Genomic DNA, 57,671 nt, shown 5'->3' on the forward strand with positions numbered 1-57,671 from the left:
CACCGATCACCTCGGGCTCCAACCAGAGTCCTGCGACCATGCCGCGTGAGCGGATGTGATCGATGACCTCCTCGATGCCGCCGGGGAACCGGCTCGCGGCCGGCAGCCACTCACCGACCGTGTCCCACCAGTGGCCTTCGGCGTACCAGCCGGCGTCGATGCAGAACAGATCTGCTCCGGCATCGGCCGCTGCGTCGACGAGTGGCAGGAGCTTCTCGGTGGTCGGATCGCCCATGAGCGTGTTCATGTAGTCGTTGAAGACGATGGGGAGTGCGTGGTCCGCCTCACGCAGATGGCGCGTCGCGCGTCGTTGCCAGGTCAGTGCGCCGAGCACCTCGTCGACGCCTCCGTCGGCGAAGGCGACCGAGGCCGGCACGGAGGTGAACTGCTCCCCCGACGCGAGTCGGACACTCCACTGGTTGTCCTGATCCGTCGGGCCGGTCAACAGCAGATAGGCACCGTGACGCGTCTCGCCGATCTCGTATCCCCACGGCCCGTTGTGCTCGACCTGCCAGGCGAGTGCATACTCGCCGGCAGTCGCGAGGAGCACCGCGGTCGGCGCCTGCTCGCCAGTCGACCAGGACCCGCGGTTCGCGACGTGGACGCGGCTGCGGGGCGGCTGATGCTGCACATCACGGTCGATGCGGGCGAGTCCGATGTCCCGGAGAGGCTTCGTCGTCCAGCGGCTCTCAGCGACCCAGTCGTTCGCCGCCGAGGCGAGGACGAAACCGTCGACCTCGGGGGCCGCGGTGAGGAAGGCCCCGGTGACGAACGTGGAGACGAAATCGAGGACGACCGGCTCTCCGGCGGTGACCTCCGTCCACGTGCGGAATGCGCTGACTCCCGGCGACAGCTCGAAGACACTCGTGACGCTGAGTCCCGTGTCCACGTCCCACTGCTCGATCCGCAGTGTGTGGTCGTCACGGGTGTGCGACCGATATCGCAGGCGTGCCCCGATGACCGTGTCGACGTGTCGGAAACTGCCTGGGAACCGCCCGTGGCCGAAACCGGACACCTCCACGAGCGGCTGCCGAAGCGCCTTCGCGAGGATCGGGACGGCACGGTCGGCGCCGCCGCGCGACCCGATGCCGACGAGAGCGACCGGTTCGTCAGGACCCGACGCGAACACCAGTTCCAGCGCCTCGTTCGCCCACCGGAGCAGGTGCTCCTCATCCGTGTCGTGCCGCTCAGACACGCGCCGGCGTCCGGTCCGCGGATTCCCAGGAAGCGGTGTGGTGGTTGTAGCAGACGGAGTTGTCGAGCAGCGCCCGGTCCGGTGCCGTCTCGCTCGACACGACCTTGCCGACCTTCTCGGGGTCGGGTGCCGCGAGCGCGAGCAGCTTCGTGTAGTCGTGCTGGGGATTGAGGATGACGTCGTCCGCCGGACCCCGCTCGACGACCCGTCCGTGGTACAGCACCAGGATTTCGTCCGAGAAGTGCCGTGCGGTCGCGAGGTCGTGCGTGATGTACAGGACGGCGAGGTCGTCCTCGCGCTGGAGTCGCCCCATCAGGTTCAGCACCCCGAGGCGGATCGACACGTCGAGCATCGACACCGGCTCGTCGGCGATGAGCACCTGTGCGCCCGGAGCGAGCGCACGGGCGATGGCCACGCGCTGCCGCTGTCCACCCGAGAGCTCGTGCGGGCGGCGTGCCGCCATGTCCTCGGCCGGAGTCAGGTTCACCCGTTCCAGCATCGTCAGCACCTGCTCGTGCACGGCCCCCGCTCCGGACGCTCGGCGATGGATCCGGATCGGCCGTGCGATGTGGTGCTCGATCGTGTGGAAGGGGTTGAGCGAGGCGAACGGGTCTTGGAACACCATCTGCACGTGACGTCGGTAGAGCGAACGGGGCACCGTCACGCCGTCGTCGAGCGTCACCTCGATCTTCCCGGATGTCGGGCGTTCCAGACGCGCGAGCATGCGAGCGATGGTCGACTTCCCCGAACCCGACTCCCCCACCAGGGCGACGGTCCGACCGGGCACGAGGTCGAAGGACACCCGGTCGACCGCTCGGAACGCCGTCCGCTTCAGCCCCTTCTTGATGGTGAAGTCCTTCGTGAGGTCCGAGACGCGGATCGTCGTCATGACGCGTCCTCCTGTTCTTCGTCGATACCGGTCCGGATGAAGGCGCCGCGCGAGCCGCTGAGGCTCGGGAAGGATTGGAGGAGCCGACGTGTGTACGGGTGCTCCGGCTCGCGATAGATCTGATCCGCGGTGCCCAGCTCGACGATCTCGCCCTCGAGCATGATCGCGATACGGTCGCTGATCTCGAGGAGCAGCGGAAGGTCGTGCGTGATGAAGATGACCGCGAAGTCGAGTTCGTCGCGCAACCGCACGATCTCACGCAGGATGTCGCGCTGCACGACCACGTCGAGCGCGGTCGTCGGCTCGTCCATGATCATGACCTGCGGTTCGAGGAGCATCGCCATGGCGATCATGACGCGCTGGCGCATACCGCCCGAGAGCTCGTGCGGGTACGAACTCAGTCGAGCCCGGTCGACGCCGACCCGCTCGAGGACGTCGCCCGCCCGTTGGACGCGCTCCTTCCGAGACAACTCGGGCCGGTGCGTGATCAACACATCGCACAGTTGCGCACGCACGTTCGTCACCGGGTTGAGGGCGTTCATCGCCCCCTGGAAGACCATCGACAGCTTCGTCCAGCGAAAACTCCGCAGCTCCTCGTCCTCGAGGGCGAGGAGGTCGACATCACTGCCGTCGCGGTCGTGGAAGGTGATGCTGCCGGAGGAGATCCGAGCCGGCGGCTTGTGCAGGCGGTTGATGGCATAGGCGAGCGTGGTCTTCCCGCAGCCGGACTCACCCGCGAGTCCGAGGATCTCACCGGGGGCGAGGGACAGGGTCGCGTGCTTGACCGCCGTCACCGGGCGTTCGACCTCGTACACGACCGAGAGGTCGTCGATGGTCACGACAGCCGGTCTGGTCGACCGCTTGGATGGGGCGTCGAGGAGCGTCATGCGCGTGCCTTCCTGTCGGATCCCGAGTCGGCCGCGTCGTGCCTCGCCGTCGCGCGCTCCAGCCGCGCGGCCACCTTGGCGCGCTTCCGGTGCAACCGGACGTTCTTGAGCTTGGGGTTGATGATCTCGTCGATGGAGAAGTTGATGAGCGAGAGTCCCATGCCGAACAGGGCGATGATGAGACCGGGCGGACCGAACCACCACCATGCACCGAGCGGGAGGGCGAACCCGTTCTGCGCATAGAACAGCATCGTGCCGAGCGTCGAGGAGTTCGACGCACCGAGGCCGAGGAACGACAGCCCGGCCTCACCGAGGATCGCGGCGATGACGGCGAACACGAACTGGGACGCGAGTACCGGCAGCAGGTTCGGCAGGATCTCGACCGCGATGACGCGACCGGCCCGTTCACCGGCCACTCGGGAGGCCGCGACGTAGTCACGACTTCGGATGGAGAGGGTCTGCGCCCGGAGCACGCGACTGGACGCTGCCCAGCCGGTGATCGCGAGTACGACCGCGATGGTCCAGAGACCACGCTGCTCCGGTGGGACGAAGCCTGAGATCACGATGACGAGCGGCAGACCCGGGATCACGAGGAACACGTTCGAGAAGAGCGAGAACGCCTCATCGGTGAAGCCGCCGATGTAGGCGCCGAGGATACCGAAGAAGGCCGAGAGGATCGTCGCGAGCACGCCGACGATGAGTCCGATCTGCAGCGAGCCGGCTGTCGCATACGCCAGCTGCGCGAACACGTCCTGGCCGGTCTGGGTCGTGCCCAGGAGGTGTTCGGCGCTCGGCGGCTGCAGCCCGTCGTCGCGGATGGTCGTCGGGTCACCGACCAGGAGGGGCCCGATGAGCCCGAAGAGCGCGATGCCTCCGACGAGCACGAGTCCGACGGCGAGCCACGGCGTCATGGTCGGAAGCATCATCCGCCAGGCCGACCGGGGTCTCCTTCCCCGCTCGGCGGCTGCGGTCGCGAGCGCCTTCGTCGCGTCGGGCACGTTGGGTTCGGTCCGAGGAGCGAGATTCGTCATCGGCTGAGTCCTTCCAGAACGATCGGCTTCGCCGACAGTGAGACGCGGATCGTGCGCCCGGGCATCAGACGCTCACCCGGGTGCGTGGATCGATGAGGCCGTAGAAGAGGTCGACGATGAGGTTCGCCCCGAGGACCGCGAGGGTGATGTAGAGGAAGATGCCCTGCATGAGCGCGTAGTCGTTGTTCGTGACCGCCGAGAGGAGCTTCGACCCGATACCCGGATACGAGAACACCTGCTCGGTCACGATCGACCCCGACACGACGAACCCGAGCGAGATCGCGAAACCGGCGACCGACGGCAGGACCGCGTTGCGCGCTGCGTAATTGCGGAGGATCCGACCCTGGCTGAGCCCCTTCGCCTGAGCGGTGAGGATGTAGTCCTCGGAGAGCGTCGAGACCATCATGTTGCGCATCCCGAGCAGCCAGCCCCCGAGCGACGCGATGACGATGGTCAACGCCGGAAGGAAGCCGTACTGGACGGCCGAGGCGATGAACTCCCACGAGAAGCCGGGATCGAGGACCACGTCGTAGCCGCCCTGGGAAGGGAAGAGTTTGAGCGTCGTCGCGAACACGTAGACGAGGATGAGCGCCAGCCAGAAGTAGGGCACCGCTGCCAGCAGCGTGGTCGCCGGTACGAGCGAGTCGAGCCAGGTACCCGGCTTCCAACCCACGATCGCGCCGAGGGAGACGCCGATGATCGTCGCGAGCACGGTCGAGATACCGACCAGCACGATGGTCCACGGGAGCGAGGTGCTGATCACCTCGGTGACCGGCGTCGGGAAGTAACTGACCGAGACACCGAGGTCGCCTCGGAAGACGTTGACGAGGTAGTTCCAGTACTGGAGGGGCAGCGGGTCGGAGGAATCGCCGCCGAGAAGGAGCTCGTATGCCTTGCGTGTGTCGGGGGTGACGATGCCGCCCCGTTGCTGCAGCTTGGCGAGCAGGATGTCGACCGGGTTGCCGGGCAACAGCCTCGGGATCAGGAAGTTGAGGGTCAGTGCCGCCCAGAGGGCGACGAGGTAGAACCCCAGTTTGCGGACGAAGTAGTTCACGACGTCCCTCCCGTATGCGCCGTTGCGCGCTCCTTCTCAGCGGCGATCATCGTCACTTCCCCGTCGGCTTCAGCGACTTGAAGATCTCCGCATTGTCCGGAGAGGCCCAGATCGCGGGGAACGCGTACAGGTTGTCGAGCGTCGGCCAGCCGGTGAACTTCTCACTGTGGAACTCGCTGGTCGTGCCACCGGTCATGATCGGGATGTACGGCATGTCCGCGACGATCTTCGCCTGGATGATGTCGAACTGCACCTGCCGCGCCGCGGTGTCGGTCGGGTTGGTCGCTTTCAGGACGGCCAACGCGGCGTCGACCTCGGGGTCGCTGAACCGGGCGATGTTCTGCGGCGCGATCTCACCGACCGGTGCCGTGAACGCGGAGTTGAAGTACTTGTCGTACAGGTAGTACGGGTCGGAAGCGGCGCCCTGACCGAGGGAGTCGATCGCGAGTTGGTAGTTGCCCTTCCCCTTCTTGTCCGTCCACTCGTTCCACGAGGACTGCGCCACCTTGAGCTCGATGCCGGCCGCCTTGAGCTGCTGCGACATGGTGTCGATGGCGGTGATGTAGTCGGTCCAGCCGGTGACGACCTCGACGGTCAGCGACAGCTTCGCGCCGTCCTTGGCATAGATCCCGTCGGAACCCTTCACCCAGCCGGCGCCCTCCAGGAGACTGGCGGACTTCGCCGTGTCCGGGGTGTTCGGAGCGACGGGCTCTGCGATCGCCGGGGAGATCAGGTCTTGCTGGGTGGTGGTCAGCGCGAAGGTCGGCGAGATGTCGCTCGCGGTGTTCTGGAAGGCGAGCGAGTTCATCTGGTCGCGGTTCAGTGCCGCGTAGATCGCCTGCCTGACAGCCGGATCGGTCTGCGGACCGACGCAGCCGAGCGCGGTGCTCGAGCAGGTGAGCAGTGCCATCTGGTTCTGCGGGATCGTGATCGCCTCGTACCCGGGGTACGTGGTCGACACGTTCTCGATGTCCGGCACCGGGCCGGTCTGCCAGTCGATGGACCCTGCCGCGAGCGCGTCGGCGCCCGCGGTGTTGCCGGACAGCGACAGGTAGCGGACTGCCTTCACGGCCGGCTCACCGTCCCAGTACTTCGGGTTCGCGACGAGGGTGAACGCCTGAGCTTTGAAGTTTCCGAGGGTGTAGGGGCCGGTTCCGACCGGCTTCTCCATGACGTCGGTCGTCGGATCGGTGTCCTTCCAGATGTGCTCCGGAACGATCGGGGTGCGCCCGAGGAGCGTCGGGCCGCTGACGAAGGCCGGGTGGTCCCAGGTGAACACGACGTGCGTGTCGTCGGTCGCCTCGACGGTCCCGTCGAAGCCACCGGTGTTGATCGACGGGGTCTTCAGCAGGAGCTCGAAGGTGAAGGCGACGTCCTTGGCGGTGAACGGCTTGCCGTCGGACCAGGTCACACCGTCGCGCACGGTGACCGAGAGCTGTGTGCCGTCGTCGTTCCAGGTGTACTCGGTGCCGAGGAGCGGTTTGTAGGGATCGGTGTTGACGTTGGTGACGAAGAAGAGCGACTCGTAGATGGTTCCGATGCCGCCGATCTGCGACGGGGAGTAGGGGTTGAAGTTGATCTGGTAGTCGCCCGACTGGCCGGTGTATGCGACGAGCGTGTCGGACGCGGAGGCCGAACCGCTTGATCCGCTCGACGGTGAGCAACCGGAGAGGAGGAGCGCTGCCGCGGCGGCCGCGACGGCACCCACGACCCAGGTGCGGCGACGGGGCCGGGAGCCCGTGGTACTGAGGAACATCGTTGATCCTTTCCCAGGGCGTTGACCGCGGGATGCAGTCGACGCCGACTTCGTGATCGGGCTGGATATTTTCACCCGACGCGTCCATTGTTACTTAGGTAAATTATGTGCGTCAAGCACTTCGGGCGAACTCGTCCCGATCCGACGCCGTACCGAAAGGGCCTCATGACAGACCTCCTGGACACGCAGCTTCACGGCGACGACGCCGAAGCTCGACCCGGCTCCGCGCACCCCGTCGTCCTCCGGCGCGACGGCGTCTCCCTCGTCATTAACACCGGCGGTCACGGTGCAGGCGCGCACAGCCGCGCGACCTTGCCGACCGTCCTGCACTGGGGAGCGGACCTCGGCGACCTCTCACCTGCGGCGATGCTCGACCTCTCCGCAGCGCTCAGCCGACGATCCGTCGAGGAAACGGTGGATGCTTCCTGGCAGGCTTCGATCCTGCCGGGTGAAGGCGACGCCTGGGCCGGTCGGCCAGGTGTCCAGCTGAGACGTGACGGCGTGCCGCTGTACCCCCGCTGGTCGAACGTCGAGCCCGTCACAGCCGTCGACGGGACCACGCTCACGACGATCGCTCACGACCCGACGAACGCTCTGCGACTGACCTCTACCATCGCCATCGAGGCGGGAGGCGTGGTCACGCTCACCCACTCCCTCGAACGGATACACGCGGACGCCCGAGCGTCGAGCACCCTGACCGTGGACTGGCTGGAGGCCACCCTGCCGGTCCCCAAATCCGTCGACCATCTGACCACCTTCGCGGGGCGCTGGACCAGGGAGAAGGTGCCGAGCACCAGCCGGATGCCCCGCGGCTCCACCGTGCGACAGACGCGACGCGGCCGTGGTGGCCACGACGCGCCGACGCTCTCCATCGTCTCGGTCGACGCTCCGCGAGACCGCCTCGGCGAGCTGTGGGCAGTCCACCTCGGTTGGAGCGCCGACTGCACGTACCGCAACGACCGCCTCGCCGAAGCAGTCGACCTCATCGGCGCGGGTGAGTTGCTCCGTGCCGGAGAGATCGAGCTCGCCCCCGGCGCGAGCTACACGACGCCGACCGCCTACTTCGCCTGGTCCGATGCCGGACTGGACGGGCTCTCACAGCGCTTCCATCGGTTCGAGCGGGCACGTCCCGGGCACCCACGCTCTCCCCGGCCGCTCGTCCTGAACACCTGGGAGGCGGTCTACTTCCACCACGATCCGACCTTCCTCCTCGAGCTCGCGGGCATCGCGGCGGAGGTGGGCGTGGAACGCTTCGTCCTCGACGACGGCTGGTTCCTCGGCCGCCGGGACGACACCCGCGGCCTCGGCGACTGGATCGTCGACCGCGATGTCTGGCCGGACGGTCTCGGCCCACTCGCCGCTCGGGTGCACGAGCTCGGGATGGAGTTCGGGCTGTGGTTCGAACCTGAAATGATCAATCTCGATTCCGAGCTGGCGCGAGCCCACCCGGAGTGGCTGCTCCACGCATCGGACCATTTCCCGACACCTGAGGGCATCTCGTGGCGAAGCCAGTTCGTCCTCGACATCGCTCGCGAGGACGCCTACGCGTACATCCTCGACCGCCTGCACAGACTCGTGGGCGAGCTGGGCGTCGACTTCATCAAGTGGGACCACAACCGCGATCTCGTCGAGGCGATGCACGACGGACGCCCGGGTACGCATCTGCAGACACTGGCCCTCTACCGTCTGATGGCCGAGCTGAAGGCGCTGCACCCCGGGCTCGAGATCGAGTCCTGCTCCTCCGGGGGTGCACGCAGCGACCTCGGCATCCTGGAGGTCGCGGATCGCGTGTGGGCCAGTGATTCGAACGATCCGGTCGAACGGCAGGACATCCAGCGGTGGACGCAGCTGCTCCTGGCACCGGAACTCGTCGGAGGCCACGTCGGTCCCACCACGGCGCACTCGTCCGGAAGGACCACGGCCCTGTCGTTCAGGCTCGCGACCAGCCTGATGGGGTCGGCGGGGTTCGAGTGGAACATCGCTGCGTGCACCCCCGAGGAACGGGCTGTGATCACCCGCTGGGCTGCGCTGTACAAGGAACTGCGGCACGTGATCCACACCGGCACCGCTGTCCATGCGGATGTGCGCGATCCGGCGCTCCGCGTCGTCGGAGCCGTGTCCGAGGATCGCTCCGAAGCCGTCTACACCATCGCCAGTGTCGCCACACTGGAGGATTCCCTGCCTGAACGGATCAGGCTCCACGGACTGGACGCGACGGCCGACTACCGGATCCGCGTCCGCGATGAGATCGGAGTGACCAGTCACGGATTCGCCACCCCCGAGTGGATCACCACCGGAGAAGTGACCCTGCCCGGCTCGGTCCTCGACGCGGTCGGCCTGCAGATCCCACCCCTGTGGCCGGCGCAGGCGCTCGTCCTGCACGTCACTCGAGCCTGAACCCGACGTCGGGACCCGTCCTTCTGGCAGGACGGGTCCCGACGTGGCGTCCGAGGTGGGCTCAGCGCCCGGCGTGCATGCCGTTCGCGTGGCGGAGGACCTCCTCGGCGACGAACGCCGACGGCTCAAGACCCGCCTTCGCCGTCACCCCGAAGATCACCTGCTGACCGGGGAACAGCGTCACGAGTCCCTGATCGACCCGGGCCGAGGCATCGACGCGGTCGACCAGCAGCGCGATGTCCCTCACGTAGCTCGTCGCCGTCACCGTGACGAGATAGCGAGCGGGATCGTCGACGTCCACCCTCGCCTCGGTCGACACCGGGTCAGGATCGAGTGTCTGATCGGCGACCTCCGAAGGGTTGTGGATCGCGGTCGCGAATCCCGTGAGGGACGCGGTGATGACCTCGGTGTTCCTGTCGACGACCGCCTCCACGCCGGCCGGGACGACCACCCGCGCCGACCCACGCGCAGGGACCGACGTCTGCACGGCCGCGGTGGCCAGGACGGCACCGTCGAAGGTCCTCCGGTGCAGGAGCACTTCCCCCGTCCACCCGTCGGCGGTGTCGTTCAGCACCACCAATTCCAGACCTCCCTCGGCGGGCTGGAACGTGGCGAGACGCGGCTCGTAGACCGCCCTGAGGGCGAACCAGAGCGGCTTGCGATGTTCGGCGAAGTCGACGGCGGCCCAGGAGACGACCGGCCAGTTGTCGTTCAGCTGCCAGACGATGACGCCGGTGTTCAGTGGTGCGAGCGAACGGAAGTGCTCGATTCCGAATCGGATCGCCGCCGCCTGGTTGAGCTGGGTGGCCCAGTGCCACTCCGCGATCGTGCGCGGCTCAGGCAGGTGTCCGCGCAGGCCGCGTTCGAGTTTCAGGTTGCCGTCCTCTGCTTTCTGGTGCACCAGCATCTGAGGCCCATACGGGTGGAGCGGTTCGTCGTGGACGGCGTCGACCAGCGTCGACCACGCGGGTGGCCCTTGGAACCCGAACTCCGATGCGAACCGGGGGTGGTGCTGACGGAACTCCGAGTAGTCGAGTCGGTTCCACACGTCCCAGATGTGCATGGTGCCGTTCGCGGCGTCGTTCGGGTGCAGGTACTCGTCGAAGGAGTACGGGCTCGCAGGCGAATAGGGACGAGTCGGGTCGAGTTCGGCGATGAGGGCGGGGAGGAGTTCGCGATAGTAGCCGTTCCCCCAGGTCCGCCCCTTGAGTTCCTGGCGCCAGCCCCACTCGACGTATCCCCAGATGTTCTCGTTGTTGCCGTTCCAGACCACGAGGGATGGGTGGGGGCTGAGCCTGGTGATCGCTTCGCGCGCCTCCGCCTCGACCTCGACCGCCAGCCACTCCTCTTCCGCATAGGCGGCGCAGGCGAACAGGAAGTCCTGCCAGACGAGGATGCCCGCCTCGTCGCAGGCGTCGTAGAAGTCATCGGACTCGTAGATCCCGCCGCCCCACACGCGCAGCAGGTTCATGTTCGCCTCCGCTGCGTCAGTGACACGTCGGCGGTACCGGTCCCGGTCGATCTCCGTGACGAAGGCGTGGTCCGGTATCCAGTTGGCACCGCGGATCTGGATGAGCTCGCCGTTGACCACGATGTCGAACGGCGCACCGTGGTCGTCGGGCATCGTGTCGATCCTCACCGTTCGGAAGCCGATGCGTGAGTGCCAGTGCGCCGTCGATGCGTCCGTCCACTCATCACCGAGAACGTCGACCCGGACGGCGTAGAGCGGCTGTCCACCGTGCCCCCTCGGCCACCAGACGTCCACCTTCGGGATGGTGAGGGCGACCCGGACCTCCTCGACGCCCGGCGTGACGGAGACGGTGTCCTCGACCCCACCGACGGCGACCCGGAGTCGCACACGCTCCTCACTCGTGTCGTGGGATGGCGCCGCCCAGTCCAACCTGATGCGAGCGTCGAGCAACCCGACCACGCCGTCCTCATGGTCCGCGAGGTCGACGAGCGGACGGACGGAGTCGATCCGGACGCCCGACCAGCTCTCGATGCCGATCGGTCGCCAGATACCGCTGGTCGCGACATCGATCCCCCAGTCCCAACCGAAGTTCGACGCAGCCTTCCGCAGCGCGTTGTACGGATGGTGGTTCACGTGCGGTCGGGCTCCATGCGCTGCAGATCTGGCTTCCGCTTCCTCGACAGGAGCCGCGAAGGTGATCGTCAGGCGATTCTCGCCCGCTCGGAGGTACGGACCGACGTCGAAGCGGTAGCTCCGGTGCTGGTTCTCGGTCTCACCGACGTGTGCGCCGTTCAGCTCGATCGACGCGACCGTGTCGAGGCCCAGCGCCACCAGCTCGTGCCGGTCGGCCTCGTCGGCATGCCAGTGGAAGACCGTCTCGTACCGCCAGGCAGTACTCCCGATCCACTGCTGCGCCGTCTCATTGTCCCCGTCGAACGGATCGGCGATGAGTCCTCGGGCGTGGAGATCGAGGTGCACGCAACCGGGGACCGACGCGGCGACGGTCAGGTCACGGACCGGTGTCGGGACCGGGCCTGCGAGAGCGGTGAGCGTCCAATCGGAATGGAGCGGGAGGTAAGCCATGTGCGTCCTTGCATGTCGGGCCTGCTGACGGGTGTCGTCTGCTACTTTATTACCCAACGTGACAAAGTCGGTCAAGGGCCCGTGAGCGATAGGCTCCCGATGCCGATATCGGCACGACCCGGTCCACCACGAAAGGAGCCTGCGCGTGACTGACGCCCGTCAAACCACGACCGCTCCACCCCGGTGGCCGCACCTCGCCGACGCCGAACGCGGCGCGCTTCGCGAACTCCTGATCCATGGCCCGCTCCCCCGCGCCGAGATCGCCAGACGCCTCGATGTGTCCCGCGCGAGTCTGACCCGCGCTACGCGGGTGCTCATGGAGCAGGCGATGATCACGGAAGGCGAGACGGCACTCCGCGGTGCGATGGGTCGGCCAAGCGAGATGCTCGTCGTCCGCGGCGACGCTCACCATTTCCTGGGTGTGAAGCTCACGGGAGACGCTGTGTTCGCCGTCGTGACGGATCTCGGTGCTCGGATCGTCGCAAGCGCGGAGGAACCGCTCGTGTCCACGTCGGTCTCCGACACCGTGGAACAGATCGGTCGACTGTACGACCGGTTCGCAGTGGAATTCGACGACATCCGAGCCGCCGGAATCTCCCTCGCCGGAGACCTCGCCCGGATCGACGGCCGTCAGATCGTCCTCGCCTCGTACTTCCTCAAGTGGCGCGAGGTGCCGCTCGCCGAGCTGCTCGGCGAGCGGTTGGGCATTCCGGTGACCGCGGACAACGACGTCCATGCGCTGACCGCCTCCCAGCACTGGTTCGGTGCGGGAGCAGGATCGGACTCGCTCGCCCTCATCACGATCGGTGCTGGAATCGGCTTCGGACTGATCGTCGACGGCCGCGTGGTCGCCGGCCACCGCGGACGCGCCGGACGCTTCGATCACCTGATCGTGGATTCCACCGGCCCGACCTGCGGGCTCGGCCACCACGGTTGCGCCAGCGTCTACCTCACGAGCGAATCGATCGTGAGGGCTATCGGCCGCGACGGCGTGGATTACGCAGGGGCCGTCGCCCTCGCCCGCGCGGGTGACGCGATCGCGCTTCAGGCGTTCGAATCGGCCGGCCGAGCCCTGGGCGTCATCATCGGCACCGTCATGAACGGACTCGACCCGGAGCGGGTCGTCCTCACTGGCGATGGTCTCGCCGTCCTGGAGCTCGCGGGCGGCGAGGTGCAGCGGTCACTCGAAGCGGTGCGCCTGCCGTACGACGATTCGGCGCGGTTCGACGTCCTTCCGTTCGAGTTCACCGAGTGGGCGCGCGCGGGCGCGGTCGCGGCTATCCGCACCATCCTGCGATTCTGATCCTGCTGAGGACCGGCACCGTCAGGTTGCACGGGACCCCGCCGAGGTCGGCAGTCGATCCCGGTCGTAGGTCGTATCGGTGTACCCGTGCGGAAGCGGTTGTCCGTCGTCGTCGAGACTCACGAACACGATGCGGTCGATCGTGAGGATGCTTCGTCGGGTGACCATGTTCCTGACCTCTGCCCGCATCGTGAGGGACGTCCGCCCGAAGGTGGTCGCGCGGAGGCCCATCTCGATCAGGTCGCCCTGCAGCGCCGAGGAGACGAAGTCGATCTCCGAGATGTACTTCGTCACAGCCCTGGGGTTGCCGAGTTGCAGGATCGCGTAGATCGCCGCCTCCTCGTCGATCCACCGCAACAGACTGCCCCCGAAGAGCGTGCCGTGTGCGTTGAGATCCTCGGGCCGCACCCAGCGCCTCGACCGGAAGGTGATGCGCTCTCCGTCTGCGACGGCCGAATCCTTCGAGGTGGTCACGCGTCTCTCCTAGATCACCGGGAGGATGATGTCACGAACCAGCGCATCCAGCTGCGCATCAGCTTCAAGGAACTGACGGAGGGTCCGCCGGGTCGCACCGAAATCGTCGAACTCGGCGACCGCCATCCCGTCGACGAGATAGGCCTTCCGGAACTCCGGTACGTGCTCGAGGAGCCTGTCGATGATGTGCTGCGCGACCGGCACGTCGATGCGGTGCGGGTCGACTGGGATCCGGTTCTCGTTGATGCGCAGTTGCCAGTCGAACGGCGGGGAGACGACGAGGTCGCCGCCGACCAGCTCGGACCACTGCAGGTGGTTGCGGAATGCGGCGGAGAGGATCCTCGATCGGAACCCGCGTCGGGTGAAGATGCGGTGCGCCTCCTTCAACGCGGCCACGCCCGCCCACTCGAGGTAGCCAGGATCGATGAGGATACGGTCTTTGGCGACGGACGCCTTGAGCCAGTCGTCCAGGCGCCCGCCCATGATGGTGACGACGGAGCCGAACTCCCAGTCCGGGAGCCCCTCGGCGGCCCGTCGCTCGAGACCGCGCTCGATCGCCTCGCCGACCGCGACGGCCTGGGCCACCGTGAACGACACGGTCGCATTGATACTGACCCCGCGATAGGTCGCCTCCTCGATCGCGCGGATACCGACAGCGGTTGCAGGAATCTTCACGATGATGTTCTCTGCCAGTGCCGAGAACCGAACGGCCTGCTCGACGAGCGCCTCAGCGTCCCGGTGCAGGCGTGGATCGGTCTGGATCGACAGACGACCGTTCCGGCCGTTGCTCTCCCGGAACGCCGGCTCGAGGAGCACGGCGGCCTGGATCGACAACTCCTCGACCACCTTCCAGCCGAGCTCGGCCTCCCCCGCCGCCGGGAACTCGGCAGCGAGTTCGGCGATCCGCGGCGCCCAGACGTCGAGATTCTGGGAGATGACCGCGAGGGCGATGACCGGGTTGCAGGTTGCGCCGACCGCACCGAACGCGATCGACCTGGCGAGCTCGTCGGGGTCGGCGGAGTCGTTCCACAGGCTTGTGGGCGTCGAGGCCGCCGCGGTTGCGAGCGGAAGCGTGTCGGCAGGGGTGAGGGTGTCGGTCATCGAAGTGCCTCCGGGAGTCGAGTTGGCGATCGCCAGAGCTGCGGCGACGCAGTCCGATCAACATACCCGAAGTTTGACAGCATGTCTTAACAATCTTGCGTGACTCGGGCGAACTGATTGGGTGACCTGACATACCCCCATTTTGGAAAGCCCTGATATTGTCAGGACAAGTTCTCTCTCCCGATCGAAGGAGCCTCATGGCACAGCCCGAGCAGACGCTGCCAGTCGAACTCTTCCTCGACCTCGATCGATCCGGACCGGTGCCGCTGTACTACCAGATCGCAACCAGGCTCGAGCAGGCCATCCATGATGAGACACTGCCCGCCGGATCACGTCTGGAGAACGAGGTAGCGCTGGGCACCCGCCTCGGACTCTCCCGCCCCACGATCCGTCGTGCCATCCAGGAACTCGTGGACAAGGGTCTCCTCGTCCGTCGCCGAGGTATCGGCACACAGGTCGTCCACGGCAAGGTGACGCGTAACGTCGAGCTCACCAGCCTGTTCGAGGACCTGGAGCGTACGGGGCAGAAGCCGGAGACCGACATCCTCTCGGCCGAGGTCACGACGGCGGACGAGAAGGTCGCGGACGCCCTCGGCGTGGCGACCGGGAGCCCGATCGTCCACATCAGGCGGCTGCGCCGGGCCGACGGTGTCCCACTCGCGATCCTCGAGAACTTCCTCCCCGAAGACCTCACCGACCTCGACCTCGGAGCCCTCGAGCACCACGGGCTCTACCAACTCCTCAGGGCACGCGGCGTCACGATGCGTGTCGCCAAGCAACGCATCGGCGCACGGGAGGCGTCAGGCCCGGAGAGCGAGATGCTCGATGTCCGGAAGGGCAGCGCACTCCTGACCATGTCGCGAACAGCCTTCGACAACTCCGGTCGGGCGGTCGAATTCGGCCAGCACGTCTACCGACCCGACCTGTACTCCTTCGAAGTCACCCTCGTCGACCGGTAGCGAGCCGATCGCGCGACCTCAGCGTGCCGGAACGGCGAGCTCCCCAGTGAGGTACTGCGCGCGACCGAAGCCGAAGGACCAGTCCTGCGGACCGTTCTCGACATAACCGATGAAGACATCCGCACCATCGACGCCGACTTCGGAGAGACGGTCGGCCGTCGCCGCATAGAGCGCCTGCTTCGTCTCATCGCTTCGACCGCGCTGCGTGAAGATCTGGATCATGACGACGCCTTCGGAGCGTGCAAAACCGAGCCCCGCATCCTCCGCGATGATCTGGCCAGCCGCGTGTTCCGTGACGATCTGGAAGCGGTCACGAGGCGGAATCCCGTAGACGGAGACGATCGCCTCATGAATGGCGTCTGCGATCTGCCGGATGCCTGCGGCGTCGCGGCCTGCGGCGAGGTCGATCCTGACGAGCGGCATGAGGGTCTCCTGATCGGTTCGAGTTTGTTAGGACATGAGAACGCTACCTCCCAAAGTCCCGTTTGTCATCAATAGGTCAATATGTCCTGACTTACTATTGCCCTCTTGTCAGTTCTTCACTAGCTTGAGCCCTGCAATGATGCACGGGCCGCCCGAGGCCCGACCCTCGAAAGGACACAACGAAGTGAAAACCTCAGCACGACGCTCGCTCCTCGGCACGATCGCCCTCGTCGGCGTCGCCGCACTCGCCCTCTCCGGCTGCACCGCCACCGCGGGTGCGAGCAGTACCTCGGACGCCGGTCTCGCCTCCGGCTTCGGATCGCGCGCGGACAACCGCGACGTCTACTTCTTCACCTACTACAACCCGGCGAGCGACCCGTTCTGGGCGCAGATCCTGAAGGGCGGCGAGGACGCGGCCGAGCTCGGCCACCTGAATCTGACGCACCAGACGGCCGAAGGTGACCCGGACAAGATGGTCGACCTCGTCGGCACCGCGATCGCGACGAAGCCGTCACTGATCTTCATGCCGTTCAACGAGGGCGAGAAGTGGTCGAAGGTCGCCTGCGACGCCCACGACGCCGGCATCACGGTCATCGCGTACAACGTTCCCGCTCCGGACAGCGCCAAGGACTGCGTCTCGGGCTTCGTCGGTCAGGACTTCACCGAGGTCGGCAAGCTCGTCGGTGAGCGCCTCCTGAAGGAAGTCGACCTCAAGGAGGGCGACAAGGTCATGTTCCCGGCCGAGGAGCCCGAGCAGGACTACGCGATCAAGCGCGGCGGCGGCGTTCAGGACGCGCTGGATTCGGTCGGCGCGAAGGGCGAGTACCTCCGTACCTCCGGCGCCGACGAGGAGGCGCTCAACTCCATGACCTCATGGCTGACGGCGAACCCCGACGTCAAGGCGATCGTCCCGCTGGGCGGAACCCCGCACCGCAACGTCGTCGCGGCCATGGAAGCCGCCGGCGTCTCGGTACCGGTTGTCGGCTTCGACACCTCTCCGCAGGTGATCCAGGGGATCAAGGACGGCAAGATCCTCGCCACGGCAGACCAGCAGGGATACGTGCAGGGGTACCAGTCGGTGATGCAGGGCATCCTGTCGATCGACTTCGGCCTCTCCCCCGCCAACATCAACTCCGGCGGCCTTGGGCTGATCGACAAATCCAACGTCTCCTTCCTCGAGGAGAAAGATCTGCAGGGCGTCCGCTACTGACACTCGTCCGTCGTGTGCCGGGGATCGCTCGACGACCCTCGGCGCACGGTCCCCCTCCCCGAACCGACCGCGATCCGTCGCGCACCGAAGGACCCCCATGTCTCAACCACCCACGCGCGATCCCGCGCCCATCCTGACCGCTCCGCTCTCCACGGAGAGCATCTCGCAGCCTCGCAGACTGTCGGACAACCAGCCGCAGGGCTTCGCCGACCGCCTCCGGGACACGATCACCTACACCCGCGGACGTGGCGCGCTGGAGATCGGCATCATCTTCGCGATCGTGCTCCTCGGCTTCGTCATCGCCGGCATCGTCGCCCCCGACGCGTTCCCGTTCCTCTCACCGAGCAACCTCTCCGGAGTGATCTCCCAGTCCATACCAGTGCTCGCGATCCTCGGTATCGCAGCAGGGATCCTCATGATCGCGGGCGAGTTCGACCTGTCCCTCGGCGCGAACATCGGCTTCTCCGCGATCATCTTCATCCGCGTCTCAGAGGCGGTGGGCTGGGGATGGGGTGCTCTCGCCGCGATCGCCTGCGGTACAGGCATCGCGCTCATCAACGGTCTCATCGTGGTCGTCACCAAGATCCCGTCGTTCATCGCAACGCTCGGCATGGGCTTCTTCTGGACCGGGGCGAGCCTCTTCGTGAATGGGACGTCGCCGGCGATCCTGTCCAGCGCGAAGGACGACACCCTGGTGACGCTCTTCGCCGGCGACTTCGGGCTCTTCCGCTCCCAGTTGGTCTGGCTACTCGTCATCGGCGTCATCGCCTGGCTCTTCCTGCACCGGCACAAGCGCGGCAACCACGTCTACGCCGTCGGCGGCAACGCTGCAGCGGCGAAGGCGATCTCGATCAACCCTTCGGCGGTCCGACTCATGGCCTTCGGCATCTTCGGCGGACTCGTCGGCTTCGCCGCGATCCTGATCGCCGTCCGCACGTCGTCGATGCAGCCGGGGAGCACCGACGACTACACGCTGATGGCCATCGCGGCCGCCGTCGTCGGCGGAACCTCCCTACTCGGTGGCCGAGGGAGCATCGTCGGCATGATCATCGGCGCCGCGCTGATCCGGATCATCGAGAACGGCCTCATCCTGGCCAAGGCCCCTGGCTTCTACATCCAACTCTTCGTCGGACTCATCATCGTCATCGCCGCCATCTTCAACAAGCTCATGGAAGGAAAGGCTTCGTGACCATCGACGCCACCATCGACACCGCGACCCCGCTCTTACGGATCGAGGGCGTCACCAAGCGGTACGGGGCGAACACCGTCCTCAACGACGTCTCCTTCGACATCGGCAACAGCGAGGTGGTCGGACTGCTCGGCGACAACGGAGCGGGCAAGTCCACGCTCGTCAAGATCCTGTCCGGAGTCGTCCAGATGACATCTGGTTCCTACACCTGGGAGGGACAGCACCACGACACGGTCAACCGAGCGCTCACCGAGCAGCTCGGCGTCGAGACGATCTTCCAGGACTCGGCCCTCGTCCCCCAGATGTCGATCACCCGAAACCTGTTCATGGGTCGCGAGATCACCAACCGCCTCGGACTCATGAAGATGAAGCAGATGGACGCGATCACCTCCGAGATCCTGGACACCGTCGTGACGATCGAGGGCATCAAGTCCTCGAAGCAGCTCGTCGCCTCGTTGTCAGGCGGTCAGGCACAAGCGGTCGCCATCGCCCGCGCCGTCCACTTCAAGCGGAGCCTCCTCATCCTCGACGAACCCACCTCGGCCCTCGCGGTGCGGGCGACCGAGGCACTGCTGAACTACCTTCGGCAGTTGAAGTCGGAGGGCGTCAGCTCGGTGCTCGTCACCCACAACCTGCACCACGCCTACCAGGTGTGCGACCGGCATATCGTGATGAACCACGGACGGAAGATCCTCGACGTCCGCCGTGAGGACACGAGCGTGGAGGAACTCACCGCCGCGGTCGTGGAGGGCGCCGTCGGAGTCGAACGGTTCCGCGCCGGTCGCTTCTGAACCGCCCCGCCCGACCGCTGCGGTCGCCCTGCCGTGACGGCGGGGTGGCCGCAGCGGTCGTCCGCCCTGGTCACGCCAACGCGTCGGGTCCGAGCAGGGCGCGGATGTGCGATTCGATGAGCGCTCGGATGTCGAACGGCGGGCCCTGCATCCACCGCAGCTGGAGCCCCTCCCACGCGGCGAGCAGGAGCTGCGCCGCCTGATCCGCATCAACCTCCCTCGGCACCCGTCCCGCCTCCTGCAGGCGCTCGATGTCCGTGGCGACCACCCGCACGGACCGCTCCCAACGTCGCTGGAAGTACCCGTTCGCCGGATGCTCGGGATCCGCCGCCGCTCCGGCGAGCTCGTTGTAGAGTCGCCCGAAGTTCGTCCGCTGCACGCCGAGCGCGGCACGGTCACCCATGTCGGCGATCGCTCCGGCCTCGGCCCCTCGCTCGCGGATGTTCTCGTCGTCGTGCTGTTGGAGGGCTGCGATGAGCAGGCTCTCCTTGGTCGGGTAGTGGTAGTAGACCGTCGGCTCACTGGCTCCGGCGAGCGCTGCGATCTCCGAGACGGCGACCGCCCGGTGCCCTCGCTCCTGCACGAGCTGCAGTGCGGCCTCGCTGAGTGCCCTCCGTCGCTGATCGGACTTCGCGTACGGCCCGCGCTTCTCTCGCATCCAGACTCCTCGTCGACTCTTGAACGTCTGCCGGTGCAATGATATGTTCAACGCACCAAAGTGATAGACGACTCAGAATTAGCGTAGAGGATTGGTGGTGACGGCATGGCGATCGATCGACGGAGACTCGTGCGCCGACACAACCCCGTGATCACCTCCGCCCACCCCACCGAGGTGTTCACGGTGGGCAACGGCGACGCCGCCCTCACGGTCGACCTCTCCGGGCTGCAGTCCTTCCCCGAGGTCCACCGGCTCCGGCCCGACCCGCTCCGCGTGCCTCGCGAGGGCCTCGACGCCCTCCCCGAGCAGCGACCTCGCGCGTTCGACCGCGACGACTTCCAGATCCCGCTGCAGACCCAGTCCGGTTGGGGCTGGTACGAGACGCGCCCCACCCGGCCGCTCGAACTCGCCGAGGCCGAGACCACCCATGCCACCGAGCGAGGCCCGGTCCCCTACCTGGACCGCATGGGACTGCAGCGCCCGCGAGACCCGATCGCGCCTGAGTTCACCGCCGGAGCCTGGTTCCACTACAACCCGCGCCGCGCCCACCTCGGTCGGCTCGCGCTCGTCCGCCTCGACCACCCCGGGACACTCGACCCCTCGATCATCGACGACGCCCTGACCACCCTCGACCTCTGGTCGGGTCGGGTCGACGCGGATTACTCGGTGCTCGGGCACCGCGTCCAGGTGACCACCGTCGGCGACCCCGACGCCGATCGGTTCGCGGTCCAGGTGCGCTCGTCCCTCCTGGCCGAGGGCTGGGGCGTCGCGTGGGTGTTCGACCCGCAGCCCGATGATCTGGCCCCGTTCGAACATCCACTGGAGGAGACCACGAGCTGGGAGGCTCGGTCGCCGCAGGACTGGATCGCACGACGGACGGTCGAGGCCACCGCGTATGCCGTCCACGTGACCACGACCGGCGAGCTGCGCGAGCACGGCCCCGACGGCGTCGTGGCCGCGACGGACCGCCCCGAGCTGGACGTCGTGGTGGCGCTCCGACCCGGTCCCGCAGCGTTCGATCGCACGGAGCGCTCCACGTTCACCGACGTATGCTCCACCGCCGCCGAATGGTGGTGCCGATACTGGGAGGACGGCTCCGCGGTCGACCTCGGCGACAGCACCGACGAGCGGGCGACCGAACTGGAACGTCGACTCGTCCTCTCCCAGTACCTCCTCGCCGTCAACTGCGCCGGCCGCACACCTCCAGCGGAGACGGGCCTGACGTACAACAGCTGGTCCGGCAAGTTCCACCTCGAGATGCACTGGTGGCACGCCGCGCACTTCGCCCTGTGGAACCGTGGCGCACTGCTCGAACGCAGCCTCGACTTCTACCACCGGTCGCTCGATGCGGCTCGCGAGACGGCTCGCCACCAGGGGTATCGCGGGGCGAGATGGCCGAAGCAGACCGATCCGTCCGCCCGAGAGTCCCCGAGCAACATCGGGGTGTTCCTCGTCTGGCAGCAGCCGCACGTGATCCACCTGCTCGAACTCCTCCACGCGAGCGGCCGGGACGAGGCGTTCCTCCGCCGGCACTATCCGCTCGTCGAGGCGACGGCGACCTTCATGGCCGACGTCGTCGCCGAACGGAACGACTCCTTCACGCTCCCCCCGCCCCTGATCCCCGCCCAGGAGAGCTATCTCGCCGAGCGGGAGACGACGGCCGACCCGACCTTCGAGCTCGCCTACTGGTCCTGGGCCCTCGCTGTCGCCAACATCTGGCGGAAGCGGCTCGGGCTTGCTGAGGACCCCCGGTGGCGTCGGGTCTCCGAGGGGATGCGATCGCCGACCGTGCTCGACGACGGGACCTACGCCGCCGTCGCGACACCGCCGTTCCTGGTGCGGAAGGACCACCCGTCGATGTTGATGGCGTACGGCTGGCTGCCTCCGACCGAGCTCATCGATCCGTCGATCATGTCCGCGACACTCGACAGCGTGTGGGAACACTGGGACCTGCAGTCGAGCTGGGGGTGGGACTACCCCGTGATGGCGATGACCGCAGCGCAGTTGGGCGACCTGTCACGTGCGATCGACGGGCTGCTCATGACGTCGCCGAAGAACGTCTACCTGAACAACGGCCACAACCCGCAGATGCCGGGCTTCCTCTCGCTCTACCTGCCGGCGAACGGCGGACTCCTGGCCGCGACGGCCCACCTCGTCGCGGCCCACCGCGACGGCGCGGCACTCCCCCCGGGCTGGTCGATCGTCGCCGAGGGGTTCGAATCGGTGCGCGCCGACTCCCTCGATCGCGGCCTCGCCGGCTCTCCCTGACGCCGATCACCGGCTCCACCACCCCACGACCCCACGACCCCACGACCCGACATGAGACGAGGCACAGCTTGGCAACCGGTTGACGTACGCCATCCGCGATGACACACCGCACGACGACACACGCACCACCCGAACGACGGCGACCGAACGGATCGCCGGACTCCGATCACCCGACCGGAGTCATCCCTGGCTTTCAAAGGTGAGGACCATGCACAGTTTCCAGAACACCCCATCCCCGATCGGTGGAGCGCGCAGACGCGCCACGATCGTCGTCGGCGGCTCGATCGCAGCCGTCGCCGCCCTCCTCCTCAGCGGCTGCTCCGCCGCCGAGCCCGCAACCGACGGTGAGGTCGAACTGACCTTCATGAACCAGTCGCGCGGCCAGGAGGCCGCCCTGACCCAGCTCGCCGAGCAGTACACGACGGAGACGGGCGTGAAGATCACGATCGACTCCCCAGGACCGGCCGACTATCTCCCCAAACTGCAGGCGAAGGCGCAGTCGAAGTCCATGCCAGACATCTACTCCTCGTTCAACGCCACCGACATGGCGCCCTTCTACAAGGCCGGGTGGGCGATGGACCTGACCAAGGAACTCGACGGCGGCTGGGCGGACGACTTCAGCCCCGCCGTCATCGAGATGTCGACCTTCGACGAGGGGAACAACCTGGGTGTGCCCGCCGGGATCTACACCGTGCACTGGGAGACCCAGACGTACGGATTCCTGGTCAACCCCGCACTCACCGGCATCAGCCAGGACAACGCACCGACCACCGGCGCCGAGTTCGTCGACGCGCTCGCGGCCTCGACCGCCGGCGAGAAGTTCAGCGTCGCCGCGTCGCTCACCCCGCAGCTCATCCAAGGACTGGCCTCGAACTGGCTGACCGACGAGGAGATCGAGGCCACCTTCAACGGCGAGGCGAGCTGGGAGGCCGACGGCTGGCGCAACGCCTTCCAGTTCCTCGTCGACCTCAAGGACGCCGGCGTCATCGCGAACGACGCACTGCCGGGCGGTCAGGACGACAACCCGAACGTGGAGACGTCGTTCTTCACCCAGGCGACCGGCTCCATCTTCGACGCCTCCCCCGGCGTCTCCGTCGGGCTCCGCACCAACCCCGAGTTCGAGGACTACTTCTCGCTCCCCCTGCCGAAGCTCGACGGTGCGACCCTCGACCCACGCTCCCCCGGCATCCCCGGGAAGGGCGCGGTCATCAACCCCAAGGGCACACACCCCGAGGAGGCACTCGACTTCGTGAAGTGGCTGACCGAACCGGAGCAGCAGAGCGTCTTCGCCGAGGTCGGCCGCATCCTGCCGACGAACCCCGAGTTGCTGGCCGCCGGTGACGTGCCTCAGCAGCTGGCCGGCTACGCCGCCGGTGTCGAGGACGTCCAGGTCATGTCGGCGACCTTCACCACCGACGTCAAGACGGCGATCGTCGCCGAGGCGCAACGACTCGTCCTGGGCGAGGCGACGGTCGACGAGGTGTTGGCGACCATCCAGGCCGCACAGGACCGCACGCCATGACCTCGCAGCCGATCCTGGCCCCCGCCGCCGTGCGCGTGACCCGCGCGCGCGGCGGGGGCCGCCCCCTGCGCCGGAACCTCACCGGCTGGTTGTTCCTCGCTCCGGCGATCGCCCTGATCGGCGTCTTCACGATCACGCCGTTCGCCCAGGCGATCCTGCTCAGCTTCCAGTCATGGGACGGCGTGAGCCCGGACACCCCCTGGGTCGGCCTCGCCAACTACGAGTTCATCGCCGGCGACGTCGTCTTCTGGGCCTCGATGCGCAACGTCCTCTTCTTCGGCGTCGTGGGGTTCTTCCTCGGCAACGGCATCGCGCTCGGCATGGCACTCGCCGTGAACCGCATCACCCGGGGCAAGACCTTCTTCCGAACGGTGTTCTACCTGCCGGGTGTGCTGTCGGTCGTCGTCGTCGGACTCCTGTTCTCGTTCATCCTCGCCCCGGGGAGCGGGGTCCTGAACCGCGTGCTCGAGACCCTCGGCCTCGGCACCCTCGCACAGAACTGGTTGGGCGACCCGGCCGTCGCGCTCCCCGCCGTCGCAGCGGTGTTCATCTGGTTCCACTGGGGGTTCGGCTTCCTCCTGTTCCTCGCCGGCCTGCAGGACGTGCCGAAGGAACTCTACGAAGCGGCGGAGCTCGACGGCGCGGGGCCGTGGACCACGTTCCGATCGATCACCTGGCCGCACCTGGCACCCGTGACCTCGATCGTGAGTCTCCTGACCCTCCTCGCGGCGCTCCAGATCTTCGGCACCGTGCAGGTGTTGACGAACGGCGGGCCCGGGTACCACACCATGGTGCCGACGCTCGCGATCTACAACGAGGCCTTCGTCAACTGGCGGTACGGCAGCGCAGCCGCCATGTCCGTCGTCTTCGGCGGCGCCCTGGTGCTGCTCTCCGTGTTCCAACTCGCCATCACCGGATGGAGGTCACGACGGTGACGATCACCACTGGATCCGACCAGCAGAGCACGCGGTCGCTGACGACCGCTCGGCCTTCGGGCGACCGCGGGCCTCGCCCGAAGCCGCCGCACCGGAGACGCAGGATCCGCCCGGACCAGGTCGGCCTCTACGGTCTCCTGGTCGTCGCGGCCCTGACGGCACTCCTCCCGCTGCTGTGGATGCTCTCCGGGTCGCTGCAGAGCCTCACGGAGTTGCTCTCCAACGACAGCCTCCTCCCGGCGTCCCCGCAGTGGGCCAACTACGTGACCGCGTGGGTGCAGGGCGACCTCGGCACCTACCTGCGGAACAGCGTCGTCTACACCGGCTGCGCGGTCGTCGGCATCCTCGTCGTCTCGAGCCTCGCCGGGTACGCGCTCGCCCGCCTCGACTTCGCCGGGAAGGGCGTCTTCACCGTCGTCATCCTGGCGGTCATGATCATCCCGGCACCCGCGATGTTCCTCGCGCAGTACAAACTCCTCATCTCGCTCGGGCTGACCAACAACCCCGTCGGCTACATCCTCATCCTGATCACCTCCGGCATCCCCATGTCGACGCTCATCATGCGGAGCTTCTTCGTGAGCCAGCCACGCGACCTGGAGGAGGCGGCCGCGCTCGACGGCGCGGGGCCGGTTCGCACCTTCTTCAGCGTCATCCTGCCGCTCGCGCGTCCTGGCCTCGCTGCGGTCGCGGTCATCCAAGGCCTCGGGGCGTGGAACGAGTACCTGATGGCACTCGTGATCTTCGACGACAACGCGCTCATGCCGATCCAACGGGGCCTCACCGCCTTCACCTCGGCCGACACCCCGCAGCAGCAGATCCTGTTGGCGGCGACGACGATCTCGATCGTCCCCGTGGTCGTGTTCTACCTGCTGGCGCAGCGGCACATCGTCAAGGGCATCGGCGCCGGCGCCATCAAGTAACCCATCACCGGAGCGGGGCGGTCGTCGATCGACCGCCCCACGGAACGAGGATCACGACCCATGCGTTCAGCATTCGCAGCAACCCCCTGGTTCGGAGGGGACTACAACCCGGAGCAGTGGCCGCGCGAGGTCTGGGACGAGGACGTCTCGCTCATGCAGCAGGCCGGCGTCACGCTCGCGACCGTCGGGGTCTTCTCCTGGGCGTTGCTCGAACCGGAGGAAGGCGTCCACGACTTCGCCTGGCTCGACGCCGTGCTGGACACGCTGCACGCGGGCGGCATCCGAGTGGATCTGGCGACCGCCACGGCATCGCCGCCGATGTGGTTCTCCCACCGGTATCCCGCGTCCCTTCCGGTGACGGCGGACGGCGTTCGACTGCACGCCGGTTCCCGGCAGGCGTACTGCCCGAGTTCGCCCGCTTACCGCGAAGCGGCGGTCCGACTGGTCACCGCCCTCGCCGAGCGGTACGGCGACCACCCCGCCCTCGTGCTCTGGCACGTCAACAACGAGTACGGATGCCATGTGTCGCGCTGCTACTGCGAGGAGTCGGGGAACGCGTTCCGCCGTTGGCTGATCAGGAGGTACGGCACGGTCGACGCCCTGAACGAAGCATGGGGCACGACGTTCTGGTCGCAGCGCTACACCTCCTTCGATCAGGTCGAGCCCCCGCGCACGACACCCGCGTACGGCAACCCGTCGCAACTCCTCGACTTCGACCGCTTCAGCTCGGACGAGTTGCTCGACTGCTTCCTGGCCGAGAAGGACGTCCTCCGGCGGGTCACGCCGGAGATCCCGGTCACCACCAACTTCATGGGCCTGTTCCGCGGTCTGGACTACTGGCGATGGGCGCCACACGTCGACGTCGTCGCCGACGACCTCTACCCGGATCCGGCCGATCCCGACGCGGCCCGGTCCGCGGCCCTGGCGCGTGACCTGATGCGGTCGCTCGGGCGCGGGCGCCCCTGGCTCCTCATGGAACAGGCGGCGGGCGCGGCGAACATGCGACCGAGCAACGCGCCGAAGGCCCCCGGACAGATGCGCGCACTGTCCTACCAGGCGATCGCCCGCGGAGCCGACGGCATCCTGTTCTTCCAGTGGCGGCAATCCGCCGTCGGCGCCGAGCAGTTCCACTCCGCGATGCTTCCGCATGCGGGGACCGACACCCGGATCTGGCGCGAGGTCGAGGCGCTCGGCTCTGAGCTCGGCTCGCTCGACGCGGTGACGGGTGCGCCGGTCCGCGCGCGGGCCGCCATCGTCCTGGACTGGGAGAGTTGGTGGGCGATCGAACACCGAGGGCTCCCGATGCGCTCGAGCTACCCGTCGCTCATCGCGCCGTGGCACGCGGCCTTGTCGGAGGAGGGTGTCGTGGTCGACTTCGTGCGCGGCGACGAGGACCTCTCGGGGTACGCGCTGATCGTCGCGCCGGCGATGTTCGTCGCCGACGATGCGCGGCTCGCCGCGCTCGACGCCGCCGTCCGCGGAGGCTCCGTCCTGCTCGTCACCCCGCAGTCGGCGATCGTGGACACGACGCACCGGGCACGGCTCGGCGGCTACCTGGGGTCGTTGCAGCAGACCCTCGGTGTCTGGATCGAGGAGTTCGTCCCGCTCGCCGGCGCCTGGGACCGACCTGGAGCCATCCCGGTGCGTCCGGAGTCGACCGTCGCCCCGTCCGTCCGGGTCGAGGGTCCGGTCTTCACCGACGGCGCCGCGATCGGCGTGGGGTGGAGCGAGGCCGTCCGGGTGCACGACGCCGACGTGCAGGCGGTGTTCGCCGACGGACCGCTGAGCGGTCGGCCCGCGCTCACCCGTCGGGTCAGCGGCGACGGGACCGCGTGGTACCTGGCGACGCGCCTGGGTCTCGACGACACCCGTGCACTCATCCGCGCGCTCGTGGCGGAGGCGGGCATCGCGCCACTCCGGGTCCACGACGAGCCGACGCCGTCGTGGGTCGAGGCCGTCCGTCGTGGGGACCTCACCGTCGTGGTCAACCACGGTGCAACGCCGATCACCCTGACCCTGTCCGGCATCGACCTGTTGAGCGGCGCCTCGGCGGCCGGCCTCCGTCTGGGGTCCCAGGGCGTCGCGGTCGTGAGGGGCGCCTGAGGGGGAAGCCCCTCGGCCTGACGTGGAGGCCGGTGCGGCACCGGCCGTTCAGCCGCGCCGGGCTCGCAGCAACTCGTCGACGGCGCGGAGCCCCTGCTCGAGCGCTCGGAGGTCCTCGGTGGCGAGGTCCCGCAGGACCTCCGAGCCGAGCTCCGGACGCGACGCCATCATGCGCAGCACCACGGCCCGGCCGAGCTCGGTCGCACGGATCCGCCGGACGCGCTGGTCGTCCGCGTCGAATTCGCGGGTGACGAGCCCCTGCTCCACGAGACGGTCGACGTGCTTCGACGTGGTCGCCATCGAGACGCCGAAGGTCTCCGCGAGTCCCCCGCCGGTCGCGCCGTCCTCGCTCGTGACCACGAGGGAGAGCACCTTGAGCTGCGCGATGGTGAGGTCGGTCTTCAGGAGCGGCTCGAGGCTCATGGGGATCGACCGGATCGAGATGGTGAGCGCCAGCGCCTCGACGCTGCGGACGACCGCGTCCCGACCCCGTTCCGCTGCGCTCATGAGACCACGGTAGTGGTGACTCAGCAGATCCCCAGGACTATTTACTTAGCCAAAAGCTAAGCTTTTCCCATGACCACGACAGCCCCGCTCCCCGAGACCGACGACATCGACCTCGACGCCCTCCGCGCGACGTACGCCCACGAACGCGACCGTCGACTCCGCCCCGACGGCCAGGCCCAGTACCGCCGCGCCGCGGGTGCGTTCGGATACTACGCGAAGGACCCCTACACCGCCTGGCAGGAGCGCGAGCCCCGGACCGACCACGTCGAGGTGCTGATCATCGGCGCCGGATTCGGCGGTCTGCTCACCGCGGCACGCCTCCGCGACGCCGGCGTCGAGTCGATCCGGCTCATGGACGAGGCCGGAGGTGTGGGCGGCACCTGGTACTGGAACCGCTACCCCGGCATCCACTGCGACGTCGAGTCCTCGGTCTACCTGCCCCTGCTCGAGGAGATCGGGACCGTCCCGAACTGGCGGTACTCCCCGGGCGAGGAGATCCGGCAGCACGCCGACGCGATCGCCGAGCACTACGGGCTCCTTCCCGACGCCCTGTTCCAGACCCGCGCGACCGGGCTCACCTGGGATGACGACGGCGGCCACTGGATCGTCGAGACGGATCGCGGCGACCGCATGACGGCGCGGTTCGTCATCACCTCCTCCGGCACGCTGACGCAACCGAAGCTCCCCGGCATCCCCGGCATCGAGACGTTCCGCGGCCACACCTTCCACACGAGTCGGTGGGACTACGACTACACGGGTGGAAGCGCGGACGGCGGACTCACCGGCCTCGCGGACAAGCGGGTCGCGGTCGTCGGCACCGGGGCGACGGGCATCCAGGTGATCCCCCACCTCGGCCGCGACGCCCAGGAGCTCATCGTGTTCCAGCGGACGCCTTCGACCGTCGACGTCCGCGACAACCGGCCGACGGACCCGGACTGGGCGGCGTCGCTCCGTCCCGGTTGGCAGCGCGAACGGATGGACAACTTCGTCGCCGTGCTCTCCGGCGAACCGGTCAAGGAGTCGCTGATCGACGACGGCTGGACGGCGACGGCGACGCTGCAGCGGAAGGTGCTGTCGGGGCGGGTCGACACCACGATCCCCGACGACGAGCGGGAGCTGCTCGAGGAGCTCCAGGACGCCGCCACGATGAACCGCATCCGAGCGCGGGTGGACGCGGTCGTCGAGGACCCGGCCACGGCCGCCGTCCTGAAGCCGTGGTACCGCTACATGTGCAAGCGTCCGGCCTTCAGCGACCACTACCTGCAGACGTTCAACCGCCCGAACGTGACCCTCGTCGACACCGCCGACCACGGCGGGATCACACGCATGACCGAGGGCTCCGTGGTGGTCGGCGACACCGAGTACGAGGTCGACTGCGTCATCTTCGCCACCGGGTTCGAAGCCGGGGTGTCCGGCGTCGTCTCAGGCACCCTGCCCGTCGTCGGACGCGACGGTCGGAACCTCCTCGAGGCCTGGGGCCGCGGACCGCGGACACTGCACGGGTTCATGACCCACGGTTTCCCGAACCTGTTCCAGCTGGGCCCGATCCAGAACGCGACCTCGGTGAACTTCGCGCACATCCTGCGCGACCAGGCCGAGCACATCGCTGCGGTCGTCGAGCAGGCACGCGCGGCGGACGTCGTCCGTGTCGAGCCGACGGCGGAAGCGGAGGAGGCCTGGGTGCGGACCATCGCCCGGACCGCCCGAGACGTGACCGCCTACCAGGCCGCCTGCACGCCCGGGTACTACAACGGGGAGGGGACGCGGTCGATGACCGGCGCCTCGTACTCGGGCAGCCCGCTCCAGTTCCGACGGTTGCTGGCCGAGTGGCGGGCGAACAGGCTGCACGAGGTGCTCGTGACCGCCGAGACCGCGACCGCTGGCGCGAGCCGATGAGCGCCGACACCGCCGTGTGGCGACGCCGCGACGTCCGGGTGTTCGGCGGCCTCGTCCTGGCGACGACGCTGGCCGGATGCACCACCGCCACCACCGCGCCCGCCGCCTCGTCGACGACGGGACCTGCAGGGGCGACCACCATCACCGCCACCGAACTCCTCCAGGTCACCTCACCGCACGAACTCACGGGGATGACACTCCTCGAGGGCCCGACGTTCGGACCCGACGGCGACCTCTACGTGGTGGACGTCACGGCACCTCCCGGCGGACCGAAGGTGCTCCGGATCGACACCGAGTCCCTCGACGTCACGCCCGTCCACACCGATTCGACGAGCGCGTACACCTCCGCGCAGTTCAGCCCCGTGGACGACCGCCTGTACCTCACGGACTTCATCGGTGGCCGGATCGACAGCGTCACGGCGGACGGAGGCGACCTCCGGCAGTTCTTCGCGGGCGACGTCGACGGGGCGCCGATCCACCCGGACGACGTCTCCTTCGACGAGGCGGGGCACCTCTACGTCACGGACTCCGCCGGGTACGACCGGCCGTACTGGGAGGCGTCGGGCCGGCTCATCCGGATCGACGGTTCGACCGCCGAGCCGAGCGTCCTCGCCGACGGGCTCGCCGCCCCCAACGGCGTCGCCTTCACGCCCGGGTTCGACGGCCTGTGGGTGACGCACAACACGGGGAACCAGGTCGACTTCGTCCGGCTGGACGAGACCGGATCGCGGGTGGCGGCGGCGTTCCCGGCGCTCCACCTCGACGGCGGGACGACGCAGGTCGACTCGGCCGCGGTGGACGCCGACGGCAACCTCTACCTCGGTCTCCACGGGCGGGCGGCGGTGCTCGTCTACAGCGACACGGGCGAGCACCTCGCCACCGTGGAGATGCCGCACGACGAGGACGGGGTCGGATCGGCCACGAACCTCGCCATCGAACCGGGGACCACCGACGCGTACGTGACGGTCAGCGGCGAAGTCGGCGGGTACGTCTACCGGTTCACCGCGCTCGGCGAGGGCATCCGCCAGTCGAACGGCGGCTGACGGACGCCCCTCTACCCACCTACCGGATGCCCTTCACCTTCGTCAGGATGATCGACCCGCCGAGCAGGGCGAACACCCCGCCGACGAGATACAGGAGCGTGTAGTTCTTCACCCCGTCCACCGCACCGATCGCGATGATCGCTGGGGCCAGGAGCGGCGCGATCGCGCTCGGCAGCTTCTGCGCGAACGACACGACCGACATGTAGCGGCCGGCCTCGGAGCGGTCGGGCAGGATCGCCAGGACGATGGCCTGGTCGACCGCTCCGAACGCCGCCAGGGCGAGGTTCATGATGACGGCACCGATGACGAGCTGCGGGAAGGAGAACGCGGTGGCCTCGATCACCGCGCCGACCGCGAAGAGCAACGCGCCGATGAGGACGAAGAGCTTCCGTCGTCCCAGCTTGTCCGACACCCACCCGCCGCCGAGCGCTCCGACGACGGCGGCGACGACCCCGAGGAGGCCGATGACGGTCACGGCGCCGGCGATCTCGGACACCGGCAGCCCGAGCCGCTGGGCGTAGAAGAAGGTCGCGAAGCTCGTGTTGAAGTACAGGCCGATGAAGAACGTGAAGCGGCCGAGCCAGTTCCACCCGAAGTCCGGGTACTTCCGCGGGTTGAAGGCGTAGCTCGAGAACACCTTCTTCAGGGAGATGCGGTCGTCCGGCAGCGCCATGCCCCGCGAGTCCGGGTCCTTGCCGAGGAGGACGAACGCGAGCACGGTGACCGCTCCGACGACACCGGGCAGCAGGAACACGAGCACGGTGCTGATGTCGACCACGGCGTAGACGATGCCGATGCCGAGGATCGGCGCGACCTGGGCGGTCAGGCCGGTGAGTCCGGAGATCTTGCCGCGTTGCTGTTCCGGCACGAGGTCCGCCTGGAGGAACATGATCGCCGCTCCCACGTTGGCCCAGCCGAACATGGCGATGATCCACCCGATGATGAGGACGGGCACGCTCGGGGCCACGGAGATGACGAGCAGGCCGACGAGTCCGAAGACGATCCCGCCCAGCATGAACGGGCGGCGGCGACCGAGCCGCGAGCGGGTGCGGTCACTCCAGATGCCGATGAGCGGTGCCGTGAGGATGAACACCGCCTGCGCGAGTCCCGTCGCGTACCCCAACACCTCCTCATGGCCGGGCACCAGTTCCTGGATCCGGAGGGCCAGCGAATAGGACAGCGGGACGATGAACGCCATGGACGATCCGAAGTTCGCGAGCATCATCGTCACGATGAAGCGGGCGCTCACGGGACGGGTCGGGCCGTCGGGCGTCGGGAGGTTGGTGGTGGTGGGACCTGCGGCGGTGCCGGAGGTCATGGGACGCGCCGTGGCAGCGGCGATGGTGATGCGTGAGGACTCCTCTGGAGTGAGCTCGTCGTTGATGCCCATGGGTTCCTTCTTCGGTCGGGTGGTGCGGGATGTGGTGCGGGGTCAGGATCACCCGCGGCGGCCCTCACCCCCGAGGGGCCGCGCGCGGATGGACGGGTCAGCGGCCGTCGTCGACTCCGTCGGTGGCCTGCCCGGGCTTCGACCCGTCGAGTCCGGTCCAGCGACGCCGCAACGAGAACGCGGCGCCCTTCGGTTTGCGGTCGCGGGTGAAGACGCCCTTGCGGTTCCCGTCGACCCGGTGGATGCCGGGTGACGTCTGGAAGTCGGCGAAGTTCCACACGTGCTCGCCGATGAACTCCGGGATGCGGTCGAAGACGCGGTGGTTCATCGCGAGGTAGTCGATCTGGTACTCCTCGCTCCAGGGCAGGTCCCACACGGAGTGCTGGCCGGGCATCGTGTCGGCGCCGTACTCGGACATCATGATCGGCTTCCCGAACCGCTGCGCCCATCCACGGAGGTCCTGCTCGAGGTAGTGCTCGGCCGTGGCGAGGTCTCCGGTGAACACGTACCAGCCGAAGTAGCGGTTGATGCTGAGGACGTCGAAGAGGTCGGCGATGGTGTCGTTCTGCGCGTTCGCGAACATCACCGCCGCATAGGTGAGCGGCCTCGTCGGGTCGAGCTCGCGGGCGAGCTCGACGAGCGGTTCGAAGTACTCCCGCGCGCCCTCCTCGTTCGAGGCCGGCTCGTTCGCGATGCACCACATGACGACGCTCGGGTGGTTCTTGTCCCGGTCGATCAGTTCTCGGAGGTGCTGCGCGTGGATCTCGCGCGTCACCCCGCCGAAGTTCTCCGGCGCGAAGGTCGGGGTGGGCGGCATGCCCGTGAGGCCGCCCTGCACGCCGAGGTTGAGCCCGACCGCGGCGGTCTCGTCGATCACGACGATGCCCTGCCGGTCGGCGAACTCGAGCACCTCCTCGGCGTAGGGGTAATGCGAGGTGCGGAAGGAGTTCGCGCCGATCCAGTCGAGGAGCTGGAAGTCGTGGACCAGGTAGGCGTTGTCGTGTCCCTTGCCGCGGATGGCGGTGTCCTCGTGCTTGCCGAACCCGGTGAAGTAGAAGGGCTCGCCGTTGATGAGGAGCTGCGCTCCGCGGACCTCGACCGTGCGGACGCCGAACGCCTGCGTGTAGCTGTCGACGAGGGTCTCGTCGTCGAACAGTTCCACGACGAGGTCGTACAGGTAGGCTGCGCCGGGCTGCCAGCGGGTGACGCCCGGGATGGTGAGGGTGATGGACTCCCCCGCGCCGGTCGCGACCTCGGTTCCGGTGGCGTCGAGCACCCGGACACGGACATCGGCCGGCGCCGTGGTCGCGACGCGGTACGTGACGATCCCGTCCGCGCCGTCGACCTCCGTGACGACGGTCACGTCCTCCACCCGGACCTTGGGTGAGCTGTACAACCAGACCGAGCGCGCGAGCCCCGCGTAGTTGTAGAAGTCGTGGAGCACCGCCTGTTGCTTGCGGCCGTCCGGCGCCTCGCTGATGATGCCCGGGGGGATCGTGACGTTCGTCAGCTGGTTGTCGACGGCGACCGTCAGGCGGATAGTGGCCCCCGCCTGGACCCGGTCGCTGATGTCGATCTCGAACGGCGTGTAGCCACCCTGGTGCTCCCCGACGAAGGCGTCGTCGACGTAGACCCTCGCGGCGTGGGTCGCAGCGTCGAATCGGAGCATGATGCGTTCGCCGTCCCACCCGCGCGGGATGGACACCGGTCGCTGGTAGTAGACCCAGCCCACGTGGTCGCGGATCTCGGCGGACGTGAACTGGTCGTTGTAGCTCGCGGGGACCGCGACCTCGAGCGAGCCGGGGAGTCGCTCGAGCCACGGCTGCTCGCCTGCGGCGGAGTCGAGCGCGAACGACCACAGGCCGTCGAGGTTCGAGAGGTCACGGGTGGGGGTGGACCGGGGTTTCAGCATGGGGTTCCTTCTTCGCGACGATGCGAGGTGGTGACGGTCGGTGGTGCGGATCGGGTCGGGACTGGGCGGGACTGAGCCGGGCTGAGCGGGTCGGGGTCAGTGGAGCGCGCTGTAGGAGAACCGGGTGACGGTCGCGTCGCCGCCGAGCGCCTCGGTCCCGATCACGCGACCCGTGAACCCGCCGGCGACCTCGGTCGAGCAGTATCGGCCGTCGATGTCGGCGAGCACGTCCGGCTCGCTGCCGACGCCGAGGACGATGCGGTCGGGGCCGGTGCGCGCGCCCGGACGCTGCTGCGGGTTGGCGACGGCGCGGACGGTCAGCGGCTGACGCCGGTCGACGCCGGTCCGTTCGGCGATGACCTGGTCGAGGGGGCCGATGACGACCCGGACCGTCACGCGGTCGCCGACCCGCTGCACCACGGCCTGGTGCGCGTCGTCGATGCGGACGCCGAGCGCGATGTCGCCTTCGGGCGCGACCACCTCCACAGCCCACTGTTCGTCACGCGCTCGTGCCGCCAGCAGGTGCTCGGCGTCGCGGCTGGCCGGGGCCCGCCCGGCCGTCAGGTGCAACCGCCCGTCCCGGACCCGTGCGAAGGATGCCGGGGCCACGCCCGGGGCGATCCACCGCGGGTGCAGGGTCGGGGCGTCGAAGGTGTCCACGAACGAGGTCTCCGGGGTCGGCTCCGGGAAGCGGTCCTCCACGACGACGGGCCAGTCGTCCACCCAGTCGATGCCGACGAGGAAGGTCTCGCGGCCGTTCGTGTGCCATCGCGGGAACGATCCACGCAGCCGGACGCCGAGGTGGACCATCGCCCAACTGCCGTCCTCGGCCTCCACCAGGTCGGCGTGTCCGGTGGACTGGACGGCGTCGGTCGTGCTGCGGTGCGACAGGATCGGGTTCGCGGGGTTCCCCGCGAACGGGCCGTCGATGCTCGCCGACCGCGCGACGGTCACCATGTGGCCGGGACCGGTGCCGCCCTCGGCGACGAGCAGGTACCACCAGTCCCCGCGCTTGAACACGTGCGGGCCTTCGGGATGGGTGTCCCCGGTTCCGATGCCGCGCCAGAGCACCACGGGCTCCGACAGGACCTGGCCGGTCGACGGGTCGACCTCGACCTGGGAGATGCACCCGCGCATGACGTCACCCCAGGTGAGCCGGCAGACGCCGTCGTCCCCCCACGCCAGGTCGGGGTCGATGCCGATCAGGCCTTCCGTGTGGACCGGCTCGCTCCAGGGTCCCTCGGGACGCTCGGCGTGCACGATGAGGTGGCCCCTGGTGATCTCGTCGACGTTCGTGGTCGTGAGCCAGAACCGGCCGTCATGGTGTCGCAGGGTCGGGGCGTAGACGCCACCGCTCGCGCCGTCGACTCCGGTGCGCACCGTCAGCTGGCTCTCGCGGTCGAGGACGTTGCCGAGCTGGTGCCACGAGCGGAGGTCCGTGCTCGTGAACAGGGGGACGCCGGGCGAGTACTCGAAGCTCGAGGTCGCGAGGAAGTAGTCCGAACCGACACGACAGATCGAGGGATCGGGGTGATAGCCGGGGATGACCGGGGTGTTCGTCATGGGTGTCGTTTCCTTCTTCCTCCGCGACGGTGCGAGGGGTTGGTCGTGCTATTTTGACCGAGCAAGTCAAAATCTGTCAACCGATTGCCAGAAGTTGTCATCACACTCGCGGTGTCGGCGCTCCGACGCACGACGGACAGAGGACGACATGGACGATCCACAGGGCACCCTCGCCGAGGAGACACCGGCCCGCACCACTGCGTGATGCACCGCGCCGACCATCTACGACGACGCCCGCGAGGCCGGCGTCAACGCGTCGACCATCTCCCACCTGCGTGACGACGTTGATCATGCGGGAGTCGACCGGGCCCGTGGAGCGGTCCTGATCCGGCGATGACGGGACGGGGCCCACGCGTGTGGACCCCGCACCCGGTCATCAGGCTCCGGCGACGCCGACCGTGTCGAGCGCGTTCTGCTGAGCGACCCCGCCGAGCCACGCCAGGCTCGGCTTCGGCGTCCGGACGAAGGTCTCCCGGTCGATGGCGATGAGACCGAACGTCGGTTCCCAGTGGCCCCACTCGAAGTTGTCGAGCAGCGACCAGTGGAGGTACCCACGCACGTCGACGCCGTCGGCCATCGTTCCGGCGAGACCCTCGAGTGCCTCCCGGGTGTACCGGATCCGCTGCTCGTCGTCGGCGGTCGCGATCCCGTTCTCGGTGATCAGCACCGGAACGCCTCCCGTGACCTCCCAGGCGTGACGGACGGCCATCGCGAGGGCGTCCGGGCGGTACGCGGTGCCGACGAGCGTATTGTCCGGGTGGGGCGGGTGCGGCACGAGTCCGCGCGCATCCACCTGCTGACTGGAGTACGCCTGCACCCCGACGAAGTCGTCACCACGGCTGCCTTCCCAGTAGACGTCCTCCTTGCCGTACCGGATCTCGAGCAGCTTCTCCTCGCCGCCCGGGGCCGCGGTGAGCGCACCGGCCGCGATGGTCCAGCCGACCTTGGCGCCGGTGCGTTCCCGGACGATCTTCCGCGCAGCGTGGTGGATGGCGGTGAAGGTCCGTCCGATCTCCGGATCGGCATAGGTCAGGAAGTCGCTGTGCGTCTGCTGCTCCTGCTCCCCCTCGGCTTCGACGGTCGGGCTCTGCCACTGGCCACCGGCCTGCTGCATGCGTCGCATGGCCGTCATGATCGCGGCCTGCATGTTCGGTTCGTTCATCGTGACGACCCACTCCACGCCGTCGAGGATCGTGGTCGCCTCCGTGACGTACGCCTGGAACCGCTCCGAGGCGTCGGGCGCCAACCAGCCGCCTCGCTCGGTGAACCACTGGGGGGTCGTGAAGTGCTGCAGGGTGACCACCGGGGTGACGCCGTGCTCGAAGCAGCACTCGATCATGCGCCGGTAGTGGGCGAGCTCCGCCCGCGAGACGTGCCCCTGCACCGGTTCGATCCGTGACCACTCGAGGCTGAACCGGTAGGAGGTGAGCCCGGCGTCGGCGAGGAGGGCGATGTCCTCGCGGTAGCGGTGGTAGCTGTCGCAGGCGTCGCCGGACAGTTCCATGCCCGGCATGGACTGCTCGCGGGCCCACCAGTCGCTGTTCACGTTGTTGCCCTCGATCTGGTGGCCGGCGGTCGCCGCGCCCCAGAGGAATCCGTCGGGGAAGGTCGTCGTCATGGTCGTCGATGCTCTCTCGTTCGTGGTGCGATGGTCAGATGGAGGCGACCGAGGCCTCGGCCGCAGGGGTGCGGAACGGGCGGCGGGCGCTGAAGCGGCCGGGACCGGCGTGGAACTCGGTGCCGTCGGGGAAGCGGATCCGGGCAGTGGTGGCGGCCGGGATCGCAGCGTCGATCAGCAGTTCCCCGCCCTCGTGGCGCCAGTGGACCGCGATCGTCCCGTTCGGCGACTCGTGGGAGCCCTGCGCCCACGACATCCCGGCGCCGGGGACCGGCGCGATGACGATCGAGTCCCAGGCGATCGAGTCCTCGGCCTGCCGGAGTCCGAGCGTGTACTCGTGGAGGAAGCGCGCGAACGTCCCCTTGCTGTAGTGGTTGAGGGACTCGTGGGCGAAGCCGTCCGCGTCGATGCCCTCCCAGGCCTCCCAGATGGTGGTCGCACCACGGTCGACCATGGTGAGCCAGGAGGGCTCCGTGCGCTGCATGAGCAGCTCGTAGGCCACGTCCGCACGGCCACCTTCGACGAGCACGGGGAGCAGGTCCCCCGTCGAGAGGAAGCCGGTGCCGAGGTGGGTGCCGGCCAGCCGGATGAGCTCCACCAGGCGACCCAGCGCAGCGGTTCGGAGGTCCTCCGGGAGCAGGCCGAAGGACAGCGCCCGGACGTACGCAGCCTGTGTGTCGGTCTCGGTGGTGCCGTCGGGCCGGAGGTAGGCGGCCTGCCAGGCCGAACGGACCTGCTCGGCGACCAGCGCGTAGCGGGCCGCGACGTCGTCCTGGCCGAGGATCGCCGCGATCTGCGCGAGCGTGGACGTGGAACGGAAGAGGTAGGCGGTGCCGACCTCACCCTTGTCGGCCATGAACCACGCCATCGGGTCGTCGACGATCGGGTCGATGGCGTTGCCGTCGGCGTCGCGCTCCCTCGGCTCCGTCCACTCACCCCAGTGGAAGGTCCCGTCCCAGAGGAACTCCTCGAACGCCTCGGGCTCCGGCGAGTGCTGCTGGCGTGCGTGGTGGCGCGTCTCCCGCGCGCGGCCGAGCGCCCACTCCACCCACCGGACCATCGCGTCCCAGTTCTCGGCGAGCACCTCGGTGTCACCGTAGCTGCGGTACAGCTCCCAGGGCACCGCGACGATCGCGTCGCCCCAGCCCGCGGAACCGGTCATCATCGCGAACTGGTCGTCGAGTCGCTGCTTGATGCGTCGACCGTCCGGCGAGAAGTTCGTGATGCGACCGTCGTCGAGTTGGTCGTCGCGGACGGAGCGCAGCCACTTCCGGCTGAACCCGCTCACATCGCGGAGCCGGGTCGCCGTGGAGACGAACACCTGGTAGTCCCCGGTCCAGGCGAGGCGTTCCCTGGTCGGGCAGTCGGTGGGGACGTCGACGGCGTTGCCGAGGAAGCTCCACTCGGCGAGACGGTGGAGCTCGTCCAGGTCGGGGTCGCTGCACGCGAACCGGCCGGCCACCGGGAGGTCGGTGTGGACGATCTGCATCGAGAGCGTCGCGGGGTCGAGTGGCGCGCCGTGTCGCACGATCCGCACGTATTGGAACCCGTGGACGGTGTGCCGCGGTTCGAAGACGGCCGGCGTCTCCCCCGCGACCACCTCGTCATGCTGCCGGAAGACCCGTGCTGGTTCGCCGGGTCGATGGGAGTCGAGGTGGGTCGTCGAGAGGTCGCCGTCCGCTCCGACGTACTCGCCGTAGTCGATCCCGGTCCGGGTGCCCGCGGGTCCGAGGTCTCCGAGCCGGAGCCATCCGGAGGCGTTCTGGCCGAAGTCGACGACCCACACGCCCTCGCGCAGCTCGCGGACGCTGCTCGGGGCGAGCGACGCGACCACCGTCACGGCGGGCGCCGGCGACCAGTCGATGGCCGGTGGGTCCACGACGGCGTCGATGAGCACGGACGAGACCGGTACGTCGGCAGCCTCCCCATCGGCCACCGTCAGGTCGACCGTCTGGCCGTCCATGAGGTCGGCCCGGGTGATGGTGGACGGCCGACTCTCCCAGCGGTCGTCCGAACGGACGACGAGGGTGCTCCCGTCGGCGAAGTCGACGTGCAGCTCGGCGCGGAGACCGAGGACGGAGCCCCAGCCCGACGGGATGCGGAACGCCCCCACCTGACCTCGGTACCAGCCGTCGGACAGGTCGACGTCGAGACGGTTGGTGCCGGTCACCAGAGCGTCGGCGACGTCGAAGGCCTGGGCGTACAGGGTTCGGTCGTAGGAGGTCGAGCCCGGGGAGAGCTCGGCTCGGCCGGCGCGCACCCCGTTGACCGCTGCAGTGTACAGACCGAGGGCGGTCGCGTAGAGCCGCGCGGACCGAACCTCGCCCTCCAGCGTGAACTCCACGCCGAGGAGGTGCGCCGGGCGGTTCCCGTAGCCGGGATCATCCGTCTCGACGGGCGAGATCCAAGCCGCCCGCCAGTCCTGGTCGAGCAGGCCGACCTCGAAGGACGCCGGTTCGGACCACTCGGCACCCGCCTCGGCCGAACGCACCCGCCACTCGACCCGCTGGCGGCTGTGCAGCGCGGACCACGGCCAAGCGACGTAGCGGTGCCCGTCCGCGAGCACGACCGGGTGCCGCACCCCGTCGATCACCGCCTCGAGCTCGAAGCCGCAGATCGCGCCGTCTCCCGGCTTCCAGGAGAGCCGCGGCGTCGCCCCGGTGACGACGAACTGGTCGCCGCCGCTGTCGACGGTGAGATCGTGGGGTGTCGCGTGCATGCTCTGGCTCTCTGCTGGGTGGTGCTGGACGGGGTGTCGGCGGCTCGGCGCCACCGGGTCAGCGGACGGCTTTGACCTTGGTGGAGACGATGATCCCGCCGAGGAGCGCGAGGACCGCGCCCGTGAGGTAGAGGATCGTGTAGTTCTTCTCCGCACCGGTCGCGCCGAGGGTGATCACGACCGAGGCGAGCAGCGGCGCGACGGCACTCGGGATCTTCTGCGCGAAGGCGACGACCGCCATGTACCGGCCGGCCTCCTCGCGGTTCGGCAGGATGGCGAAGATGATCGCCTGGTCCACCGTCGCGAACACCGCGATCGCGGTCTGCATGAGCACCGCACCGATGATGAGCTGCGGCAGCGACCACGCGAACGCCTCGGCCAGGGCCCCGGCGACGAAGAGGAGCGAGGCGATGAGCACGAACAGCCGCCGACGCTTGAGCTTGTCGGAGAGGAAGCCGCCGAGCAGCGCCCCACCGGCGGCGGCGACCACACCGAGCATCCCGATCGTGGCGACGACCCCGGCGACCTCGCGGACCGGGAGATCGAGCCGCTGCGCGTAGAAGAAGGTGCCGAACGTGGTGTTGAAGTAGAGGCCGATGAAGAAGACGAAGCGACCGAGCCAGTTCCAGGCGAAGTCCGGGTACTTGCGCACGTTGAAGCCGTAGCTGCGGACGACGGAGCCGACGGTGACGGTGTCCGTCTTCGCGAGGTGCTTGGAGCTCCCCTCCGGCTTGATGAGCGGGAAGATCGCGAGGAGGACGGCGCCGATGACGCCGGGGACGAGGAACACGAGGAAGGTGCTGGACGACACCGCGTAGGCGACGCCGATGCCGAGGACCGGCGCGATCTGCGTCATGAGCCCGGTCAGTGCCGACACCTTGCCGCGCTGCGACTCCGGGAGCTTGTCCGCCTGCAGCGTCTGGATCGCTGCGCCACAGATGGACCAGCCGGACATGCCGAGCACCCAGCCGGCACCGACGATGAGGAGGTCGGGCGCGAGTCCCATGACGATGAGGCCGATGAGGCCGATCCCGACGCCGAGGAAGATGAACGGCGTGCGGCGGCCGAGGCGTGAGCGGACGCGGTCGCTCCAGATGCCGACCATGGGGCTGATGACGAGGTAGACGAGCTGGGCCGTCCCGGTGATGTAGCCGAGCACCTCCTCGTGACCCGGCGCGAGCTCGGAGATGCGGACGGCGATGCCGTACGACAGCGGCACCATCATGGCCATGGACGCGCCGAAGCTGGCGAGCATGAGCCAGAAGATGTAGGAGCGGCTGACCGGGGTCTGCGGGTCCTGCACGGTGGCCGGGGCGGCGTCGAGTCCGTCGGGTTCGGGCTGCGAGCCCGGGGTGGGCTGGGCCGCGGCGAGACCGGCGGCGGCGCGGGCGGTGGGATCGGGTTCGTTCGGGGACACCATGACTCCTTCATCGGGTGTGTCGACCGGCTACGGTGCTGGTCTGCGTCCGGGCGACAGCGGTGTGCGACTCCGGCAAACTGTAACCACCATGGTTACTGTTTGGAAACAGTAACCATCGTGGATACAATTGGCAAGTCCTGGGCAACACCTGTCCGATCGACGCGAGGAAGGCCGAGCATGACGACGAGCACGGCGACGAACATCGCACCGGAGGGGAACCCGACCCGCGGTCGACGTGGCCCCCGCGGCCCCTACGCGACGACACCGGCCCGCCGCGCCGAGATGATCCGGGCGGCGTCGGCGAGCTTCGCCGAGCACGGCTACGAGCGGGCCTCGCTGCGGGACATCGCCTCCCGCGCGAGCGTCACGCACGCCGCGCTCCTCCGCCACTTCGCGACGAAGGACGACCTCCTCCTGGCCGCCCTCGCGCAGCGGGACGCCGACGACCTCGAGCTCGCCCAGCGCATCATGCAGTCCAGACTGCCGGCGGACCGCGTCCTGAGCGCGGTGCTCGAGGAGGACTTCGCCCACCCCGAGCAGCAACGCAACTGGCTCGCGATCACCATCGCGGCCACGAACCCCCACCACCCCGCGCACGACTTCTTCATGGCCCGCCGAGCCCGCATGCGCGAGCACTTCACCGACAAGCGGCTCTCGACGGCCGCCGACGGGGAGCAGCTCACCGCCGATGACAAGGTGACGATGACGCTGGCGATGATCGACGGTCTGCGCATCCAGGCACTCCTGGACCCGGAGCGCGAGACCCTGCCGCTGCTCGAGGCCTTCATGCGCCTGATCGCGTCCCCGGAGGACGGCGCCACCACGACGGCGTGAGGTCAGCGGGCCGGCGAGTCCACACCGCTCGTGCGGATGACGTCGAAGCCGCGGAGCGCCTCCGCGACCGCCTGGGCGGGAGAGGCGTCGCGATCGCCGGCCGCCCACCAGGCCAGCGCCTCGTCGATCGCCGCCTGTACCGCGGCCCCGACGGCTCGCGGCACGATGTCGGAGGACGAGGCGCCGAGACGCCGCGCGACGAACTCGATCGTCTGTTCGCGCCAGCGTCGATAGGTCTCCGGCCTCGTCTCACGCAGCTCCGGGGTCGTCGCGATGAGGCGCATCCGGGCGCGGCCGACGGCGAGGGCGTCGGCGTCCTGATCGAACACGTCGAGGACGACGGCGGTGATGGCGTCGGTGATCGGGAGTGACTCGTCGGCCGTCGCGAAGCCATGGGCCAGCGCGTCGATCGCCCCCTCGATGCCACCCCAGACGATGTCGGCCTTCGTCGGGAAGTACCGGTGCAGGGTGCGGACGCTCACGCCGACCTCGTCCGCCAGTGCGCCCATGGTCGTGCCCTGATACCCACGGCGGTAGAGCACGTCGAGCGCTCGCGACCGGAGTTCGTCCGGCTCGGAGACGGGCGGGCGGCCTGGGCCCCGTTTGGCGGTCATGCACCCACGCTAGCGCCCGCGCGAAGGCCGTTTTATGACATACTCTGCCAATACTGTTGCCACGACATGGAGGTCGTCATGCCCTACCCCTTCCCCGATGTCTCCGAGACCCCGCTCGCAGACCTCCTCTCCCTCGCCGGGCGACGCGCCGTCGTCACCGGAGGCGCGCAAGGACTGGGCAAGGCCATCGCCGTCCGACTCGCGGAGGCCGGCGCCGACCTCCTCATCGTCGACCTGCACGAGGACGCCGCGCGCACCGCGGCCGACGAGCTCCGCGCACGGTTCGGCGTCACGGCCCTCGGAACCCGCGCCGACGTGAGCGACGCCGCCTCCGTCGCGGCCGCCGCAGACTTCGCCGTCGCCGAGCTCGGGGGGATCGACGTCTGGGTGAACAACGCCGGCGTCTTCCCCAACGCCCCCGTGCTCGAGATGGACGACGAGACCTGGGACCGGGTCTTCGCCGTCAACGCCCGCGGCGTCTTCCTCGGGGCGCGCGAAGCGGCACGACGCATGACGGCGGACGGGTCCGGCGGCGTCATCGTGAACATCGTCTCGACCGCCGGAGTCCAGGTCGCCTTCCCGGGCATGTCCGCCTACGTGAGCTCGAAGCATGCGGCGCTCGGACTCACGAAGTCGCTCGCGGTCGACCTCGCCCCGCTCGGCGTCCGGGTCCTCGGTGTCGCGCCGAGCTTCGTGCCCACGGAGGGGAACCTCGCCGTCGCGGCCGCCGCCGCCGAGGCCGCCGCTGCAGCCGGCGTCGAGCTCCCGAAACTCGACGTCATGAACCAGAGCCTCATCGGACGCTTCGGCACCCCAGACGACATCGCCCGCGTCGTCCTCTTCGCGGCGAGCGACCTGTCCATGATCATGACGGGGAGCACCCTCCTGGCGGATGCGGGCGAGACACTCTGATCCTGACATCGATGGGGCCCGTGCGGTTCAGGCCGCAGCTGGAGCGATTCTGAGCGAGCGTTCACGTCGAGTTCTCGACGCACTAGCGGTCCGTGGCAGAATGTCCTAACATTAGGACACATTCTCACCCGGTTCAGCGTCGACAACCGGCCCATCGGGGCCGGAGGCGGGAACACGCAAAGGAGCGAACAACGTGTCTCATGGTGGAACGATCACCAATGCCGTGAAGGTGGCCCTGCCGCCACTCGGCAACGGCCCCTACAACCGACGCCTCGGCCTCGTCGCCGTCATCGCGACCTTCGGCGGGCTGCTCTTCGGCTACGACACCGGCGTCCTCAACGGCGCTCTGTCGTTCATGATGGAGTACTTCGGCCTCGACTCCTTCCAAGAAGGACTCATCACCTTCACCCTGCTGATCGGTGCCGCCGTCGGCGCCTTCTTCGGTGGGCGTCTGTCGGACCGCCTCGGTCGCAAGCGCAACATCCTCATCATCGCCGTCCTGTTCTTCATCGGCGCCGGCGGCTGCGTCATCGCCCCGACCTACGAGATCCTGCTCGTCTTCCGCTTCATCCTCGGCCTCGCCGTCGGCGGCGCCTCGGTCACGGTGCCGGTCTACCTCGCCGAGGTCGCGCCGTTCGAGAAGCGCGGCAGCCTCGTGTCGCGGAACGAGCTCATGATCGTCGGCGGGCAGTTCCTCGCCTTCGCGATCAACGCGATCATCGGCAACATCTGGGGCTCCAACGACCACGTCTGGCGCTACATGCTCGCCATCGCCGTGATCCCGGCGTTCGTCCTGTTCTTCGGCATGCTCCGGATGCCCGAGAGCCCGCGCTGGCTCATCGCCCGCGGACGAGACGACGAGGCCCTCGAGGTGCTCCGGCAGGTGCGCTCCGAGGAGCGCGCGGTCGCCGAGATGGAGGAGGTCCGGCAGCTCTCCGAGATCGAGAAGGACGAGCAGTCGGGCACGTTCCGCGACATCGTCCGCACGCCGTGGATCCGTCGCCTCCTGTTCATCGGCATCGGCATCGCCGCCTACCAGCAACTCACCGGCATCAACTCGATGATGTACTACGGCACCCAGGTGCTCGAGGCGGCCGGGTTCACCCGCAACGCGGCGCTCAGCTTCAACGTGTTGAACGGCGTCATGTCCGTGACCGCGATGCTCGTCGCGCTGTCGATCATCAACCGGTTCAACCGCCGCTCGCTGATGTTGTTCGGGTTCATCGGCACCACGACCATGCACCTGCTCGTCGGCGCCATCGGCCTCGGCCTGCCCGAGGACAACCCCGTCCGCCCGTGGCTGCTCCTCATCGCGATCCTGCTCTTCATCGGGATCATGCAGGGCACCATCGGACCCCTCGCCTGGCTCATGATCGCCGAGATCTTCCCACTCAAGATGCGCGGCGTCATGATCGGCATCACCGTCCTGGTGCTCTGGACCACGAACGCGATCATCTCGCTCGTGTTCCCCTCGCTCGTCGAGTCCCTCGGCTTCGCCACCTTCCTCCTCTTCGCCGCGGTCGGTCTCCTCGCCATCCTCTTCGTCGCGACGAGTGTCCCGGAGACGAAGGGCAAGAGCCTCGAGTCGCTCGAGGACCACTTCAAGGAGCAGTACAAGACCTTCTGATCCTGGTCCGCGCCACACCGTCGAACGGCCCGCCCTCATCGAGAGGACGGGCCGTTCTGCTGGGCCGGGAACACGCACCGAGGAATGTCAGACGGACGAGACGTCCACCCAGGTGCCGAGCTGAGCGCTCCGGCGAGCGGTCTCGAGGATCGCGAATGTGTCGAGGGAGCCCTCGACGGCGACAGGGAGGACGCCGGACCCGGTGTCGATCGCGTCACGCACCCCTGCGTAGAAATCCTGCCAGCGACCGTCTGCGCGCGGATACGGCCGCCGCTCACCGTCCGTCGTCGTGAGCGTGCCCCACCGCTCGTGCGGCTCGACGCCCCAGCCCTCATCGGCGGGCCGAAGGCCGGCTAGCACTTGATCCGTCTGAAGGTCGAGCCCACGTACGGTGACGGTCCCGGTGCGTCCGGTCACCCGCAGGCGTGGGCGCCCGTCGGGTTGCAGGACGTCGGAAGCGACGATCGACCGGATACCATCCTCGTGCTCGAGAAGCAGGTCGAAGGCGTACTCGTACTCGTCACCCGGCCGGCGGTCGATCGTTGCGAACACCCGCTGGACAGGTCCGAGCGCGTCACGAACCTGGTCCACGATGTGACTGCCCAGATCCAAGAGCTGACCGCCGCCGGATCCGTCTCCGGTCGCGTGAGGTTCCCACCGGTCGAGGATGTTCTCGACGAGGCGGATGTCACCGACGGCGCCCGAGCGCACGATCGCCCGCAGCGTGCGGGCCTCGGAGTCCCAACGCCGGTTCTGGAAGACGCTGAGCAGGACGCCTCGGTCAGCCGCGTAGGCGACGAGTTCTCGCGCCTCGGCAAGACTGCTCGCCATCGGCTTGTCGACGATCACCGGTACTCCGGCGTCGATCACGCGCTTGGCGATGTCGAGCCGACCCGACGGCGGCGTCGAGATCGTCACGATGTCCACACCCGATGCGAGCAGATCTCCGACGGTGTCGTACACGGGCACCCCGGGATGGTCGACGGCGAGCTCCGCCCGGCGGACCGGCGAACGGGTCATGACCCCGGCGAGGACCCCGTCACCGAGAGCAGCGACGAACGGGGCGTGGAACGTGCGTCCGCCGAATCCGTACCCGACGAGGCCGAGTCTCACGCGCCGGCTCCCGCTCCCTCACCCGAAGCGGCCGCGCGGCCGGCGTCGACGAGCGCGCGCAGGCGCTCGAGCTGGAACCGCGAAACCTCGTCGGCGCGCTCGTCCTCTGCGAAGACATTGGAGACGACGATCGCGTCCTCGCGATCGAGGAAGCCCGTGCGTCCGAGCGTCGCGAACAGTCCCGCCCAGTCGACGTCGCCGTCGCCGATCGCGAGGTGCTGGTGCACCCGTGCCGCGTTGCCCGGCGGGTTGCTGATGTACCGGAGTCCGTGCGACCGGTGGTGGTCGAAGGTGTCGGCCGCGTAGACCGCGCCGAGACGCGCGCCGATCTCGGGCAGCAGGGTGGCTGCGCGGTCGCCGTAGTGGAAGGTGTGCGAGGCGACGTAGACGAAGCCGACGGATGACGAGTTCAAGCCCCGGATGATCCGCCAGGCCTCGAGCCCGTCCTCGACGAAGTCGTCGGGGTGCGGATCGAAGTTGATGCGGACGCCCTCGCGCTCGGCGAGCGGCAACAGGGTCTCCATCGAGCGGTAGAAGGCGGCCTCCGAGTCCTCGCTGCGCTCCGGGCGTCCGCTGAACTCGGTGTTGAGGGTGTCGACGCCGAGTTCCACGGCGAGGTGGATGATGCGCGAGAAGTTGCGGACGGCAGCCTCCCGCTGCGCCTCCTCGGGCGAGGAGACACGTTGCACCGGCAGGAGCGCAGGGATGGTGATCCCGGCGTCCGCGACGCGCTTGCGCAGGGCGGCGACGAGGGCGTCGTCGGCCTTGGGGTAGCGGAAGAACGGCCCGAAGTCGGCGTGCGGCGTCAGCTGCAGGTGGTCGTACCCGAGCCGTGCGGCTCTGTCTGGGAAGTCGAGCAGCCCGTGGTCGTGGTGGTACGGGGTCGGGTCGAGAGCGATGCGGACCATCGGGGAACTCCTTCGTCAGTGCGGCCGGCCGGTGCCGCGTGGGACCCCGGCCGGACGCGGATCAAGCGTAGAACGCGGGGCGCTCGGGAACGGCGACCGGCACCGGGCCGTCGGTGGTGAGGGCCGCGACTCCCGCCTCACACGCGAGTGCCACCTTGTAGCCGTCCCAGGCGTTCGGCCCGTCGACGAGGGTGCCCGCGCGGACCGCGTTCACCCAGCGCTGGACCTGCTCGTCGTAGGCCGCGGCGAACCGCGTCACGAAGCTCGTGTGGTCGGCGACGCTGAAGCGGCCGTCCTTCCACTGCTGGAGACCGGAGGGCTGACCGATCCTCGCGATGCTCTCGGCGAAGACCGCCTCGGTCGCGACCTGATAGCCGAACTGGACGCTCACGTTCATCTCGACGTCGACGAGGACTCCGTTCGCGAGCTCGATGATGACGAGGATCGGCTCGCGCAGGTGGTCAGGGCTCAGCCGGTTGCGACGCGGGTACTTCACCTCGACGCTCGCGACGGTCGAGCCGGCCACCCACGGCAGCACGTCGAACTCGTGCACGACCGAGTCGGTGATGAGCATCGTCTGCGTGTAGGTGTCGGGGACGACCGCGTTGCGGTGGACGCCGCGGAGCATGAGGAGCTCGCCGGCGTCGCCCGACTCGACGAGGGCGCGCAGCTGCTGGTACTCGGCGTCGAAGCGACGCATGAACCCGACCTGGATGTGCGGACGGTCGAGCTGCTGTTCTGCCTCGAGCACCCGCCACGACGACGTGGAGTCGGGCGTCAGCGGCTTCTCGCAGAGGATCGGGAGTCCGGCGGCGAGTGCCGGCAGGAGTACCGGCTCGTGGAACTGGCCGGGGGTCGCGATGAGGACCGCGTCCACGGCCCCGGCCGCGATCGCGTCCTCGATCCGGGTGAACGCCTGGGCACCGGGCGCATTGGCGGCCGCGGCTGCGGCACGTCCGGCGTCGGGTTCGATGATCGCCGCGACGACCGCACCACTCACCCGCTCGGTGATCCGTCTGACGTGGTCGGCTCCCATCAGACCGGCTCCGACGATGCCGACCCGGAGGTCGCCCGTCAGGGGGTCGGTCCCGGTGGGACGGTCGGTGGTCTGGGTGGTGGTGCTCATGGCGTCGGTGCCTTCCGTGGAGTCTGACTGGTCGAAGTGGGTTCAGCTGACGCGTGCAGCGGCGGTCTCGCCGAAGATGTGCTCGCGTGTGCGCTTGGCGATGGGGAACGGGCGATCGATCGAGCAGCCGTACATGTCCTGCTCGACGATCCCGAAGATCTGCGGGTCGAGTGCCGCGACGCGCTCGATGATCGGGCCGAGCTCCGGTACGCCGAACGGCGGCTCGACCATGATGTCCTGGGTGACGGCCTCGGCGAACGGCACGTCGTTCTTCAGGACGTCGAACAGCAGGCTCGTGTCGACCTGCTTCAGGTGCAGGTAGCCGATCCGCGACGGGTGGTCGTCGATGAGCTTGAGGTTGTCGCCGCCGTAGTAGGAGAAGTGGCCGGTGTCGAGGCAGAGGTTCGTGTACCGCTCGTCGGTCTCGGCGAGGAAGCGCTCGACCTCCCTGGTCGTCCCGACGTGGCTGTCGGCGTGCGAGTGGAACTGCTGCTTGATCCCGAACTCCTCGAGGAGGGCCTTGCCGAGGCGATCGTGACCAGCGGCGAGCTTCGCCCACTGCTCGTCGTCCAGTGTGCGCGCCTCGAGGACCTCACTCGTCGCGTCGCTCCGCCACAGGTCCGGGATCACGACGAGGTGCTCGGCCCCGAGCTTCGAGACGAGGCCGGCGATGTCGAGCGCCTGGTCCCAGGCCCGCTTCCACTGGTCGTCGCCCTTGTGAAACCCAGTGAAGACCGTTCCGGCCGACAGCTTGAGACCACGGGAGCCGAGTTCATCGGCGAGCTGGTTCGGGTCCGTGGGGAGGTAGCCGTACGGACCGAGTTCGATCCACTCGTATCCGGAGGCGACGACCTCATCCAGGAATCGCTCCCACGGGACCTGCTTCGGGTCGTCGGGGAACCAGACACCCCAGGAGTCGGGCGCGGTGCCGATACGGATCGACGGGGTTGCGGTGGGTAATGACATCGGGATCCTTCGGTACTCGTTCGTGGGTCTGTCCGGCACTCAGCCGAGCAGCGGCTTCTGGGTGGCTTTGATCTCGGCGTACTCCTCGTAGGCACGCTGCGTGCTCGGCAATTCCGAGACGGCCGGCACGGGAACGTCCCACCAGCCCTCGCCGTCGGGCGCGTACAGCAGCGGGTCACTGTTGATGTGGATGAGCGTCGTCCGGTCGGACGCCTTCGCGGTCGCCATGGCCGCCCTGAGGTCGTCGATCGACGAGGCGCCGGGCTCGACCTCGATCACGTCGACGCCGTAGCTGCGGGCGTTGGCGGCGAGGTCGACGGGCAGGATCTGCTCACCCTGGAAGTTGCGGGCCTCGGGGTCGAGGCTGCGGTACCAGGTGCCGAAGCGTTCGGAACCGACCGTCTCCGACAGGTGTCCGATCGAGGCGTAGCCGTGGTTCTGGATGAGGACGACGATGAGCTTGATGCCCTCGGCGACCGCGGTCACGAGCTCCGTGTGGAGCATGAGGTACGACCCGTCGCCCACCATGACGACCACGTCGCGGTCGGATCCGCTCGCCTCGGCACCGCGCTTCACGCCGAGCCCACCGGCGATCTCGTACCCCATGCAGGAGAAGGCGTACTCGACGTGGTACCCGAGGGCGTCCCGCACGCGCCACAACTTGTGGAGGTCACCGGGGAGTGATCCCGCCGCCTGGACGATGACGTCCTCCGGGTCGGTGCTCGACTGCACGGCGCCGATGATCTCGGCCTGGCCGGGGAGGGCGAGTCCGGACGGCTCGAAAGCGGCGTCGACCGTCGCGTCCCACGACGCCTTCTCGCGGCGGACGGTCTCGGCGTAGTCGGCAGCGACTCGGAAGCGGGCGAGCTCACCGCGGAGCACTTCGACCGTCTCCCGCGCGTCGGCGACGACGGCGATCTGCGTCCCGTGCTTGTACGCGTCGAAGCCCGCGACGTTGACGTTGACGAAGGTCACGCCCTCCGCCTGGAACGCCGTGCGGCTCGCCGTGGTGAAGTCGCTGTAGCGGGTTCCGACACCGATCACGACGTCTGCTTCCGCTGCGAGACGGTTCGCCGCAGTGGTCCCGGTAGCACCGATCGCGCCGACGTTCTGCGGGTGGTCCCAGACGAGCGAACCACCGCCGGCCTGCGAGGTGCCGACGGGGATTCCGGTCGCCTCGACGAGCAGCCGCAGCGCCTCCTCGGCGTTCGAGTAGATCACGCCCCCGCCGGCGACGATGAGGGGACGCTTCGCCCCGCGGATCGCCGCGACGGCGCGAGCGAGTGGTGCGCGTTCCGGCAGCGGACGGCGCAGGTGCCACTCGCGGTCCTGGAGGAACTCGACCGGCACTTCCACGGTCTCCGCCTGCACGTCCTCCGGCAGGGCGATCGTGACCGCACCGGTCTCAGCCGGGTCGGTGAGCACGCGCATGGCGGCGAGGGCGACGGAGAACAGCTGCTCGGGCCGCTGCACCCGGTCGAAGAAGCGGGACAGCGGCCGGAAGGCGTCGTTGACGGTGATGCCGATGTCGTGCGGTAGTTCGAGTTGCTGGAGGACCGGGTCGGCGACGCGCGTCGCGAAGGTGTCGCTGGGCAGCAGGAGCGCGGGGAGACGGTTGGTGGTGGCGAGGGCCGCACCGGTCAACATGTTCGCGGCACCCGGGCCGACCGAGGCCGCGCTCGCGAAGGTGCCGAGGCGTCGGTGCATGCGGGCGTAGCCGACGGACTGGTGCACCATCGCCTGCTCGTTGCGCGCCTGGAAGTAGGGCATGAGGTCGGGGTCGAGTGCGTTCGCCTGCTTGAGCGCCTGCCCGAGACCCGCGACGTTGCCGTGCCCGAAGATGCCGAACATGCCGGGGATGGTCCGCTCACGGTGATCGCCGTCCACGGTCCACTGGTGACCGAGGAACTCCACGAGCGCCTGGCTCACCGTCATCCGCTTCGTCCTGGAGTTCGTTGCCATCACTGCTGTCCTTCGCCATCGGTGCGGGTGTTCGTTTGAGATGCTGTGGGGCTGACATAGGGCAGCCGCGGGTCGATGTCCTGGCCCTCCCAGCTCTGCCGGATCCACGCGTGTGCGGGGTCGTCGCTGATGCTCCAGACCCGTTCGTGGTCGGGTCCGGCCATGACGTTCAGGTAGTAGAGGTCGTACCCGGGCGCGGCGACGGCAGGACCGTGGTAGCCGAACGGGACGAGCGCGATGTCGCCGGTGCGGACCATCGCGTTGATGTCGATCTCCCCGGCGGGTGAGGAGTAGGTCGCGAACATCCCGAAAGGATCCGCGGCCGTCGGTGCTTCCAGACCCTTTGAGACGGCGGACTCGAAGTAGTAGATCTCCTCGAGGCGCGATTCCGCCCCAGGCAGGTGCTCGTCGTGCTTGTGGGCGGGGTAGGACGACCAGTTCTCTGCGGGCGTCACGACCTCGCACACGATGAGCTTCGCGGCGTCGAGCGCGTCAGGCGTGCCGAAGTTGTGGACCTGACGACTCGACCGGCCCGCGCCGCGCAGTTCGACGGGGATCTCCTCCGCAGCGACATGACGCGTCGGGTGGACCGCCGTCGTCGGGGCCTCGGCCACAGCGACTCGACCGCCTCCGCGGAGGACGCCTGCTGTCCCCGCACCCATGTAGAGGACGTCGGTCGGTCCGTCGAAGACGGATCGACGGCCGGAGAGAGCCGTGGTGCCGTCCCGCTGCTCAGCGTCCGTCCAGCTGATGCTGAAGGAACCGGCGAGCGGCACGACGATGCGTTCCACATCGCCCGCCGGGAGGTCGATGGCATCACCGTCGACGAGGACCGCGACGCGGAGACCCGTGTGCGCCCACCCGTCGATCGAGCCGTCGACGACACTCTCCCAGCCGTCTCGGGCGAGGTCACCTCGCTCGTACATCCACTGCATGTTGGTCACTCCGTCGTGTGTGTGATTCGATCATGCCCTTCGACAGGAGTGCGGAACGATGTCGGCTCGGGCACCGCGCCGTTCCCTGGGCCTGTCGAAGGGCCGTCCGTGAGAACTCAGTTCTGGGGGAAGCCGAGGTTGATGCCGCCGTGGGAGGGGTCGAGCCAGCGGGAGGTGATGGCCTTCTGCTGGGTGAAGAACCGGACGCCCTCGGCACCGTGGGCCTTGGTGTCGCCGAACAGGGAGTCCTTCCACCCGCCGAAGGAGAACGTCGCGACCGGGACGGGGATGGGCACGTTGATGCCGATCATCCCGACCTGGATCTCGTTCTGGAACCGTCGGGCGGCGCCGCCGTCGTTGGTGAAGATCGCGGTCCCGTTCCCGAACGCGCCGCCGTTGATGAGCGCGACACCCGCTTCGTAGGAGGCGACGCGGACGACGGCGAGGACGGGGCCGAAGATCTCCTCCGTGTACACCTTCGACGTCGTCGGGACGTTGTCGATGAGGGTCGGGCCGAGCCAGAACCCGTTCGGGTCGCCGTCGATGGGGGTGTTGCGGCCGTCGACGACGATCGTGGCGCCGTCGGTTTCGGCGATGTCGAGGTAGGACGCGACCTTGTCGCGGTGCACCTTCGTCACCAGCGGCCCCATGTCGCAGTTCCGGCGTCCGTCACCGATCCGCAAGGTCGCTGCGCGTTCGGCGATCTTGGCGATGAGCTCGTCCGCGACGGGCTCCACAGCGACGACGACCGAGATCGCCATGCACCGCTCACCCGCGGAACCGAAACCGGCGTTGATGGCGGAGTCGGCGACGAGGTCGAGGTCGGCGTCGGGCAGTACGAGCATGTGGTTCTTCGCCCCGCCGAGCGCCTGGACGCGCTTGCCGTGTGCGGTGCCGGTCTCGTACACGTACTTCGCGATCGGCGTGGAACCCACGAAGGAGATCGCGCGGACGTCGGGGTGGGTGAGGAGCCCGTCGACGGCCTCCTTGTCACCGTTCAGCACCGTGAACACCCCGTCGGGGAGCCCTGCTTCCTGCCACAGCTTCGCGAGCCAGATCGCCGCGGACGGGTCCTTCTCGCTCGGCTTCAGCACGACCGTGTTCCCGGCGGCGATCGCGATCGGGAAGAACCACATCGGCACCATCGCGGGGAAGTTGAACGGCGAGATGATCCCAACGACCCCGAGCGGCTGCTTCGTGGAGTACACGTCGACACCGGTGGAGACCTGCTCGGAGAACTCACCCTTCAGGTGGTGCGCGAGACCGGTCGCGAACTCCACGACCTCCTGCCCACGCGTGATCTCACCCAGCGCGTCGGAGACGACCTTGCCGTGCTCCGCCGTGATGATCTCCGCCAACTCACCCTTCTTCGCGTCCAGCAGCTCACGGAACTTGAACACGATCTGCTGACGCTTCGCGAGCGACAGGTCGCGCCAAGCCGGGAAGGCCGCGGCAGCCGATGCGACAGCTGCGGCGATCTCGTCCTGATCGGCGAGCGCGACGTGCTTCGTCGCGACACCGAGCGCGGGGTCGTAGACCGGGGCGGTGCGACCGGAGCTGGAGGGGGCTTCGGCTCCGTCGATCCAGTGCGGGACGACGGGGAGGGAGTCAGTGCTCATGATGCGGGTGGTTCCAATCTGTGAAGGATCAGCGATCGCGGCGGATCGGGAGGCTCAGGAGGGGAGGTCGGCGTGGACGAGCCCCGCCGCGGTGTCGACTGCAGCGGAGACGTCGCCGTCGGCGGGGTAGATCAAGGTGCGTCCGACGACCAGCCCGCGGACACCGGGCAATTCGAGGGCTCGTTCCCAGGACGAGTAGACGTCGTCCTGATGGCCGTTCGGCTCGCCACCGAGCAGGAGTGTCGGCATCGAGGTGGCAGCCATGACGCGTTCCATGTCCTCGACGACCGGCAGCTTCATCCAGGTGTAGGCCGAACTCGATCCGAGGCCGGACGCGATGGCGATCGAGGTGATGACCGCCTCGACTGAGAGGTCGTTGACGATCCGTCCCTCGCGCCACTCGCTCATGAACGGTTCGAGCATGATCGGCACGCGAGCTTCGACCGCCTGATCGACGGCACGGGCGTTCGCTTCAATGGTCGCGACCGATCCGGCATCGCCGAGGTTCACTCGGAGGAGTGTCTTGGCGAAGTCGAGACCGTCTCGGACGATCCCGGGAATGTCGTAGCCGGTGAACCGGTCGTCCATCTCGAACGCGGCGCCGCGCAGCCCACCCCGGTTCATCGATCCGACCACGACCTTGTCGTCGAGCAGACCGAGGAGGGCGAGGTCGTCGATGATGTCCGGGGTGCCCAGCACGCCGTCGACACCAGGACGCGAGAGCGCGAGCGCAAGGCGGTCCAGGAGCTCGTACCGGTCGGCCATGGCCATCGACTCGTCGCGCACACCGAGGGCTCCGCGAGCCGGGTGGTCGGCAGCGACGATGAAGAGTCGGCCGTCACCGCGGATGAGCTCGCGCCGACGTCGGCCGGCATGGGCGCGGGCGATGGCGGCCGGGTCGGATGCGCGGACCTCGCGCAGGCGCTCGAATTCATTCTCGCGGAGGAACCGCGATGTCCTGGCGTTGTTCACGATGGTCATCGGGCACCTCCGAGGTCTGCTGCACCGACGGCGCTGATGGTGTCGAGGATCTCGAGCACCTCGGCGGAGTTCGGCATGGCCGTCGAGCACTCACGCCGCGACGCGACGATCGCTCCGGCGATGTTGGCGAACCGCAGGATCTTCTCGAGACCCCACCCTTCGATGAGTCCGTGGCAGAGGGCGCCACCGAAGCTGTCCCCCGCGCCGAGTCCGTTCACGACGTCCACGAAGTACGGCGGGACCTCGACGGTCTCGTCGCGCGTCTTGGCGAGGACCCCCTTCGGACCCTGTTTGACGATGGCGAGTTCGACGCCGCGTTCCAGCAATGCGTCTGCAGCGCGGTGGGGCTCCGTCTCGCCGACAGCCACCTCGCATTCCTCGCGGTTGCCGACCGCGACCGTGACGTGTTCGAGCGCTCGCCCGACCTGGGTGGAAGCCTGCTCGGCCGAGTTCCAGAACATCGGACGGTAGTCGAGGTCGAGGATCGTCAGCGGCCGGCGGGCGCGGGCTTCCCACGCGGTGAAGTGGGCCGAGCGGCTCGGTTCCTCACTGAGCCCCGTCACCGTCGCCCAGAACACCTTGGCGCGGTAGATCGCGTCGAGGTCGAGGGATTTCGACGTGATCGTCAGGTCGGGGGCCTTCGGCTTCCGGTAGAAGTACAACGGGAAGTCGTCCGGCGGGAAGATCTCACAGAAGGTGACCGGTGTCTGCAAGTCCGTCTCCCAACCGACGAACTCGTCAGCGACGCCGAGGCGTCCAAGTTCGCGGTGGACGTATCGACCGAAGGGGTCGTCACCCGTCCTGCTGATGAGCGCCGTCGGGTGCCCGTGCTGGGCGGCGGCGACAGCGACGTTGGCGGCGCTCCCCCCGAGGTACTTGCCGAAGGTGTCAACGTCCTCGAGGCCGATGCCGTCCTGCAATGGGTAGATGTCGACGCCGACGCGTCCCATGGTGACGACGTCGTACGTGATGGCTGATGGAGCGGTCATACGTCTCTGTACAACTTTCTGTGAGCTGTTCGATGCGGCCAGAACCAGCATACACAGAATGTCTTAACAAATGAACATGACCTAAGGATCTCGATCACACGCCCGTCAAACCGCGGGGACGCCATGGGAACCGGCCGACAGGGGGAGCCAAGCCCTGCCGGCGGGCCGTGGATACGAAGAAGCCCCGAGATCCGCATGATCTCGGGGCTTCTTGTCCGGTGGGCCCTGCCGGGATCGAACCGACGACATCCACGGTGTAAACGTGGCGCTCTACCAGCTGAGCTAAAGGCCCGCGATCGGATGGAGGCATCCGATGCGACTCGTCGAGTCTAGCCGGAGTCGCCGTCGGAGCCGGAACGCTCCACAACCCGGGTCCGCGCACTTCCGCCGCGACACCGGACGATCGGTCGGGCGCGGTGACGGTCGCTGGCCGTACGATCGAGGGGATGGATACGACGATCCCCACCCCGTACGAAGACCTCCTGCGCGACACGCTCGAGCATGGCGCCACCAAAGGCGACCGCACCGGAACCGGCACGCGCAGTGTGTTCGGCCGCCAGCTCCGTTTCGACCTCTCCGAGGGCTTCCCGCTCATCACCACCAAGCGGGTGCACTGGAAGTCCATTGCCTACGAACTCCTCTGGTTCCTCCGCGGCGACGGCAACGTCCGCTGGCTGCAGGAGCACGGCGTCTCCATCTGGGACGAATGGGCCGACGACCAGGGCGAACTCGGTCCCGTGTACGGCGTGCAGTGGCGGTCCTGGCCGACCCCCGACGGCTCGCACATCGACCAGATCTCGCAGGTCATCGACCAGCTGCGCACCGACCCGAACTCGCGCCGCATCATCGTCTCCGCCTGGAACGTCGCCGACATCCCCAACATGGCGCTCGCCCCGTGCCACGCCTTCTTCCAGTTCTACGTCGCCGACGGCAAGCTCTCCTGCCAGCTCTACCAGCGCAGCGCAGACCTCTTCCTCGGCGTCCCCTTCAACATCGCCAGCTACGCGCTCCTCACCCACCTCGTCGCCGAGCAGGTCGGCCTCGAGGTCGGCGACTTCGTGTGGACCGGCGGCGACTGCCACATCTACGACAACCACGTCGAGCAGGTGACGGAGCAGCTCACCCGCGCACCGTTCCCCTACCCGAAGCTGCGCATCAACACGAAGCGCGACAGCATCTTCGACGTGGAGTACGACGACCTCGAGATCGTCGACTACCAGCACCACCCCGCCATCCGAGCGGCCGTCGCCGTATGAGCCTGGCGCTCATCTGGGCCCAGGCCCACGACGGCGTCATCGGCGCCGACGGCGGCATGCCCTGGCACGTCCCCGAAGACCTCGCGCACTTCAAGGCGCTCACCGGATCCGACGCGGTGATCATGGGACGCCGTACCTGGGA

46 protein-coding genes and 1 tRNA gene (2 of these 47 cut by a window edge) are annotated in these 57,671 nt (G+C 68.3%); 18 read left to right on the forward strand and 29 right to left on the reverse strand.

Annotated elements, in window-relative coordinates; translation table 11 throughout:
* The 6 genes from ACQG07_RS00255 to ACQG07_RS00280 form a co-directional block, all read right to left on the reverse strand.
* Positions 1 to 1,195: the 5' portion of a glycoside hydrolase family 36 protein gene (locus ACQG07_RS00255; RefSeq protein WP_426736828.1), read on the reverse strand. It extends 974 nt beyond the left edge of the window; 1,195 of the gene's 2,169 nt are visible here — the first part of the coding sequence; it begins with the start codon at positions 1,193 to 1,195; its stop codon lies off the left edge, out of view.
* Positions 1,188 to 2,084 (reverse strand): ABC transporter ATP-binding protein, encoded by an 897-nt coding sequence (locus ACQG07_RS00260; protein WP_426736829.1) that lies wholly within the window; start codon positions 2,082 to 2,084, stop codon positions 1,188 to 1,190. Before ACQG07_RS00260 ends, ACQG07_RS00255 begins: the two co-directional genes overlap by 8 nt.
* Positions 2,081 to 2,971 carry an ABC transporter ATP-binding protein gene (locus ACQG07_RS00265; protein ID WP_426736830.1) on the reverse strand — a complete coding sequence of 297 codons (891 nt, stop codon included), beginning with the start codon at positions 2,969 to 2,971 and terminating at the stop codon, positions 2,081 to 2,083. The genes ACQG07_RS00260 and ACQG07_RS00265 overlap by 4 nt, the downstream gene beginning before the upstream one ends.
* Complete coding sequence (locus ACQG07_RS00270; RefSeq protein ID WP_426736831.1) at positions 2,968 to 4,002, reverse strand: ABC transporter permease; 1,035 nt, start codon at positions 4,000 to 4,002, stop codon at positions 2,968 to 2,970. Before ACQG07_RS00270 ends, ACQG07_RS00265 begins: the two co-directional genes overlap by 4 nt.
* Positions 4,003 to 4,066: 64 nt before the next feature.
* Positions 4,067 to 5,056 (reverse strand): ABC transporter permease, encoded by a 990-nt coding sequence (locus ACQG07_RS00275; RefSeq protein ID WP_056006338.1) that lies wholly within the window; start codon positions 5,054 to 5,056, stop codon positions 4,067 to 4,069.
* Positions 5,057 to 5,108: 52 nt separating this feature from the next.
* Entirely contained in the window at positions 5,109 to 6,812 is a 1,704-nt protein-coding gene (locus tag ACQG07_RS00280) for an ABC transporter substrate-binding protein (protein WP_426736832.1), read from the reverse strand.
* 165 nt (positions 6,813 to 6,977) lie between these two features.
* On the opposite strand from ACQG07_RS00280, the gene ACQG07_RS00285 reads away from it, so the two are divergent.
* On the forward strand, positions 6,978 to 9,209 hold the full coding sequence (locus tag ACQG07_RS00285; RefSeq protein ID WP_426736833.1) for an alpha-galactosidase: 2,232 nt from the start codon (positions 6,978 to 6,980) through the stop codon (positions 9,207 to 9,209).
* A 61-nt stretch (positions 9,210 to 9,270) separates the two neighbouring features.
* On the opposite strand, the gene ACQG07_RS00290 is transcribed toward ACQG07_RS00285, so the two are convergent.
* The gene (locus ACQG07_RS00290; RefSeq protein WP_426736834.1) at positions 9,271 to 11,763 is read right to left on the reverse strand and encodes a glycoside hydrolase family 2 protein; all 2,493 of its coding nucleotides are present in this window, start codon (positions 11,761 to 11,763) and stop codon (positions 9,271 to 9,273) included.
* A 145-nt stretch (positions 11,764 to 11,908) separates the two neighbouring features.
* Here ACQG07_RS00290 and ACQG07_RS00295 point away from each other — a divergent pair, with 145 nt between their 5' ends.
* Positions 11,909 to 13,066 carry an ROK family transcriptional regulator gene (locus tag ACQG07_RS00295; RefSeq protein WP_426736835.1) on the forward strand — a complete coding sequence of 386 codons (1,158 nt, stop codon included), beginning with the start codon at positions 11,909 to 11,911 and terminating at the stop codon, positions 13,064 to 13,066.
* Between the two features lie 21 nt (positions 13,067 to 13,087).
* On the opposite strand, the gene ACQG07_RS00300 is transcribed toward ACQG07_RS00295, so the two are convergent.
* Positions 13,088 to 13,540: an acyl-CoA thioesterase gene (locus tag ACQG07_RS00300; RefSeq protein WP_426736836.1), complete on the reverse strand. Its 453-nt coding sequence runs from the start codon at positions 13,538 to 13,540 to the stop codon at positions 13,088 to 13,090.
* 9 nt (positions 13,541 to 13,549) lie between these two features.
* Positions 13,550 to 14,641: a transaldolase family protein gene (locus ACQG07_RS00305; protein ID WP_426736837.1), complete on the reverse strand. Its 1,092-nt coding sequence runs from the start codon at positions 14,639 to 14,641 to the stop codon at positions 13,550 to 13,552.
* Between the two features lie 197 nt (positions 14,642 to 14,838).
* Here ACQG07_RS00305 and ACQG07_RS00310 point away from each other — a divergent pair, with 197 nt between their 5' ends.
* Positions 14,839 to 15,600 (forward strand): GntR family transcriptional regulator, encoded by a 762-nt coding sequence (locus ACQG07_RS00310; RefSeq protein WP_138946937.1) that lies wholly within the window; start codon positions 14,839 to 14,841, stop codon positions 15,598 to 15,600.
* Positions 15,601 to 15,618: 18 nt separating this feature from the next.
* Here ACQG07_RS00310 and ACQG07_RS00315 read toward each other — a convergent pair whose 3' ends face one another.
* Positions 15,619 to 16,023: a tautomerase family protein gene (locus ACQG07_RS00315; RefSeq protein ID WP_426736838.1), complete on the reverse strand. Its 405-nt coding sequence runs from the start codon at positions 16,021 to 16,023 to the stop codon at positions 15,619 to 15,621.
* Positions 16,024 to 16,207: 184 nt separating this feature from the next.
* On the opposite strand from ACQG07_RS00315, the gene ACQG07_RS00320 reads away from it, so the two are divergent.
* The 3 genes from ACQG07_RS00320 to ACQG07_RS00330 all read left to right on the forward strand — a co-directional run bounded on the left by ACQG07_RS00320 (position 16,208) and on the right by ACQG07_RS00330 (position 19,213).
* Complete coding sequence (locus ACQG07_RS00320; RefSeq protein WP_426736839.1) at positions 16,208 to 17,233, forward strand: substrate-binding domain-containing protein; 1,026 nt, start codon at positions 16,208 to 16,210, stop codon at positions 17,231 to 17,233.
* A gap of 97 nt (positions 17,234 to 17,330) precedes the next feature.
* Positions 17,331 to 18,422: an ABC transporter permease gene (locus ACQG07_RS00325; protein ID WP_426736840.1), complete on the forward strand. Its 1,092-nt coding sequence runs from the start codon at positions 17,331 to 17,333 to the stop codon at positions 18,420 to 18,422.
* Complete coding sequence (locus ACQG07_RS00330) at positions 18,419 to 19,213, forward strand: ATP-binding cassette domain-containing protein (RefSeq protein WP_426736841.1); 795 nt, start codon at positions 18,419 to 18,421, stop codon at positions 19,211 to 19,213. The genes ACQG07_RS00325 and ACQG07_RS00330 overlap by 4 nt, the downstream gene beginning before the upstream one ends.
* Positions 19,214 to 19,283: 70 nt before the next feature.
* On the opposite strand, the gene ACQG07_RS00335 is transcribed toward ACQG07_RS00330, so the two are convergent.
* On the reverse strand, positions 19,284 to 19,871 hold the full coding sequence (locus ACQG07_RS00335) for a TetR/AcrR family transcriptional regulator (RefSeq protein WP_426736842.1): 588 nt from the start codon (positions 19,869 to 19,871) through the stop codon (positions 19,284 to 19,286).
* 105 nt (positions 19,872 to 19,976) lie between these two features.
* On the opposite strand from ACQG07_RS00335, the gene ACQG07_RS00340 reads away from it, so the two are divergent.
* The 5 genes from ACQG07_RS00340 (at position 19,977) to ACQG07_RS00360 (ending at position 27,619) form a co-directional block, all read left to right on the forward strand.
* The gene (locus ACQG07_RS00340) at positions 19,977 to 22,139 is read left to right on the forward strand and encodes a hypothetical protein (RefSeq protein ID WP_426736843.1); all 2,163 of its coding nucleotides are present in this window, start codon (positions 19,977 to 19,979) and stop codon (positions 22,137 to 22,139) included.
* A gap of 208 nt (positions 22,140 to 22,347) precedes the next feature.
* Entirely contained in the window at positions 22,348 to 23,661 is a 1,314-nt protein-coding gene (locus ACQG07_RS00345) for an ABC transporter substrate-binding protein (RefSeq protein ID WP_426736844.1), read from the forward strand.
* Positions 23,658 to 24,596: a carbohydrate ABC transporter permease gene (locus tag ACQG07_RS00350; RefSeq protein ID WP_192005022.1), complete on the forward strand. Its 939-nt coding sequence runs from the start codon at positions 23,658 to 23,660 to the stop codon at positions 24,594 to 24,596. Before ACQG07_RS00345 ends, ACQG07_RS00350 begins: the two co-directional genes overlap by 4 nt.
* Positions 24,593 to 25,516: an ABC transporter permease subunit gene (locus tag ACQG07_RS00355; RefSeq protein WP_192005023.1), complete on the forward strand. Its 924-nt coding sequence runs from the start codon at positions 24,593 to 24,595 to the stop codon at positions 25,514 to 25,516. The genes ACQG07_RS00350 and ACQG07_RS00355 overlap by 4 nt, the downstream gene beginning before the upstream one ends.
* A gap of 60 nt (positions 25,517 to 25,576) precedes the next feature.
* Positions 25,577 to 27,619: a beta-galactosidase gene (locus ACQG07_RS00360; RefSeq protein ID WP_426736845.1), complete on the forward strand. Its 2,043-nt coding sequence runs from the start codon at positions 25,577 to 25,579 to the stop codon at positions 27,617 to 27,619.
* 48 nt (positions 27,620 to 27,667) lie between these two features.
* On the opposite strand, the gene ACQG07_RS00365 is transcribed toward ACQG07_RS00360, so the two are convergent.
* The gene (locus ACQG07_RS00365; protein WP_083397198.1) at positions 27,668 to 28,126 is read right to left on the reverse strand and encodes a MarR family winged helix-turn-helix transcriptional regulator; all 459 of its coding nucleotides are present in this window, start codon (positions 28,124 to 28,126) and stop codon (positions 27,668 to 27,670) included.
* 69 nt (positions 28,127 to 28,195) lie between these two features.
* On the opposite strand from ACQG07_RS00365, the gene ACQG07_RS00370 reads away from it, so the two are divergent.
* Together ACQG07_RS00370 and ACQG07_RS00375 are read left to right on the forward strand one after the other, a co-directional pair.
* On the forward strand, positions 28,196 to 30,022 hold the full coding sequence (locus tag ACQG07_RS00370; RefSeq protein ID WP_426736846.1) for a flavin-containing monooxygenase: 1,827 nt from the start codon (positions 28,196 to 28,198) through the stop codon (positions 30,020 to 30,022).
* Complete coding sequence (locus tag ACQG07_RS00375; protein WP_426736847.1) at positions 30,019 to 31,065, forward strand: SMP-30/gluconolactonase/LRE family protein; 1,047 nt, start codon at positions 30,019 to 30,021, stop codon at positions 31,063 to 31,065. The genes ACQG07_RS00370 and ACQG07_RS00375 overlap by 4 nt, the downstream gene beginning before the upstream one ends.
* Positions 31,066 to 31,084: 19 nt before the next feature.
* Here the strand turns inward: ACQG07_RS00375 and ACQG07_RS00380 are convergent, their stop codons facing one another.
* The 6 genes from ACQG07_RS00380 to ACQG07_RS00405 all read right to left on the reverse strand — a co-directional run bounded on the left by ACQG07_RS00380 (position 31,085) and on the right by ACQG07_RS00405 (position 41,684).
* A complete protein-coding gene (locus ACQG07_RS00380; RefSeq protein WP_071259900.1) occupies positions 31,085 to 32,455 on the reverse strand; it encodes an MFS transporter in 1,371 nt (456 codons plus the stop codon).
* Positions 32,456 to 32,552: 97 nt separating this feature from the next.
* Positions 32,553 to 34,367, reverse strand: a complete 1,815-nt coding sequence (uidA, locus tag ACQG07_RS00385) for a beta-glucuronidase (RefSeq protein ID WP_426736850.1) — start codon at positions 34,365 to 34,367, stop codon at positions 32,553 to 32,555.
* Positions 34,368 to 34,463: 96 nt separating this feature from the next.
* A complete protein-coding gene (locus tag ACQG07_RS00390; RefSeq protein ID WP_426736851.1) occupies positions 34,464 to 35,930 on the reverse strand; it encodes a family 43 glycosylhydrolase in 1,467 nt (488 codons plus the stop codon).
* Between the two features lie 376 nt (positions 35,931 to 36,306).
* Entirely contained in the window at positions 36,307 to 37,548 is a 1,242-nt protein-coding gene (locus tag ACQG07_RS00395) for a glycoside hydrolase family 1 protein (RefSeq protein ID WP_426736852.1), read from the reverse strand.
* A 34-nt stretch (positions 37,549 to 37,582) separates the two neighbouring features.
* Positions 37,583 to 40,267, reverse strand: coding sequence for a family 78 glycoside hydrolase catalytic domain (locus tag ACQG07_RS00400; RefSeq protein ID WP_426736853.1), 2,685 nt, complete (start codon positions 40,265 to 40,267; stop codon positions 37,583 to 37,585).
* Positions 40,268 to 40,325: 58 nt separating this feature from the next.
* The gene (locus tag ACQG07_RS00405; protein ID WP_426736855.1) at positions 40,326 to 41,684 is read right to left on the reverse strand and encodes an MFS transporter; all 1,359 of its coding nucleotides are present in this window, start codon (positions 41,682 to 41,684) and stop codon (positions 40,326 to 40,328) included.
* A gap of 180 nt (positions 41,685 to 41,864) precedes the next feature.
* Between ACQG07_RS00405 and ACQG07_RS00410 the strand changes: the two genes are divergently transcribed.
* The gene (locus ACQG07_RS00410) at positions 41,865 to 42,521 is read left to right on the forward strand and encodes a TetR/AcrR family transcriptional regulator (protein ID WP_079002370.1); all 657 of its coding nucleotides are present in this window, start codon (positions 41,865 to 41,867) and stop codon (positions 42,519 to 42,521) included.
* A gap of 2 nt (positions 42,522 to 42,523) precedes the next feature.
* Here ACQG07_RS00410 and ACQG07_RS00415 read toward each other — a convergent pair whose 3' ends face one another.
* Positions 42,524 to 43,135 (reverse strand): TetR family transcriptional regulator, encoded by a 612-nt coding sequence (locus tag ACQG07_RS00415; protein ID WP_426736856.1) that lies wholly within the window; start codon positions 43,133 to 43,135, stop codon positions 42,524 to 42,526.
* Between the two features lie 78 nt (positions 43,136 to 43,213).
* Between ACQG07_RS00415 and ACQG07_RS00420 the strand changes: the two genes are divergently transcribed.
* Both ACQG07_RS00420 and ACQG07_RS00425 read left to right on the forward strand, forming a co-directional pair.
* Positions 43,214 to 44,047 carry an SDR family NAD(P)-dependent oxidoreductase gene (locus tag ACQG07_RS00420; RefSeq protein WP_426736857.1) on the forward strand — a complete coding sequence of 278 codons (834 nt, stop codon included), beginning with the start codon at positions 43,214 to 43,216 and terminating at the stop codon, positions 44,045 to 44,047.
* A 193-nt stretch (positions 44,048 to 44,240) separates the two neighbouring features.
* On the forward strand, positions 44,241 to 45,674 hold the full coding sequence (locus tag ACQG07_RS00425) for a sugar porter family MFS transporter (RefSeq protein ID WP_426736859.1): 1,434 nt from the start codon (positions 44,241 to 44,243) through the stop codon (positions 45,672 to 45,674).
* A gap of 87 nt (positions 45,675 to 45,761) precedes the next feature.
* Here the strand turns inward: ACQG07_RS00425 and ACQG07_RS00430 are convergent, their stop codons facing one another.
* The 10 genes from ACQG07_RS00430 to ACQG07_RS00475 all read right to left on the reverse strand — a co-directional run bounded on the left by ACQG07_RS00430 (position 45,762) and on the right by ACQG07_RS00475 (position 56,565).
* Positions 45,762 to 46,787 carry a Gfo/Idh/MocA family protein gene (locus tag ACQG07_RS00430; RefSeq protein ID WP_426736861.1) on the reverse strand — a complete coding sequence of 342 codons (1,026 nt, stop codon included), beginning with the start codon at positions 46,785 to 46,787 and terminating at the stop codon, positions 45,762 to 45,764.
* A complete protein-coding gene (locus ACQG07_RS00435) occupies positions 46,784 to 47,695 on the reverse strand; it encodes a sugar phosphate isomerase/epimerase family protein (RefSeq protein WP_426736863.1) in 912 nt (303 codons plus the stop codon). Before ACQG07_RS00435 ends, ACQG07_RS00430 begins: the two co-directional genes overlap by 4 nt.
* Positions 47,696 to 47,756: 61 nt before the next feature.
* Complete coding sequence (locus ACQG07_RS00440) at positions 47,757 to 48,773, reverse strand: Gfo/Idh/MocA family protein (protein ID WP_426737324.1); 1,017 nt, start codon at positions 48,771 to 48,773, stop codon at positions 47,757 to 47,759.
* 90 nt (positions 48,774 to 48,863) lie between these two features.
* Positions 48,864 to 49,787, reverse strand: a complete 924-nt coding sequence (locus ACQG07_RS00445) for a sugar phosphate isomerase/epimerase family protein (RefSeq protein ID WP_426736864.1) — start codon at positions 49,785 to 49,787, stop codon at positions 48,864 to 48,866.
* 39 nt (positions 49,788 to 49,826) lie between these two features.
* A complete protein-coding gene (iolD, locus tag ACQG07_RS00450) occupies positions 49,827 to 51,749 on the reverse strand; it encodes a 3D-(3,5/4)-trihydroxycyclohexane-1,2-dione acylhydrolase (decyclizing) (RefSeq protein WP_426736865.1) in 1,923 nt (640 codons plus the stop codon).
* Complete coding sequence (gene iolB / locus ACQG07_RS00455; protein WP_192005453.1) at positions 51,749 to 52,684, reverse strand: 5-deoxy-glucuronate isomerase; 936 nt, start codon at positions 52,682 to 52,684, stop codon at positions 51,749 to 51,751. The genes iolD and iolB overlap by 1 nt, the downstream gene beginning before the upstream one ends.
* A gap of 116 nt (positions 52,685 to 52,800) precedes the next feature.
* On the reverse strand, positions 52,801 to 54,303 hold the full coding sequence (locus ACQG07_RS00460; RefSeq protein ID WP_426736866.1) for a CoA-acylating methylmalonate-semialdehyde dehydrogenase: 1,503 nt from the start codon (positions 54,301 to 54,303) through the stop codon (positions 52,801 to 52,803).
* A 54-nt stretch (positions 54,304 to 54,357) separates the two neighbouring features.
* Complete coding sequence (locus ACQG07_RS00465) at positions 54,358 to 55,284, reverse strand: class I fructose-bisphosphate aldolase (protein ID WP_426736867.1); 927 nt, start codon at positions 55,282 to 55,284, stop codon at positions 54,358 to 54,360.
* Positions 55,281 to 56,273: a 5-dehydro-2-deoxygluconokinase gene (iolC, locus tag ACQG07_RS00470; protein WP_071260773.1), complete on the reverse strand. Its 993-nt coding sequence runs from the start codon at positions 56,271 to 56,273 to the stop codon at positions 55,281 to 55,283. Before iolC ends, ACQG07_RS00465 begins: the two co-directional genes overlap by 4 nt.
* A gap of 219 nt (positions 56,274 to 56,492) precedes the next feature.
* Positions 56,493 to 56,565 (reverse strand) — tRNA-Val (locus ACQG07_RS00475).
* A 154-nt stretch (positions 56,566 to 56,719) separates the two neighbouring features.
* Between ACQG07_RS00475 and ACQG07_RS00480 the strand changes: the two genes are divergently transcribed.
* Together ACQG07_RS00480 and ACQG07_RS00485 are read left to right on the forward strand one after the other, a co-directional pair.
* Positions 56,720 to 57,529, forward strand: a complete 810-nt coding sequence (locus ACQG07_RS00480) for a thymidylate synthase (protein WP_124769225.1) — start codon at positions 56,720 to 56,722, stop codon at positions 57,527 to 57,529.
* Positions 57,526 to 57,671: the start of a dihydrofolate reductase gene (locus tag ACQG07_RS00485; RefSeq protein ID WP_426736868.1), read on the forward strand. It continues 379 nt past the right edge of the window; the window shows 146 of its 525 coding nt (coding positions 1-146); its start codon is at positions 57,526 to 57,528; its stop codon lies beyond the right edge, outside the window. The genes ACQG07_RS00480 and ACQG07_RS00485 overlap by 4 nt, the downstream gene beginning before the upstream one ends.

It is taken from the genome of Plantibacter sp. 2H11-2, from assembly GCF_050031945.1.
Classification (GTDB): domain Bacteria; phylum Actinomycetota; class Actinomycetes; order Actinomycetales; family Microbacteriaceae; genus Plantibacter; species Plantibacter auratus.

Excerpts from the sequence above, each read along its gene's own strand:
- ACQG07_RS00260 (WP_426736829.1), bottom strand. The coding sequence starts at position 2,084 with ATGACGACGATCCGCGTCTCGGACCTCACGAAGGACTTCACCATCAAG.
- ACQG07_RS00265 (WP_426736830.1), bottom strand. The coding sequence starts at position 2,971 with ATGACGCTCCTCGACGCCCCATCCAAGCGGTCGACCAGACCGGCTGTC.
- ACQG07_RS00270 (WP_426736831.1), bottom strand. The coding sequence starts at position 4,002 with ATGACGAATCTCGCTCCTCGGACCGAACCCAACGTGCCCGACGCGACG.
- ACQG07_RS00280 (WP_426736832.1), bottom strand. The coding sequence starts at position 6,812 with ATGTTCCTCAGTACCACGGGCTCCCGGCCCCGTCGCCGCACCTGGGTC.
- ACQG07_RS00285 (WP_426736833.1), top strand. The coding sequence starts at position 6,978 with ATGACAGACCTCCTGGACACGCAGCTTCACGGCGACGACGCCGAAGCT.
- ACQG07_RS00290 (WP_426736834.1), bottom strand. The coding sequence starts at position 11,763 with ATGGCTTACCTCCCGCTCCATTCCGATTGGACGCTCACCGCTCTCGCA.
- ACQG07_RS00305 (WP_426736837.1), bottom strand. The coding sequence starts at position 14,641 with ATGACCGACACCCTCACCCCTGCCGACACGCTTCCGCTCGCAACCGCG.
- ACQG07_RS00310 (WP_138946937.1), top strand. The coding sequence starts at position 14,839 with ATGGCACAGCCCGAGCAGACGCTGCCAGTCGAACTCTTCCTCGACCTC.
- ACQG07_RS00315 (WP_426736838.1), bottom strand. The coding sequence starts at position 16,023 with ATGCCGCTCGTCAGGATCGACCTCGCCGCAGGCCGCGACGCCGCAGGC.
- ACQG07_RS00325 (WP_426736840.1), top strand. The coding sequence starts at position 17,331 with ATGTCTCAACCACCCACGCGCGATCCCGCGCCCATCCTGACCGCTCCG.
- ACQG07_RS00335 (WP_426736842.1), bottom strand. The coding sequence starts at position 19,871 with ATGCGAGAGAAGCGCGGGCCGTACGCGAAGTCCGATCAGCGACGGAGG.
- ACQG07_RS00340 (WP_426736843.1), top strand. The coding sequence starts at position 19,977 with ATGGCGATCGATCGACGGAGACTCGTGCGCCGACACAACCCCGTGATC.
- ACQG07_RS00345 (WP_426736844.1), top strand. The coding sequence starts at position 22,348 with ATGCACAGTTTCCAGAACACCCCATCCCCGATCGGTGGAGCGCGCAGA.
- ACQG07_RS00350 (WP_192005022.1), top strand. The coding sequence starts at position 23,658 with ATGACCTCGCAGCCGATCCTGGCCCCCGCCGCCGTGCGCGTGACCCGC.
- ACQG07_RS00360 (WP_426736845.1), top strand. The coding sequence starts at position 25,577 with ATGCGTTCAGCATTCGCAGCAACCCCCTGGTTCGGAGGGGACTACAAC.
- ACQG07_RS00365 (WP_083397198.1), bottom strand. The coding sequence starts at position 28,126 with ATGAGCGCAGCGGAACGGGGTCGGGACGCGGTCGTCCGCAGCGTCGAG.
- ACQG07_RS00370 (WP_426736846.1), top strand. The coding sequence starts at position 28,196 with ATGACCACGACAGCCCCGCTCCCCGAGACCGACGACATCGACCTCGAC.
- ACQG07_RS00375 (WP_426736847.1), top strand. The coding sequence starts at position 30,019 with ATGAGCGCCGACACCGCCGTGTGGCGACGCCGCGACGTCCGGGTGTTC.
- ACQG07_RS00380 (WP_071259900.1), bottom strand. The coding sequence starts at position 32,455 with ATGGGCATCAACGACGAGCTCACTCCAGAGGAGTCCTCACGCATCACC.
- uidA (WP_426736850.1), bottom strand. The coding sequence starts at position 34,367 with ATGCTGAAACCCCGGTCCACCCCCACCCGTGACCTCTCGAACCTCGAC.
- ACQG07_RS00390 (WP_426736851.1), bottom strand. The coding sequence starts at position 35,930 with ATGACGAACACCCCGGTCATCCCCGGCTATCACCCCGATCCCTCGATC.
- ACQG07_RS00395 (WP_426736852.1), bottom strand. The coding sequence starts at position 37,548 with ATGACGACGACCTTCCCCGACGGATTCCTCTGGGGCGCGGCGACCGCC.
- ACQG07_RS00400 (WP_426736853.1), bottom strand. The coding sequence starts at position 40,267 with ATGCACGCGACACCCCACGATCTCACCGTCGACAGCGGCGGCGACCAG.
- ACQG07_RS00410 (WP_079002370.1), top strand. The coding sequence starts at position 41,865 with ATGACGACGAGCACGGCGACGAACATCGCACCGGAGGGGAACCCGACC.
- ACQG07_RS00415 (WP_426736856.1), bottom strand. The coding sequence starts at position 43,135 with ATGACCGCCAAACGGGGCCCAGGCCGCCCGCCCGTCTCCGAGCCGGAC.
- ACQG07_RS00420 (WP_426736857.1), top strand. The coding sequence starts at position 43,214 with ATGCCCTACCCCTTCCCCGATGTCTCCGAGACCCCGCTCGCAGACCTC.
- ACQG07_RS00435 (WP_426736863.1), bottom strand. The coding sequence starts at position 47,695 with ATGGTCCGCATCGCTCTCGACCCGACCCCGTACCACCACGACCACGGG.
- ACQG07_RS00445 (WP_426736864.1), bottom strand. The coding sequence starts at position 49,787 with ATGTCATTACCCACCGCAACCCCGTCGATCCGTATCGGCACCGCGCCC.
- iolD (WP_426736865.1), bottom strand. The coding sequence starts at position 51,749 with ATGGCAACGAACTCCAGGACGAAGCGGATGACGGTGAGCCAGGCGCTC.
- iolB (WP_192005453.1), bottom strand. The coding sequence starts at position 52,684 with ATGCAGTGGATGTACGAGCGAGGTGACCTCGCCCGAGACGGCTGGGAG.
- ACQG07_RS00460 (WP_426736866.1), bottom strand. The coding sequence starts at position 54,303 with ATGAGCACTGACTCCCTCCCCGTCGTCCCGCACTGGATCGACGGAGCC.
- ACQG07_RS00465 (WP_426736867.1), bottom strand. The coding sequence starts at position 55,284 with ATGACCATCGTGAACAACGCCAGGACATCGCGGTTCCTCCGCGAGAAT.
- iolC (WP_071260773.1), bottom strand. The coding sequence starts at position 56,273 with ATGACCGCTCCATCAGCCATCACGTACGACGTCGTCACCATGGGACGC.
- ACQG07_RS00480 (WP_124769225.1), top strand. The coding sequence starts at position 56,720 with ATGGATACGACGATCCCCACCCCGTACGAAGACCTCCTGCGCGACACG.